Origin of the sequence: Streptomyces cyaneus, from assembly GCF_004028635.1 — a bacterium.
Taxonomy (GTDB): domain Bacteria; phylum Actinomycetota; class Actinomycetes; order Streptomycetales; family Streptomycetaceae; genus Streptomyces; species Streptomyces cyaneus.
In genome coordinates this window covers 1-57671 of sequence record NZ_RQJW01000010.1, presented here as the reverse complement: position 1 = coordinate 57671, position 57671 = coordinate 1, and the positions used below count along the sequence as shown (strand labels likewise).

Here is a 57671-nt window from a genome sequence, read left to right as displayed (position 1 = left end):
CGGCCACGTCGATGAGACGGTCCGCGAGGTCCCGTACGTCGTCCGGGCCGGTGGCGATGAGCGCGGTGAGGGTCTGCATGCCGTCGTCGAGGTCGGCGCCGGGCTGTTCGACCAGGCCGTCGGTGCACAGCAGGAGGGTGTGGTCGGAATCCAGCTCGATGGTGCCGACCGGGTATTCGAGCCGCCCGAACTCCGCGGACAGGCCGAGCGGCAGCCCGCCCTCGACCGGGACGCGTCGGCAGGCGCCGCCGGGTTCCCGCAGCAGCGGGTCGATGTGGCCGGCCCGGACCACCTGCACGACTCCGGTGGACAGGTCGGCCTCCGCGTACAGGCAGGTGGCGAAGCGGTCGGTGTCCAGTTCGTGCAGGAACACGGAGGCGCGGGCCATCACCGTGGCCGGGGTGTGCCCCTCTGCGGCGTAGGCGCGCAGGACGATGCGCAGCTGGCCCATGACGGCGGCGGCGTGCGTGTCATGGCCCTGGACGTCGCCGATGACGGCGCCGACCCGGCCGCCCGGCAGTGGGATCAGGTCGTACCAGTCGCCGCCGATGTCCCGCTCGAGGGAGCCCGAGCGGTAGCGGACGGCGATGTCGGCGCCGGGGACGCTGGGGATGGTGCGCGGCAGCATGGCCTGCTGGAGGCCGGTGGCGAGGTCCTTCTCCTGCTCGTAGAACATGGCCCGCTGCAGGCTCTGCGCGATGCTGCTGCCGAGGGCGACGAGCACGTTGCGGTCCTCGGTGGAGAAGCCGTTTCGGTCGCTGTAGAGCAGGCCGATGGCGCCGATCGGCCGGGCCTGGGCGATCAGCGGCAGATAGGCGGCGGCCGTGATGTTCAGGTCGGTGATGTGCGGCCACAGGATCGGGTAGCGGTCCGCGAACTCCTCCGGCGACTCGATGAAGCGCGGGCTGAGGGTCCGTACGACCTCGCTCATCGGGTACTGCTCGTCGATCCGGGTGACCCGGGTCCCGGGCACGAAGCTGCCTGCGGGGCCTTCGGCGACCAACCGGATGCGGCCGGCCTCGACCAGGCCCATGACCAGGCTGGTGGCGCCGAGGTTGCTCAGTCCGTGGGTGTCCTTGAGGACGTCGATGACGTCCTGGACCGTGCGGGCGTGCGCGAGGGCGGCCGTGGTGAGCTGGACGACGCTGGTCTGCTGCCGGCGGGCCTCGTCCTCGGCCGCCTGCTCGCGCCGGTCCTCGCTCTCGGCGAGTTCGTCGGTGGCGTCGCGGACGATGCCGATGATGCGGCGCGGGCGGCCCGTCTCGTCACGGCGGATGTAGCCCTGGGTGTGGGTCCAGCGCAGGGTGCCGTCGCGGCAGCGGATGCGGAAGTAGGCGCCGTAGTTCTCGCTGCCGTCCTTCATGGCCTGGGAGACCAGGCCGTCCAGCCGGTAAGCCTCCGGTGGCGGTACCCGGATCGCGAGGGTCGTGGGGTGTCCGTCGTATTCGTCGGGGCGCAGGTCGAAGACCTCGTGGGCCTGGGCGTCCATGTGGAACAGACCGGTGTCCAGGTCCCAGTCGAAACTGCCCATGCGGTTGAGCGCCAGGATCGGATCCGGGTGGGCGGGCCAGTCGTCCGGGAGTGCCAGGGCGCTCGCTCCCCGATCAACCATGGGGCCACCTTGCCAGGGTTTGCCGGAATCTTCGACTGGGGCGACGGGATTGGTCCTACCCGACGCCCGGGGTCTGTCCACAGCTGTCGGTCAGCCGTCGAAGACGTTGGTGGGGCTGCCGAAGATGCTGTCCGTGGTGTTCGGCTCGTCGGGGATCAGACCGCCGCCGTCGGGCAGGTCGGGGCTGTCCGGGACGGTTTCGGGGCCGGTCTCCTCCGGGGCGTCCGAGGACCCCGAGGGCGACGGGGTCTTCGGGGAGGTCTCCGGTTCGGTCCCAGATTCGGGGGCGCCGGGCTCCCGCGGGGACGCCGGGGCGGTGGCCGTAGGGCAGTGGGTGGGGCCGGTGCTCGGCGTGTCCGACGCCGCCTCGGTCACCGTGTCGTCGGTGGCGCCCTGGGTGGCGGTGGCCGTCGGGGTCACGCAGTCGCTCGGCGACGCCTCCGGGGAGGTGTGCTCGTCGGACGGGGGCGTGCCCTCGCCCGAGGGGAGCCTGCCGTCCTCGCCGGGCGAGGTGCCGGAGGGGCTGTCGTGCGGGTGCGGTGTCGGGGTCACCGGCTTCGGCCGCGGCAGGGCGTGGTCGCGGTCGTGCCCCCGGTGGCCGGTCGGCCGCTCGATCCAGGTGTGGTCGGCGATGTCGATGATCGTGATGTTGGTGATCACCTGGATCGTCGGGGCCACCACGACGACCTGGGCCGGCCGGTACCCGGACCAGGGCCGGCCGCGGGTGCCCGGGTTGCCCCGCAGGCCGGCGGCCGGGGCGAGCGGGTTGCCGCAGGCGCAGCGGACGCGGGGCACACCGTGGCCGTCGACGAGGACCGCGGTGCCCGCCTGGAGGACGGACTGGTAGCCGGTCCCGTGACCGTCGCGGAACCCGTGGTTGGTGACCCGGGTGTCGGCGCGCAGCACGACCGAGGTGAGACTCCGCAGATAACCGGGGATCGAGGCCCGGGGGATGCCCGCGGCCCGGGCGAAGACGCCGGCCCTGGACCGGTCGGCGGCGAGGTGGTCGATCTGCCGCTGCACGTCACAGCTGCCGGTCCCGCGGGTGCCGGCGTAGAGGCCGGGCGTGCCGCCGGACAGGGGCTGCGGCCCGGTCCGCCCCGACTGCGACGGCTGCGGCGTTCGGGCGACCGGGGCCGGGATGGCCGCCGAGATCACCGTGGAGTCCGTGAAGGGGCCCGGCCCCTTGGCCGCCGCGGGTTCGAGGAAGACCTCCCCGCTCGATTCCGTGCCCACGTCCGCGCCGCAGCCGGCGGCGACGAGCGCCGCCGAGAGCGCGCAGGCCGTGACGACGGCTCCGGTGGATGTCCGCACCACGCCCTCCCGCCTGTTCCGGGCAATTCCGTGCATTTCGCCACTATTGTCTGCTTCACTCGCTTGGGTTACGCAAGCGGAGAGGTGATATACGGAGAGTCACATGACGTGGGGGCGCGACAATGAAGAGAGGAGTACACGCCCGTGGAGTGGTTCATCTCGCCCGACTACTGGACGAGCCGGCTGGTCTTCCAGCGGGCTCTGGCCGGCGTGTATCTCGTCGCGTTCCTGACGGCGGCCCTGCAGTTCCGGGCGCTGATGGGCGAGCGCGGCATGCTGCCCGTGCCGCGCTTCGTCGCGCGGGTGCCGTTCAAGGCCGCGCCGAGCGTCTTCCAACTGCACTACTCGGACCGGTTCTTCGCCACCTGCGCCTGGTCGGGCTGCGCGGTGTCGACGGCGCTGCTGGCCGGGCTGGACAACACGGTGCCCCTGTGGGGCGCCATGCTGCTGTGGCTGGTCCCGTGGGCGCTGTATCTGTCGATCGTGAACGTCGGCCAGACCTGGTACTCGTTCGGCTGGGAGTCCCTGTTGCTGGAGGTCGGCTTCCTGGCCGTGTTCCTGGGCAACGACGAGGTGGGGCCGCCGGTCGTGGTGCTGTTCCTGCTGCGCTGGATCCTGTTCCGCGTCGAGTTCGGCGCGGGTCTGATCAAGATGCGTGGCGACGCCTGCTGGCGGAAGCTGACCTGCCTGGACCACCACCACGAGACCCAGCCGATGCCGGGCCCGCTGAGCTGGTTCTTCCACCATCTGCCCAAGCCCCTGCACCGGGTCGAGGTGGCCGCCAACCACGTCACCCAACTCGTGGTGCCGGTGCTCCTGTTCACCCCGCAGCCGATCGCGACGGCCGCCGCCTCGCTGATGATCGTGACCCAGCTGTGGCTGGTCCTGTCCGGCAACTTCTCCTGGCTGAACTGGATCACCATCGTGCTGGCCCTGTCGGCGGTTCAGTGGCCCAGCGATCCACCGTCCGTGCCGGACGCGCCGCTGTGGTACGAGGTCGTGGTCCTGGCCATCGCCGCGCTGCTCCTGTTCCTGAGCTACCACCCGGTGGCCAACATGATCTCCCGCCGCCAGGTCATGAACCGCTCCTTCGACCCGCTCCACCTGGTCAACACCTACGGTGCGTTCGGCAGCGTCAGCCGGATCCGCTACGAGGTGGTGATCGAGGGCACCGCCGACGACGTACCGCGCGAGGACTCGGACTGGCGGGAGTACGAGTTCAAGGGCAAGCCGGGCGATCCCGGGCGCTGGCCGCGGCAGTTCGCGCCGTACCATCTGCGGCTGGACTGGCTGATGTGGTTCGCCGCGCTGTCGCCCGCGTACGCCGGGTCGTGGTTCGCCGCCCTGGTGGAGCGGCTCCTGGAGAACGACCGCGACACGCTGAAGCTGCTGCGCCGCTCACCGTTCCCGCCGGACGCCCCGCCCCGCTATGTACGCGCCCGCCTCTTCCGCTACCGCTACACGACCTGGCGTGAGCTGCGGGAGACGGGTGCGTGCTGGGAGCGCACATATGTGCGGGAGTATCTGCCGCCCACGCGGTTGGCGGGGGTGGCTCAGAGATCGTAGACACGGGTGGCGGTGATCTCGAACATCTGCGTGCGATCGGCCTTGTCCGTCAACTCCTGTGCCGTGGCGAGCACTTGCTCGTACGACGCGGCGGGCGTGCACACCGGCCAGTCCGAACCGAACATCAGTCGCTGCGGGCCGAAGGCGTCCAGGACCACGTCGGCGTACGGGCGCAGGTCGTCGACGGTCCAGGAGGCCAGGTCGGCTTCGGTGATCAGGCCGGAGAGTTTGCAGACGGTGTTGGGGAGCGCGGCGAGGGCGCGGACGTCGCTCGCCCAGGGTTCAAGGGCGCCGGACACGATGGGCGGCTTGCCCAAGTGGTCCAGGACGAAGGGGAGTTCGGGCAGCGAGGCCGCCGCCTTGACGCAGGCCGGCAGCTGGTGCGGCAGCACGACCAGGTCGTAGACCAGCCCGGCGTCGGCGACGGCGGCCAGTCCGCGCCGTACGTCCGCCCGCAGCAGCCACTGCGGATCCGGCTCGCCCTGCACCTGGTGGCGGATGCCCTTGAGGTACTGTCCGCCGGGCAGCGCCCGCAGGCGGGCCAGCTCGTCGGCGATGTCCGGGCGGGTGAGGTCGGTCCAGCCGACGACACCGGCGATCAGCTCGTGCTCGGCGGCGAGGGCCAGGAACTCCGGGGTCTCCTCGGGCACGGTGATGGTCTGGACGAGAACCGCATGGTCGACCCCGGCCGCGCGGGCCTCGGGTACGAGGTCCTCGATGGTGAAGTTCCGTCGCAGTGGGCTGTGTTCGTCGATCCAGTCCTGGTCCCGTACCGACAGGTCCCAGACGTGGAAGTGGGCGTCGACGATCACGGCAGCTCCCATACGACGGGCAGGCCGGCGTCCGCGCCCTCGCCGGAGTAGTCGTGCACCACGTCGAGCAGCTCGGCCATGCGAGCCTGCCAGGCCACGTTGACCGGCAGTTTCTCCAGCTCGGCGAGGAGGCGGGCGTAGTCCTCGCACTCCAGGACGTGGAAGAGGTCGGTGCCGCTGCGCCAGATCGTCCAGGATGTCGCGCCGGCGGCCCGGATGGCGTCCGTGAGCTCCTTCGGGACCTCGCGGTGGGCGGCCTCGTACTCGGCGACCCGGTCCGCGCGGACCTTGGTGTGCAGGGCGACTCTCATCACGGCTCCTCGGCGAGGGCGGGCACGGGGGCGTCGAGCGGCAGGAGTCCGGTGTCGCGCAGCTCCTGCCAGAGGGCGGCGGGCACGGGCGCCGCGAACTGATGGGCACAATCGACGACTTCGGCCGCCGAGCGGGCGCCGACGAGGACGCTCGCGACCGCCGGGTGGGCGGCGCAGAAGGCGAGGGCGGCGGCACGCAGGGTGGTGCCGTGGCGGTTGGCTACGGACTTCAGCCGCAGGGCCCGGTCCAGCAACTCGGGTGAAGCGGCGGCGTAGTTGTACGTGGCGCCCGGTTTCGGGTTGGCCAGGAGGCCGGAGTTGAAGGCGCCGCCGATCACGACGGACGTGCCGCGTGCCTCGGCGGCGGGCAGGAGCTCGGCGAGCGCCTCTTGGTCGAGCAGCGTGTAGCGGCCCGCGCACAGCACCACGTCGACGTCGGTGTCGTGGACGAAGCGGGCGAGCATCGCCGCCTGGTTCATTCCGGCACCGATCGCGCCGACGACGCCCTCCGAGCGGAGCTTCTCCAGCGCCGGATAGCCCTCGCGGAAGGCCCACTCGGCGTGGTCGTCGGGGTCGTGGAGGTAGACGACGTCGACGCGGTCGAGGCCGAGTCGCTCCAGGCTCGCCTCCAGGGTGCGGCGTACGCCGTCCTCGCTGAAGTCCCAGACGCGACGGTGGGTGGCGGGGACGGCGAAGCCGTTGGCAAGGTCGTCGCCGCCCTGGTCCGACGGCTGAAGGCGGCGGCCGACCTTCGTGGAGATCGTGTACTGCGCGCGGGGGCGTTCGCGCAGGGCGGCGCCCAGGCGGCGTTCCGACAGGCCGAGCCCGTAGTGCGGGGCGGTGTCGAAGTAGCGGATGCCGCGCTGCCAGGCGGCGTCCACCGCCTCGTACGCCTGCTGCTCGCCGACCTCGGTGTAGAGGTTGCCGATGACGGCGGCGCCGAAGGCCAGCTCGCTGACCTCGACGCCGCTGCGGCCCAACCGCCTCACTGGGTCACCGGCCGCAGGCGCAGGCCCTGCATGCCGCCGTCGACGGCGAGGGCGGTGCCGGTCGTGGCCCCGGAGAGCGGGCTCGCCAGGTAGGCGATGGCACCGGCGACCTCGGCGGCCGAGACGAGACGGCCGCTGGGCTGGCGGGCCTCCAGGGCGGCGCGCTCGGCGGCCGGATCGGAGGCGGAGTCGAGCAGGCGGCCTACCCAGGGGGTGTCCACCGTCCCCGGGTTGACGCAGTTGACGCGGATGCCCTCGCGGACGTGGTCGGCGGCCATGGCCAGGGTGAGCGAGTACACCGCGCCCTTGGTCGCGCTGTACAGCGCCCGCTGCGGCAGGCCCGCCGTGGCCGCGATGGAGCAGGTGTTGACGATCGCCGCGTGCGAGGAGGCACGCAGATGCGGGAGGGCGGCGCGGGCCACCCGGACCATGCCGACGACGTTGACGTCGAGGACCCGGTGCCACTCGGCGTCGTCGTTGTCCTCGACGGTGCCCTGGGCGCCGATGCCGGCGTTGTTGATGACCACGTCCAGTCCGCCGAGGTCGGCCACGGCGGCGGCCACGGCCTCGCGCACCGAGGCGTCGTCGGTGACGTCGGCGCGGTGCGCGAGCAGCGGCTTCTCCACCGACGCCGGATCCAGGTCGAGTACGGCGACCTGGGCGCCGCGCGCGGCCAGGAGTTCCGCGGTGGCCCGGCCGATGCCGGAGGCGCCGCCCGTCACCAGGGCCTTGAGGCCCTCGAAGTCGCTCATGCAGCGTGCCCCTTCTGCTTGCGCTCGTCGAGGTCGGCGGCCCAGAAGGTGCCGCCGGGGAACGTGTACCGCGCGATCGACTCGGTTCGCATGGCGGCCGAGAAGCCCGGCGCGGTGGGTGCCGTGTAGTGACCTTCCCTGATCACCACCGGGTCGAGGAAGTGGTCGTGCAGATGGTCGACGTACTCGATGACACGGTCCTCGGTGGTGCCGGTGACGGCCACGTAGTCGTACATCGACAGATGCTGGACGAGTTCGCACAGGCCGACGCCGCCCGCGTGCGGGCAGACCGGGACGCCGAACTTGGCGGCGAGCAGCAGGATGGCGAGGTTCTCGTTGACGCCACCGACGCGGGCCGCGTCGATCTGGACGACGTCGAGGGCGCCTGCCTGGAGGAGCTGCTTGAAGACGACCCTGTTCTGCACGTGCTCGCCGGTGGCCACCTTCACCGGGGCGACGGCCTCGCGGATCGCCGCGTGGCCGAGGACGTCGTCGGGGCTGGTGGGCTCCTCGATCCAGTACGGGTCGAACTCCGCGAGGGCCTTGGTCCAGCGGATCGCCTCGTCGACGTCCCAGCGCTGGTTGGCGTCGATGGCCATACGGATGTCCGGCCCGACGACCGAGCGGGCGACGCGGCAGCGCCGTACGTCGTCCTCCAGGTCGGCGCCGACCTTCAGCTTGATCTGGGTGAAGCCGTCGGCCACGGCCTGGGCGGCGAGCCGGGTGAGCTTCTCGTCGTCGTAGCCGAGCCAGCCCGCGGAGGTGGTGTAGGCGGGGTAGCCGCGCTCCAGGAGCCGGGCCGTGCGCGCCTGAGCCCCTTCCCTGCCCCGGCGCAGGATCGTCAGCGCCTCCTCGGGTGTCAGCGCGTCGGTGAGGTACCGGAAGTCGATCTGCCGGACGATCCACTCGGGGTCGGCGTCGGCGAGGAGCTGCCACAGGGGCTTGTCGGCCCGCTTGGCGGCCAGGTCCCACACGGCGTTCATGACCGCGCCGATCGCCATGTGCATCACGCCCTTCTCGGGGCCGAGCCAGCGCAGCTGGCTGTCGCCGATCAGGTCGCGGTTCAGGGTCCCCGGATCGGCGCACAGTTCGTCGACGGACCGGCCGACGACATGCCCGCGCAGCGCCTCGATCGCGGCGACCTGGACATCGTTGCCCCGCCCGATGGTGAAGGTGAATCCGTGCCCCTCGTGGCCGTCGGCGGCATCGGTGCGCAGCACGACGTAGGCGGCCGAGTAGTCCGGGTCCGGGTTCATCGCGTCGGAGCCGTCGAGCTCGCGCGAGGTGGGGAAGCGGATGTCATGGGTGTCGACCGCGGTGATGCGGGCTGGGGTCGGGGACACAGAGGGCCTTTCGGTAGGTGACGTCGACGATGGGGTCGGCGCGGGGTCAGTCCTGTGCCCGGCCGGTCGTCACGCGGGCGATCATGAGCGCGACCAGGATGATTCCGCCGTAGATGGCCTGGATCCAGAAGGACGGCACCTGGGCGAGGGTGAGCAGGTTCTGGACGACGCCGAGGAGGAGTACGCCGGTCAGGGCGCCGAACATGGTGCCCTTGCCGCCGTCCAGGCTGATGCCGCCGATCACCGCGGCCGCGAACACGGTGAAGATCATGTTGTTGCCCTGGTTGGCGCTGATCGCCCCGACGTAGCCGGTCTGGATGATCCCGCCGACGGCCGCGAGGGCGCCCGCGACGACGAACACGCCGAGCATCACGCGCTCGACCCGGATGCCGGCCGCGCGAGCGGCGTCCGCGTTGCCGCCGATGGCGTACAGGGCGCGTCCGATGCGGTGGTACTTGAGTACGAACCCGGCGATCGCGAAGGCGGCCGCCGCGAGCCACACCGACATCGGGATGTTCAGGAAGGTGGTGGTGGCGAGGGAGTAGAAGCTGTCGGGCATCCCGAACAGCGTCTTGCCTTTGGTGGCGCCGACCAGCAGACCGCGCAGGACGATCAGCATCGCGAGGGTCACGATGAAGGCGTTGAGCTTGAACTTCACGACCAGGATGCCGTTGAAGGCGCCGACGGCCGCGCCGACCACGAGGATCGCCAACAGGGCCAGGGCGGCCGGGAGTTCGGTGCCCCAGCCCGACTGGGCGGCGGGCAGCACGAGAAGCGCTCCGACGGCGGGCGCGATGCCGACGACCGACTCCAGGGACAGGTCGAACTTGCCGGTGATGAGGACGAGCGACTCGGCCAGCACGACCATCGCCAGCGCGGCGGAGGCGCCGAGGATGGAGATCAGGTTGCGCTCGGTGAGGAACGAGTCGTTGACCACCGCGCCGAGCACCATGAGGAGCAACAGGGCCGGTACGAGGGCGAGTTCACGGGCGCGGCGGAGCAGAACCGTCCTGGCGGCACGGGCGTCCGGCACCTTCACGGGCAGGGCCGGTGGGGCCTTGGTGTCAGCCATTGCGGTCCACTCCTTCGATGGAGGCGATCAGCTCGTGGTCGTGCCAGCCCGCCGGGTGTTCGGCGACGACACGGCCGTGGAAGAGGACGAGGACGCGGTCGCAGCGGCGCAGGTCGTCGAGTTCGTCGGAGACGACGAGGACGGAGGTGCCGTCTTCGCGGGCGCTGTCCATGCGGGCGAGCAGGGACTCCTTGGACTTCACGTCGACGCCCGCGGTGGGGTTGATCAGCACGAGCAGGCGGGGGTCGGAGGCGAGGGCGCGGGCCATGACGACCTTCTGCGCGTTTCCGCCGGACAGGTCCGAGACGGGCTGCTCCGGGCCCTCGGTGTGGATGTCGAGGCGTTCGATGAGGGCCTGGGCGAAGCCGCGCTTGCGTTCGGTGCCGACGAAGCCGAAGCGGCCGAGCCGGTCGAGGACGCTCATGGTGGCGTTGTCGCCGATGGTCATGCCGGCGACCAGGCCCTGGTCGTGCCGGTCGCGCGGCACACAGGCGACGCCCGCCTCGAGGGCGGCCTGCACATCGCCGAACGGCAGCCGCTCACCGCCCAGTCGAGCGGTTCCGCTCGTCGGCGTGTGCAGTCCCGCGAACGACTCGGCGAGCTGCACCTTGCCACTGCCGCTGATCCCGGCGAGTCCGACGACCTCGCCACGACGGACGGTGAGGTCAATGTCCTCGTACGACGGTGAGGTGAGCCCGCGGGCTTCGAGCAGGACGGGGGCGTCATGGTCGACGTCCCTCGGGTCCACGGCCTGTTCCGCGATGGCCTCCAGGGACTCCCCCGCCATGGCCTCCACCAGCGCCCGGCGCGGGAGTTCGGCGACCGGGGCCGTGGTGATCCAGCGGGCGTCGCGCAGGACCGTGACGGTCTGGCAGACCTCGTACACCTCCTGGAGGTGGTGCGAGATGAACAGGAAGGTGACGCCGGAGTCCTGCAGCGCCCGCATCCGCGTGAAGAGCCGCTCGATCTCACGGTTGTCGAGCTGTGCGGTGGGCTCGTCGAGGATGATGAAGCGGGCGCCGAAGCTGAGCGCCCGGGCGATCTCCACCATTTGGCGGTCCTCGACCTTGAGGTCGGCGGTGCGGGCCTCGGGGTCGACGTGGACGTCCCAGGTGGCGAGGAGTTCGGCGGCCTCGGTGCGCAGCCTGCGCCAGCTGATGAAACCGCGCTGGACGGGCTGCCGGTTGATGAACAGGTTCTCGGCGACCGTCAGCTCGGGGACGACCGTCGGCTTCTGGTAGACGCAGGCCACCTTGCGGCGCCAGGCGTCACGGTCGGCCAGTGGGGGCGCGGGCTCGCCGTCGAAGCGGACCTCGCCCTCGTCGGTGGCCTGGAGTCCGGTCAGGATGTTGACCAGGGTCGACTTGCCGGCGCCGTTGCGGCCGACGAGTGCGTGGGACTCGCCGGGCAGGACGGTGAGCCGGCCGTCGGCGAGGGCGGTGGTGGGGCCGTAGCGCTTGACGATGTCGCGCGCCTCGACGAGCGGGGTGATCACAGCCGTACTCATTTGACCGTGTTGCCCCAGAGCTTGGGGTCGTCGACGTTGTCCTTGGTGACCAGCGGGGCGGGCAACTGGTCCTCCAGGATTCCGCTGGGCAGCTTCACGATGGTCGAGTCATGGTCCGTCGGGCCGGGCTCGAAGGTCTTCCCCTCCATCGCCGCCTTGATGTAGTACATGCCGTACTTGGCGTACAGGTCGGCGGGCTGGGAGACGGTCGCGTCGATCTCGCCCTTGCGGATGGCGTCGTACTCCTGCGCGATGCCGTCGTTGGAGACGATCGTGATGTGCCCGGCCTGTCCGGCCTTCTTCAGCATCCCCTTGGACTTCAGGGTCTGGAGGGTCGGCGCGAGGTAGACGCCGCCGGCCTGCATGTAGATGCCCTTGATGTCGGGGTTGGCGTTCAGGAGGGTGTCCAGCTTGGAGGCCGCGGTGTCGGACTCCCACTTGGCCGGTATCTCCAGGACCTTCAGCTTGGGGAAGTTCTTCTTCACGCAGGCCCGGAACGCCTCGGAGCGGTCACGGCCGTTGACCGAGGCCAGGTCGCCCATGATCTGCACGACCTTGCCCGAGGGGATCTGCTCGCCGAGGTACTGGCAGGCCTTCTCGCCGTACGCCACGTTGTTCGCCCGCACCACCATCGCGACCTTGCCCTTGTCGGGCGCCACGTCGACCGCGACGACCGGCACGCCCTTGCGCTCCGCCTGGTCGAGGCCGGCCTCGATGGCCGCGCTGTCCAGCGGGGCGACGACCAGGCCCTTCACGCCCTGGTTGAGCTGGTTGTTGATGTCGGTGATCTGCTGGGAGGGGTCGCTGTTGGAGTTGACCGTCTTGAGCGTGTCGACGCCTTCGGAGTCGGCCATCTTCGGCACGTAGTCGTTGTACGACTGCCAGAACGGCGAGGTCAGCAGGGGCAGGATCACCCCGACCTTGCCGGTTCCACCACCTTCGGCGCTCGCGGCGCCGGTGTCCTTGGTGCTGCCGCACGCGGCGAGCACGAGCGAGGCGCCGACGGCCGCGGCCACCGCTTGGACCATCCGTGACCTGTTCTGCTTGCGCACTGCACTGTCGAGCATCTGGCGGCTCCTCGTCGAGCGTGTTCGAGCACATGGTTCGAGCAGATGCCCGCATATTTATCAGACCACTTCCCCGATACAACACCCTTCGATCGCACATTTTCCCGGCTTTCAGCCATAGTGGTCCGACCACCCTGGTGGTTAGACTGCGGCGCACCCGGAAACAGGAGGATGGCGTGGACGAGACAGCCCCGCAGAAGGGCACCGTGACGCAGCGCGCCATCGAGCGGATCAAGGCGATGATCGCCGAGGGGCGGCTGGAGCCCGGCCAGCGGCTGCCGACCGAGCGCGATCTGGCGGTCCAGCTCGGCATCTCCCGCAGCTCGATGCGCGAGGCGATCCGCGCGCTGACGGTATTGGGAGTGCTGGAGGCCCGGCACGGGTCGGGGATCTACGTGACGCAGTTGGAGGCCGGTGACCTGCTGGAGACGTTCGGTGTGGTCGCCGACCTCTCGCGGGGCCCGCGGCTCGTGGAGCTGCTGGAGGTGCGCCGCATCCTGGAGTCGACGGCGACGGCCCTGGCGGCGGCACGTATCACGCCGGACCAGCTGGCGGAGGTCGAGAAGCACCTGACGGCGATGAACGCCACGGACGATCCCGAGGAGATCCTCGCCCACGACCTGGCCTTCCACCGCGAGATCGCGGCCGCCGCCGGTAACGAGACCATGGCCGCGATCCTGGAGGGCCTGTCCTCCCGCACGTTCCGCGCCCGCGTCTGGCGCGGCTACCAGGAGGAGGGCGCCTTCGCCCGTACCCGCCGCGAGCACGCCGCGATCCATCGCGCCCTTCTCGCCCGCGATCCGGAGGCGGCACGGGCCGCGGCGGCCGCGCATGTGGGCGAGGTCGAGGAGTGGCTGCGGGCGCAGCTCGGCGGCTGACCGGCCGTCGACGCGGACGGCGGTTCCCCTCACCTGCCTTGTGCCGTTCCCCTCACCTGTGCTGCGAGGGGAACGGCCCGTGTCATGAGTGCTCTACGGCTGCACGTCGAAGCCGTGCTCTCGTCCGAGCCTCTCCAGTGACGCCTGGCCGGGGATGCCGTTGGCGTCCGCGCCGCTGAAGCCGCAGCGGTGCTGCCAGGCGGAGTACGCCTTGACGGTCGCCCCACCGAAGTGGCCGTCCGCGTACTTCGTTTCGAGGAGGCCTTCCGCGACGAGCGCCTTCTCCACGGTCTTCACCCCGGCGTACGACACCGGGGTGCCCGCCTTGGCCGGGTCGTGCAGGGCGGCGGCGACCACCTTCGACAGATCGATCACCGGCCGCGGGCCCGGAACGGTCGGCGAACCACCGGGGCGCGGGGCGCCCTTCTGCACCCATGCGTACAGGTGCTCTCCGGGGCACGCGGTGGCGAAGCCGTCCTTGTGCCCCTTGATCTCGTTGCCGGCACCATGCCGGCGCAGCAGCTCGATGCCGTCACGGATCGCGCCGAGCATGGCGTCCGTCGGCTTCGTGAGCCCCTTGTTGCCGACCAGGCCGACGATGGCGTAGTGGGCGCGGTTGAGGGGCTGGTTGCCGTTCGCCCCGGTGCGCTTGCCGAGGCCGCGGCCCTCCAGGAGATGACCGTGCGGGCAGGCGCCGTAGTTGTAGGCGATGTCCGAGTAGTTCTCCTCCTTGTTCGCCAGATGGGAGGCCCGGATGGACTTCCACTCGGCGATGCACAGGTCGTGGTCCTCGAGGAGTTCGACGCTGACCGTCGTGCCTTCGTAGTGGACCTTCACGCCCTTGGTCGATGTCTGCGTCGGTGCGGCGGATGCGGGCCAGCCGAGCTGGGCCCGCGTGACGAGCTTCATGATTGCCTCCAAGGCGCTGTCTAACGCCAACCTCCTTGAGTGTGGGACCAGTTGCCACCCGATTTCACGACGGCACGCCGCCGTTGGCCGTCAGTGGACCGGCGCTCGGCGCAGCCGCAGCGTCACCAGTTCGAAGGGCCGCAGGCGCAGAGCGACGCGCGCGCCGTCGCACGACGGCGTCGCCTCGGGCAGCGGGCGTTCCAGCAAGTCCGTCGCCGTGACGTCCGCGACCTCGAAGTGCGCCGCGAGCGTGGCCCGTACCCGGCCGCCGTGGGCCTCGTGCAGGCGCACCACCACATCTCCGCTGCCGTCGTCGGCCAGCTTGACGGCCGTGATCACGACGGCCTCCCGGTCCACCGTCACCAGGGGCGCCACCTTCCGCGCACCGGTCACCGACCGCTCCGGCAGGTTGATCCGCCAGCCTTCGCGCACCGCGTCGCCGATGCCCGCACCCGGTACCAGGGCGTGCCGGAAGCGGTGGACGCCCTGGTCGGTCTCGGGGTCGGGGAAGCGCGGGGCGCGCAGGAGGGACACGCGAACCGTGGTGGTCGTACCGCGGTCGCCCTCGGCGCGGACGGTGCGGGTCACGTCGTGGCCGTACGTCGAGTCGTTGACGACGGCGACGCCCCAGCCCGGCTCCTCCAGGTGGACGAAACGGTGGTTGCAGGCCTCGAACTTGGCCGCCTCCCAGCTGGTGTTGGTGTGCGTGGGGCGGAAGAAGTGCCCGAACTGGGTCTCCGACGCGTACCGTTCCGCGTGCACATCCAGCGGAAAGGCCAGCTTCAGGAACTTCTCCGTCTCGTGCCAGTCGACCTCCGTGTCGAGCAGCAGCCGCCGCTCCCCCGGCGCGAGCGACAGCACCTGGGTGACGCGGGAGGCGCCGAAGGACCGGACGATCCGTACCGATGCCTCGTCGTCGCCGGGGGTGACCTCGTCCGCCTCGGTCAGGTCGGTGACCGTGTTGCGGTAGAACTCGTCGACGTCCCAGGCGTCCCACATGTTGGGGAAGTCCGGGTGGAGCTGGAGGAGTCCGGCGGCTCGGCCGGGGGCGATGGTCTCGCGGTCGGCCTCGATGTCGTACGCCGACACGACCAGGCCCTGCGCGTCGATCTCGATGCGCAGCAGGCCGTTGTCGAGGACGAACCCGCCGCCTTGCCGTGCCGTCCGTGCCGTCCGGCCCTCGGTCACCGAGGTGCGCGCACCGCCCGCCGGTACGCCGTCGCGCGTGTGCGGGGCCGCGTTGAAGACGAGCTCGGTCCCGCCCTCGCCCGCCAGGGCCCGCTGGGCGGAGTCGATGATCGCGGTCAGCTCACCTGCGAGACGGTCGTACGTCGCCCGCGCCTCACGGTGCACCCATGCGATGGACGAGCCGGGCAGGATGTCGTGGAACTGGTGCAGCAGCACCGTCTTCCAGATGCGGTCCAACTCCTCGTACGGGTAGGGGAACCCGGCACGTACGGCGGCCGTCGCGGCCCACAGTTCGGCCTCGCGCAGGAGGTGTTCGCTGCGGCGGTTGCCCTGCTTGGTCCTGGCCTGGCTGGTGAGGGTGGCGCGGTGGAGTTCGAGGTAGAGCTCGCCCACCCAGACGGGCGGATCGGGGTACTCGGCCTCGGCCTTCGCGAAGAACTCCGCCGGGGTCTCCCAGGTGACCGTCGCCGAGCCTTCCAGGCTGCGCAGCCGGGCCGCCTTGGCGACCATCTCCCGGGTCGTGCCGCCGCCTCCGTCGCCCCAGCCGGTGGGGGCGAGGGAGTGCCGGGCGACCCCCTTGTCCTTGAAGTTGCGGGCCGCGTGGGCGATTTCGCTGCCCTTCATCGAGCAGTTGTAGGTGTCGACGGGCGGGAAGTGGGTGAAGATCCGGGTGCCGTCGATGCCCTCCCACTGGAAGGTGTGGTGCGGGAACCTGTTGGTCTGGGACCAGGAGATCTTCTGCGTCAGCAGCCACCTGGAGCCGGCCGCCTTGATGATCTGGGGCAGTCCGGCGGCGAAGCCGAAGGTGTCGGGCAGCCAGGCCTCGTCGTTCTCGATGCCGAACTCGTCGAGGAAGAACCGCTTGCCGTGCACGAACTGCCGGGCCATCGCCTCCGAGCCCGGCATGTTGGTGTCCGACTCCACCCACATCCCGCCGGCCGGCACGAACCGCCCGTCCGCCACCGCCTTCTTCACCCGCGCCCACACCTCGGGCCGGTGCTCCTTCACCCACGCCCACTGCTGGGCCTGCGACATGGCGAAGACGAAGTCGGGCTCGTCCTCGATGAGCGCGGTCATGTTGGAGGTCGTCCGGGCCACCTTGCGCACGGTCTCCCGCAGCGGCCACAGCCACGCCGAGTCGATGTGCGCGTGCCCGACGGCGCTGATGCGGTGGGCGGACGGGACGGCGGGGGTGGCCAGCACGTCGGCCAGCCGTTCCCGTGCCCGCGCCGCGGTGCCGCCCACGTCCTGGAGGTCGATCGCGTCCAGCGCCTTCTCCACCGCCCGCAGGATCTCCCAGCGCCGCGCCGACTCCACCGGCAGTTCGGCCATCAGCTCGCCGAGCACCTCCAGGTCGATGACCAGCTGCCAGACGTCCTCGTCGAGGACGGCGAGGTCCATCCGGGCGAGCGTGTACTGGGGTTCGCTGCCGGCGGTCTCCTTGTCGCCGAGTTGCGTGGGCAGGAAGGGGTGGTAGTCGAGGATGACGGGGTTGGAGGCCGCCTCGATGTGCAGCCGCACCTGCTCGCCGCCCGCCACGGGGGCGCCGACACGCACCCACTGGTTGCGCGGGTTGAGCCCCTTCACCGGGGTGCCGTCGGGCCGGTAGACCAGGCCCTCGCACTGGAAGCCTGGCATGTTCTCGTCGAACCCGAGGTCGAGGAGGGCCTCGACCGTCCTCCCGGCCCACGCCTCGGGCACGGTGCCGGTGACCCGGAACCAGCTGGTGCCCCAGGGAGCACCCCAGCGCGCACCCACCTCGATCGGCTCGGGTTCGGCCGCGAGTCCCTCGGCCACCGGCACCGGCTCGCCGGGCGCATGCCACACCGCCACCTCCAGCGGCACGGACTCGGGGTACACGGCGGGGCGGATGCGCTCGTCGAGGACGCGCTTGAGGCGGGCTTCGACCAGGCTGCGGTCGTCATGCATGCGGGCTGCTCCATAGGTCGTCCGGGCGGTTGCTTACCGGCGGGTGGTTACCAGCGATGGGTGACGGTCGCGGGGGCTGACGTGGTGTAGAGCTCCCCTACGGCACGCAGTTCGAACCGCGCCGCCTCTTCGCCCTGTTCGGGTCGCAGGCCGCCGACGAAGAACGCGCGCTGGCAGGTGCCGCCGAGGAAGCGCCGGGTGCCGTCGGGGAGGACGCGGTGCAGGGTGTGATGGCGTACGTCGCCGGGGGCCGGGGTCCAGGCGAAGCGCAGGTCGCCGCCCGAGGCCGCGGTGATGCGCGGTGCGGTGGGCGCGGCGGGTGTGTGCGGGGTGTCGCGCACCGCGAGACCACCGAGCCGCCACCGCACGGGTCCACCGTCGGCCGCGGTGAGCCGGACGCCGATCGCGTGCACGGTGCCGGTCAGCTCTGTGAGCCGTACGGCCGCGGTCTGCCAGCCGTCGGCCGAGGTCACCGGGAGGTAGGTGTACGGCGGGGTGGCCCCCGGCGCGGTGGGCTCGGCGGTGGCCACGGCCAACTCCACGCGCACGCTCCCCACGTCGGTCCGGTGGGTCAGCTCGACGACCGTGTCCGCGGTGATCGGCAGCCGGGTCGCATACACCTCCACCACCGCGGGCTCGTCCAGCTCACCGTCGACGAGCACACTGCTGCCACCACGCCACGCGTCCGCGAAGTCGAAGCGCACAGCGGGCCGCTGCCCCGCGGTGTGCACGACCCAGCGCCGGGACGGCAGCCGGTCCTGCAGGCCGAGGTGGTTCCAGGGCGCGTCGGACGTCACCTCCCCGTCCTCGTACCACCGCAGCCCGTGCCCGGTGTTGAACACGCTCGCGAACGGCACCGAGGTGACCGTCGACCGGTCGGCGACCGACACGGCCGGCGCCCGCCAGCTGTCGGTACCGTCCGGCCGCGACGGATCCAGCGACCGCCCGCTCCAGAACCGGTCGTCCGCGGCGTGGAAGGCCTCCGGCTCGCGCCCGTCCGCCGGCAGGTGATTGCGCGTCCACTCGGGCCGGTAGAAGCCCACCGACACGACGTGCGCCTTGTCGCGCGGCACCATCGCGTCCCAGTTCACCGTCGAGTTCCAGCCGTTCGCCTCGACGTCCACGCCTGCCCACAACTCGTAGCGGCTGCGCCCCAGTCGATCGGCCCGCTGCCCTGACGACGCCAGCTTCGCCGCGGTCCACCGGAAGTCGACGAACATGTCGTCGGCGGCCTGGAAGAACGCCTCGTTCTGGGAGTTGAGCGCCCCCTGCCAGCTCACAGCACCGCTCACGGTCATCGAGTCGTACCAGGTCACCCGCTGTGCCTTGGCCTTGGCGAGCTCCTTCAACTCCCGCATGAAACCCAGCATGTCGGCACCCAGCGCCGCGTTCCCGCCGCTCGTCTCGGCGTTGACGAACCACCCGTCGAACCCGTACGCGTCCGCGACCGCGACCAGCCGTTCGGCCAGCGGATACCGTCCGGCCGCGTCCTTCTGCACCAGGTCACGGGTCCACCGCAACTGACCGCCGTAGGCGACGGGCGGCAGGAAGACGTTGCCGAGGACGGGCACTCCGTGCCGGTGAGCGGCGTCGACGATCGGCGCGTTCGGCGCGAGGATCAGCCCCTCCCCCGACGAGCCTCCCCAGAACACCAGCTCGTCGATGTACGCCCAGTGCGTGAGGGCGTAGTAGTCGGCGGTGGCCGAGCCCTGGGAGGGGTTTGCGGCGGTGGGCCCGAAGGACACCAGGGACTGGATCCGGGCCTGCCCCGCGCAAGCGGTCGAGTTCGCGGGGGTCGGGGTGAAGCGCGCGGCCAGCGGTACGGTCGCCGCGTTGAAGGCGAGGTCCGGGTCGTCGGCCGGGCGCCAGGACTTCAGGCTGCGCCAGGTGATGCCGGTGCCCGGGGTGCCGGAGGGCAGCGAGTCGGGGTACCAGTAGGAGGCGTACGGCTGGAGCGCGGCTGCCTTGTTTCTGGGGGCGGCTGCCGCGGTCGATGAGGTGAGTGGCAGCGAGGTGGCCGCGGCGGCGGCGCCGGCGAGCAGGACGGTGCGTCTGGTGGGGTTCACGTGCGGGTTCCTCCTTGTGGGGTGGGGAGTACCTGGTCGGACGTGACGACTTCGGTGATGCCGCGCGCGCGGAGGTGGCCGGCGTCGGCGGCATGCGTGTCGAGGACGGTGGTGGGGCGGGCGCCGTCGGCGACCAGCCGGAAGAAGGCGTCGTAGACGGAGCCGCCGGGCGCGCACAGCGAGCGTGTGGCCGGGTCGGCGGGCACCACGAGGGCGGTCGTGCGGGGTGCCGGGGCGTACGTGTGCTCGCTCGCCGCCTTCGCCAGCACCCGGGCGATGTCCTTGGGCTCGCGGCCGTTGGTGAGCAGGCCGAGCCCGTACTCGAGCGCCGGGAAGTCGGCGAGGTCCCGCGACACGTCATGGGAGCACCACCAGGTGATGCCCCACAGGTCGGGGCAGTCGAGGGCGTTGGTGACGGTGGCTTCGGTGAAGGCGGCGGCATGCTCGGCGGGGACGAGGGGCGCGGGCGCGCCGACCTCCTGGAGCCAGACGGGCCGGTGTGGGGCGTCGGCCCAGGCCTTGCTCAGCTCGATGAGGTACGCGGCGTGGTGTTCCGTGGGGACGGACGTACGGCCGTGCCGCTGAGCGGTGCCGTTGAAGACCCAGGAGTGCACGGCCGTGACGGCACCCAGCCGGGCTGCCTGGGCCGGGGTGAACGGCTGGTCGTCCTGGTACCAGGTGGCGTCGTACTCGGCGTGCAGGTGCAGCCTGCCGGGGGCGCCCTCCTCGCAGGCGGCGAGCAGGCGCGTGAGCCAGGCGTCGATCTGGTCGGACGTCGCCCGGTCGGGGTCCGGGTGGGGTCCCGCCGTGAACTGGTTGACCTCGTTGCCGAGGGTCATGCCGATGAAGTTGGGCCGGTCGGCGAGGGCGGCGGCGAGCGTACGCAGGTAGGAGGCCTGGCCGTCGACGACGTCCGGGTCGGTGAACAGGTTGCGCCGGTGCCAGGTCCGCGTCCACGCCGGCAGGAAGTCGAAGCTGCTCAAGTGCCCTTGCAGGCCGTCCACGTTGACGTCGAGCCCGCGTTCGGCGGCCGCGTCGGCGAGCTGGACGAGCTGCTCGACGGCCCGCTCGCGGATCAGGGTGCGGTTCGGCTGGAAGTACGGCCACAGCGGGAAGACGCGGATGTGGTCGAGGCCCAGCGCGGCGATCGAGTCGAGGTCGGCACGTACGGAGTCGAGGTCGAAGTCGAGCCAGTGGTGGAACCACCCAACGCTTGGGGTGTAGTTGACGCCGAAGCGCACGGCAGGAGGCATGCGGTGTCCTTGGACTCAGTGGGAGGTTCAGCCCTTCACCGCGCCCTCGCCGACTCCGCGGAAGAAGTACCGCTGCAGACAGGCGAAGAGGGCGATCAGCGGCGCGACGGCGATGATCGTGCCGGCCGCGACGAGGCGTTCGTCGTTGGCGAAGGTGCCGTGCAGGTAGTTGAGGCCGATGGTCAGGGTGAACTTGGACGGGTCGCTCAGCACGATGAGCGGCCACAGGAAGTCGTCCCAGGCACCCATGAAGGCGAAGATGGCGACGACGGCGATCGTGCCCTTGACCGACGGCAGGGCGATGCGCAGGAACCGCTGCCAGACGTTGGCCCCGTCGACGTAGGCGGCCTCCTCGATCTCGAACGGCAGATTGAGGAAGGCGTTGCGCATCAGCAGGACGTTCATGGCGCCGATGCAGCCGGGCAGGACGACGCCGATGAGGGTGTTGTTGAGGCCGAGCTCCCGCATGGTGGTGAACTGGGCGATGATGATGCCCTCCACGGGCACGAGCATCGCGAGGATGAAGGCCAGGGTGGCCACGCGGCGGCCCCGGTAGCGCAGCCGGGCCAGGGCGTAGCCGGCGAGTGCCGAACCGACGCAGTTGGTGACGACGTTGGCGGTGGCGACCTTCAGCGAGTTGAGGGCGTAGTCCCAGACGGGGATGGTGTCGGCGACCCGCTCGTAGTTGTGCAGGGTGGGGTCGCCGGGCAGGAACTTCGGCGGGGAGCTGAAGATGTCCTCGGTGGGGCCCTTGAGGGAGGTCGACAGCTGCCAGAGGAACGGGCCGACCGTGAGGGCGAGTACGGCGAGCAGGAGCAGGTAGCGCAGGGCGAGTTCCCCCACCCGGACGCGGCGGCCGTGTTCGTCGGTGACGCGGGGTTCACGCGCGACGGCCGGCTGCCTCGAAGCGGCGGGCCGTACCTTTTCCAGCACGCTCATGACTCGTCCCTCCGGTCGGCGCGCAGCACGAGCAGCATCAGCGCGACGGTGACGACGAAGACGACCACCGAGATGGCGGAGGCGTAGCCGACCCGGCCGGTCAGGCCGGTGCCGGTGCGCTGGACGAGCATGACGAGGGTGGTGTCCTCGCCCGCCGGGCCGCCGCTCGGGCCGGCCATCAGGTACACCTCGGAGAACACCTTGAACGCGGCGACCGACGACAGGGCCCCGACCAGGACCATGGTGGAGCGGACAGCGGGCACGGTGACCGTGAGGAAGCGGCGGATCGCGCCGGCTCCGTCCACGGCCGCCGCCTCGTGCAGTTCGCGCGGAACATTGGCGAGCGCCGCCAGATAAATGATCATGTAGTAGCCGAGGCCCTTCCAGACCGTCACGGTCATGGCGCTCAACAGCAGCAGCCACTGGTCGCTGAGGAAGCCGACGCGGCCGACCCCGATCGTCTCCAGGAGCGAGTTCACCAGCCCCCGCTCGTCGAGCAGCCACACCCAGATCAGTCCGACGACGACGATCGAGGCGACGACCGGGGTGTAGAAGGCGGACCGGAAGAAGGTGATGCCGGGGATGTTCTTCTGCACGAGCAGCGCGAGCAGCAGCGGCAGGACGACGAGGGCGGGGACGACGCCTACGACATACAGCGTGCTGTTGCGCAGGCCGATCCAGAACATGTCGTCGTTCAGCAGCTCGTGGAAGTTGGCGAGGCCCACGAACCGGCCCGGGATCAGGGTGCGGCGGTCGGTGAAGGCGTTGGCCAAGGTGGAGACGAACGGGTAGAGGATGAAGGCGCCGGTGATCAGCAGGCCCGGGGCGGCGAACAGCCAGGGGCTGGTGGGCAGTTGGCGCCGCACTCGAAGGGCGCGTGCGACGGCAGAGCTCGCCATGACGGCTCAGCCCTGCTGCTGAAGGAGCCGGTCGCAGGCCTCGACAGCGTTGTCAAGAGCTTGCTTCGGACTCTCCTTGCCCTGCAACGCCTTGGCGACCTCGTTGCGCAGCTCGGTCTTCATCTGCTCGCTGAACAGCACGGGCGTGTAGTTGACCGCGTTCTTCAGCGACTTGGCGGCGGCGATACGCACCCGCGTCTCATCCGTCCCGTCCTCCTTGGTGAAGTAGGGGTCGTCGAGCGAGCCGGCGGTGCTGGGGAAGATGGCGACCTGCTTGGCGAACGACATCTGGTGCTCGGCGTCGGTGACGTAGTGGGCGAACGCGACCGCGGCGGGCGCACGCTTCGTCTGCGCGTTGACCATCACGCCCATCACATACATGTTGACGTGACCGGTGCTGGTGATCTGATCGGTGATCCCGATGTTCTTGTACAGGTTGGGCGCCTGCTTCTTGAAGTTGCCGAGGTCCAGTGCGCTGCCGGGGTTCATGGCGACGGCCCCGGTGAGGAACTTCTTGCCGGACGACTCGGGGGTGGCGGTCAGCGCCTGCGGGTCGAGGGCCTTGGCGTCGTACAGCTCCTTGTACTTGGTGAGGAGTTCGACCCCCTTGGCATCGTTGAAGGAGAAGGCGGTGCCCTCCTTGTTCATGAGCTCGACGCCGTAGCGGCCGAAGTCCTCGATGGTGGGCACGTTGGCGAGGGTGGCGACCTTGCCGTCGGTCTCCTTCGCCATCTTCAGCGCGGCGGCGAAGACTTCGTCGTACGTCTTCGGCGGCTGGTCGGGGTCGAGTCCCGCCTTGCTGAAGAGGGACTTGTTGTAGAAGAGCGGGCCGGTGTTGAGGTACCAGGGGAAGGCGTACGTGCCGGCCGTGCCCGGTATCCGGTGGCTGGCCCAAGCCCCCTCCAGATACTCCTTCTTGTACTGGGACGCCGCCTTGTCGAGGTCGAGCGCGAGGCCGGCCTTGGCGAGCGGGGCGACCAGGTCGGGCGAGACGTTGACGACGTCCGGGAGCGTGCCGCCTGCGGCATCGGCGCTGATCTTGTCGGCGTAGCCCTCGGCGGGCTGGTCGATCCACTTCACGTCGGTGCCGGGGTACTTCTTCTCGAAATCGGCGATCAGGCCCTCGAAGTAGGGCTTGAAGTTGGCGCGGAGATTCCAGGTCTGGAAGGTGATGTCGCCCTCGATCTTGCCGGAGGCGTCGGTCGATCCGCCGCCGTCCCCGCCCGAGCCGCAGGCGCTCAGCGGCAGGACGACACAGATGGCAGCGGCGGCAAGGGCTCTGCGGGAAATGGGCACGGTGAACCGGCCTCCTTCGCGGCGGGGTTGGGGAACGAGGCAGACCTTGCCCGCCCCTCCTCGAGCACGTCAACGGGTCCTGCGGCGCTAATTTCATTAGTGGCTAATACGCATTAGGTTGACTGAGCTGAACCGCATTAGTGATAGTGGGCGCGGTCATGCCTCGGCGAAAGGGGAAACACCGTGTCGGGCAAGCGCTCACCGGCTCGCCGGCCCACCATGAAGGACATCGCCCGGCACGCCGGTGTATCCCAGAGCGCCGTCTCCTTCGCGCTGAACGGCCGGCCCGGCGTCTCCGACGTCACCCGCGACCGGGTCCGCCGGGTCGCCGAGCAGTTGGGCTGGCGGCCCAGTACGGCGGCCCGGGCGCTGTCCGGGGAGGGCGCGGCGACGGTCGGCCTCGTGCTGGCGCGGCCCGCGGACACCCTCGGGGTGGACTCCTTCTTCCTCCAACTCGTCTCGGGCATCCAGGAGGTGCTGGCCGAGCGCCACCTCGGGCTGCTCTTCCAGATGGCCGAGGACATCGCCGACGAGTGCGCGGTGTACCGGCGCTGGTGGGCCGAACACCGGGTGGACGGGGTCCTCGTGGTCGACCCCCGCACCGACGACCCGCGCCCCGACCTCCTCGACGAACTCGGCCTGCCCGCCGTGGTGATCGGTGGCCCACCCGACGAACGCCACCTGGGCCTCTCGACCGTCTGGGCCGACGACGCGGGCGCGATGGCCTCCGTGGTGGACGGCCTGCACGCCCTCGGCCATCGGCGGATCGTCCACATCGCCGGCCTGCCCGGGCTCGCCCACACCGAACGCCGGATCCGCACCCTGCGTGCCGAGGCCGGCCGCCGCGGTCTGACCGAGGTGGAGTCCGTGACCACCGACTACTCGGACGCCGAGGGCGCGGCGGTCACCCGCCGGGTCCTGGAGGGCCCCACACCCCCGACCGCCCTGATCTACGACAACGACGTGATGGCCGTCGCCGGGGCGGCCGCCGCGGCCGAACTCGGCTTCTCCGTACCGGCGGACGTCTCGGTGGTGTCCTGGGAGGACTCCGCGCTGTGCCGCATGGTCAAGCCGTGGCTGTCCGCGTTGTCCCGGGACAGCGTGGAGTTCGGCCGTACGGCAGCGCGTGAGCTGACCGCCCTCGTGGACGGGGGGTCGGCACGGGCGGTGCGGGTGCCGGTGCCGCGGTTGATCGAGCGGGGCAGTACCGGGGTTGTGCGGGGCGCGTGACCACCAGTTCTTCCGGGTACGTCATGACGACGCTCTCTCCACGCGCAGGCCCTGAAGCCCCTCGTAGGCGGCCGTCACGATCTCCATCCCCCGTGTGTCCTCCGCGGGTTCGCGCATCTGCTGCGTCACATACGCCACCACCATCCGGCTGTCGGGCTCGATCATCACCAGGGATCCGCCCCAGCCGCCCCAGCCGTAGGCGCTGCCGAACAGGCCGTACCCCAGGCCCCACCGCATGGGCATGCCCAGGACGCGGTCGTCGCCGTCGAACTGTTCCTCGCACGCGCGGTCGCAGCCGGCCCGGGACAGCAGCCGCACCCCGTGCACCTCTCCCCCGCAGGCCAGAAGGGACTGCACGAGGGCCACCGAGCGGGCGTTGCCGAAGCCGCTCGCCGCGGGGATCTGCGCGCGGCGCCAGGCCACGCTGTTTCCGTCCCGGACGCGCACGCCGTTCCCCGCCTCTGAGCCCGCCGGGTTGCCGGGCGCACTCGCCGCATAGTCCTCGCCCTGCCCCGTCGGCGGGATCGTCCGGGCGACCCGGTGGTCGTGCTCGGCCGACAGCCCGATGTGGAAGTCCGCGCCCAGCGGCCCGGTCACCTCTTCGGCGAGGAATTCGCCCACGCTGCGGCCGGTGACACGGCGTACGACCTCGCCGACGAGGAATCCCTGGGTGAGCGAGTGGTATCCGGCCGCCGTGCCCGGCTCCCATCGAGGGGCTCGTGCGGCGAGGCGGGCGGTGGCGGAGGGCCAGTCGTAGAGGTCCTCGGCCTGCGCGTCCCAGTCGGGCAGGCCGGCGGTGTGCGCGAGCAGATGCCGTACGAGCACCTTCTCCTTGCCCGCCGCGCCGAACTCCGGCCAGTAGCGGGAGACCGGCGCGGTGAGATCGAGTTCGCCACGGTCGGCGAGGACGAGGGCGCACAGCGCCGTCATCGTCTTGGTGACGGACCAGACGTTGACGATCGTGTCGCGCTCCCACGGGATCGTGCGGCCCGCGTCCGCGAAGCCGCCCCACACGTCCACCACCGGCTCGCCGTCGACGAAGACCGCGACGGAGCCGCCGGCGTCCCCGGCGTCCAGCGTGGCGGCCAGCGCGTTCGGCACGGCGGTGAACAAGTCGTCGTAGGAGCCCTGAATGTCGGCCATTGCCCTATCCAGCCCGCGCCGGCCCGCGCCGGTCAACCGAATTTCAGAGCCCCGACCGGTACCCCCCGAACTCCACGGTTGATCGAGCCGGGCAGCACGCGGCAGGCGAGCGAAGTACGGCCGCTACGATGAGCAGTCCGTCCCATCACGCAGAAGGGCAAGGGGACTTGGGCGAGGAAACGGACGTGACGGTCCCGGTCGAGGTGGACGGGCAGAAGATCCTCGTCTCCGTCGGCCCGGCCGGCCCGCAGACGGGCGTCGGCCTGGCCGAGGAGCAGGAGATCGGCTGGCGGGCCCCGCGTCTGGAGCCCGTACTCGACAGCCTGACCGCCGTGGCGCGGGCGATGGGCACGCGGCTTCAGCAGACCGGCGCGTCCAAGGCGACGGTCGAGTTCGGCTGCGACGTCTCCCTCGACACCGGCCAGTTGCTGGCCGTGGTCGGCAAGGCTTCCTCGAAGTCGGCGTGGAAGGTGACGCTGGAGTGGACCACTCCGCAGACCGGGGAGTCTCCGCAGGCGTAGGCGTGGACCACTGGCGAGGACTGCTGGAGGCCGCCACCGTCGCCCTGGACCTCCCGGGAGGCAGCGGCGGTGGTACGGGCTTCGTCCTCGCCCCCGGAACCGTGGTCACCTGCGCGCACGTCGTCGCCGGGGCGGGCGAGGTACGGGGGCGGATCGTGGCGACGCGGGTCGAACTCACCCTGACGGTGTCCGAGGAGTCACTGCATCGCGCGGCGAACGGCCTGGACATCGCGTTCCTGCGCTTCGACGCTCCGACGCCCTCGCCGCCGCACGTGCTGACGGCCCCTCACGCCTCGCTCGGCGACCGCATGTGGGTCTACGGGCATCCGCGCGGCGACTACCGCGCGGGCCAGTGGGCCGCCCTGGAGTACCAGGGCGACTCCCGGCTGGCCCACGACGACCCCATGCCGATGCCGCGTGGCTACGGCACGCCGGTCGGCGAAGGCTTCAGCGGCAGTCCGGTGGTCAACCAGCGCACCGGCGGGGTGTGCGGGATGCTCGCGCGCTCCAACAAGTCGGGCAGCACGCACATGGTCCCGCTCTCCGAGATCCTGGCCCGCTGCCCGGCCCCGGCACCGCCCTTGTCCTGGCTGGACGCGCTCACCGACGAGCAGTTGCGGGCCGGGGAGTTCCAGCACCCCGGTGCCCGCCTGCGCGACTACCTCGCAGCCGCACGCGACACCGCCGACGAGCATCCGTACGCCGCCCTGCTGGCCGACACGCAGGACGTTCCGCTGTCCACGGTGTACGTCCGCCAGGAGTTGTCGCCCATGGACGAAGCGGCCGACGACACGGCTTTCCCGGGACGTGACTCCCGTCGCCCGGGCCGGGGGCGGCCCGCCGCCGGGGACGTCCTCTCCGACAGCCGCCACGTGCTGTTCACCGGCGGCGCCGGCACGGGCAAGTCGAGCCTGCTGCGCCGGCTGACCTGCACCGCGGCCTCGGCCTGGCTGACGGACCCGGCACGGGCACCCTCGTACGTACCCGTGCGTGTCGCCGCCGAGCAGCTGCTGGGCCGTCCCTTCCCGGAGGCGCTGGCCCGGGCGGTCGAACGTGATCTGCCCGGGCTGCGGCGCTCGCTGCCGCCGGCGTTCTTCGAAGCAGGCCCCCTCCCCTCGGTGGACTGGCTGGTCTGCGTCGACGGGCTCGACGAGATCCTGGACCCGGAGGAGCGCGGCAAGGTCATCCGGCTGATCCAGAACTGGGCACCCGAACCGTATCTGCGCTTCGTCGTCGCCAGCCGCTCGCTGGTCACCGCCGAGATGAACCGGCTGAGTGCGCTGGACCGCTATGCGCTGATGGAATTCGGCGACCCGGAGATCAAGGGCGTCGCCCGCGCATGGTTCACGGCACTGGACGTGCCGGATGCCGGGCGGCGGGCGACGGAACTGACGGAGGTCCTGCGCCGCGGCCGCCTCGCCGAAGTCGCCCGCAACCCGCTCTACTTGACGATGATCTGCGTGGTCGCCGCCCTGCACGAGCTGCCCCGCAACCCCGCCGAGCTGTACGCACGGTTCATCGGCATCCTGCGCGAGAAGGGCTCGGCACGCCTGCGGCGCGGCGGCCCGGGCGGCCACGGCATCACCCCGGCCCTGCTGGAGCGGGTGCACGACGTGCTGTACCCGGCGGCCGAAGCGCGGCAGATCGGTGACCAGCGTCCCCTGCTCGACCAGGTGCGGGACCTGCTCGCCGAGCGGTTCCCGGACTCGTACCCCGACCGGGAGACCGTCCTCGGCGCCCTCACCTTCACCGGGCTGGTGCGGCATCACGGCGAGGACCTGCACTTCCTCCACCACACCGTTCAGGAGTACCTGGCCGGACAATCCCTCGCGGACCGTCTCAACCCGAGGGACCCGGAGGCACTGAGGACCGTACGCGAGGCGATCGCGGCCGAACGCCCCAATCTGGTGCTGTTCATGGCCGCCCGCTGGCACGAGCAGGGCATGCCCCTGGAGGAGTTCCTGCGCACCGTGGTGGACGGCGGCGGCTGGCGCGACCTGCTGCTGTGCGCGACGATCCTGAGCGACGAACTGGTGACGGACGAGGAGCTGACGGGGCGGTTCACGCGCGCGGTGATCAAACTGTCCGGTCGGCCCGTCACCGTGGGCGACCTCGATGTGGGCACGGTGCTGGACCGACTGTTCGCCGTGCTCGACGCGCCCGGCCTGGCCGGTGTCGTCACCGATCCCACCGTCCCGCACCAGCTGCGCGTCGAGGCGCTGAAGCACCATGTACGCCGTGACGCCGAACTGGCGGCGGACCTCGCCGCGGGACTGGCCGACGACCGGGACCTGCTGGGCAACCTGCGGGTCGCGGCGGCATCGCTGCTGGCGCGGGCTGGCGATGCCACGGGTGCACGCCGCCGTCTGCTCGCCCTGGCCAAGGATCCCGGTCAGGTCCCCGAGACACGTCAGGCAGCGGCCGTGGCGCTCCTGCCACTGGATCCCCGTGGCGGAACGGCCGCCTTCTGCACACTGCTGCGGACCTCGGAATTTCCCGACCTGGACGTGGACAACGCGCTGCGCGTCCTCCCCGCCGACCTGCCGAAGGCGGCCCGCATCGCGCTGGCCGAGGCCGTGCACGAAAACCCGGTTCTGGCCGATGACCCGTACACGACCCGCTACCTGAAGGGCCTTGTGCTGGCCCCGGTGGAGCCGGAGTTCCTCACCGCACTGTGCGAGGACCCCTCAGCACCCCTGTATCTGCGTCACAGGGCGACAGCGCGCCTTCCCGCTGACCACAGAAGCCGGAACGCGGAGACGGTACGACTCGTGTGCACGCAGGTCGTCAACAGCCCCCGGTCGCCGGAGGACGCCGTGGACATCGCGCTGAGCTGGATCGACGATGTCGACCTGGCCGAGCGGCTGGCGCTGGACGAGGAGCTGAGCGGCCACATCCGGATCGAGGCCGTGACGCGCATCGCCCAGCTCGGTCAGCCGTCCGTGGCCGTGGACCACTTGGAGCGTCTCCTGGCTGATCCCTGGGACCGGTGGAGCCGTGCACGCCTGCCTCGGCTCCTGCGCCACGTCGGGCAGTCGACCAGGTACCGGCAGGTTCTGGTCGAGGCCTGCAACGATCCGGCACTCCCCGTCGACGAACGGCTCAACGACGTGGCCTCACTGCTGGTCCTCGGCGCCACAGACGTACTGCACACGCCTTTGTGGAGCATGGCAACGGATGCGGGCATCGGGGCGGCAGACCGGCTCGAGGCGGTGGAGGCCCTGGACGACGTGGACCCGAAGGGCACCGTGGATCTGCTCACGGAGATCGCGGCGGCGGATGCCCTGCCCTCGGACGTTCGCCAGAGCGCGGCGACGCAACTGCTCGACACCGGCGAACGCGACACCGCGTCGGGACTCCTGCGACGCATCGCCGGCGATCCGCACGCGGGTATGCGCGACCGCATCAAGGCCCTTGGCTCCCTGGCCGAAGTCGACCTGCGCGCCGCTTCCGAGATCCTGCACCGCATCCTCGACGAGGCCGGGCTGCCCGACGAACACCTGTGGAGACTCCTCGACCTCGCCGATGCCCTGACTCCGGAGGCAACGCTCCGCAGACGTCTGGAGGCGCTGATCGACGACGAGTACGTGCCCACGGACTCGCTGCTGAGGTTCGGCGCGGGCTCCTCGCTGTACCGGACGACCGTCGTCCCCGGCATCCGGCGGGCGCTGATCCTTGTCGCGGAGGATCCCGCGGCCGAGCCGCCGGACAGGGCCCGTGCCGCCGCCGACCTGCTGGGCCTGATCCCATACCCGCAGTGGAAAGCCCTGATGGCCCAGGTGAGTCCGGCCCCGATGCACTGTCTGAGTCTCCATCTGACCCTGGGAGGCTATGGCACCTACTCTCACAACCCGACGCTGTGGCAAAGCCTGGCCTTCAGCCAGGACGACGAGGGCGTGATCGTCCCGGCGGGCGCCCTCGCCGGAGTCGATCCCCACGAAGCCGTCACCCGGTGGATCGAGCTCGTCGCGCGTCGACAACCGGAAGCCGTCACCCAACTCGGGCACCTGTGGCTCGTGTTGCACGACGAACGCGCCTCCGCCCGCGTGCGGGAACTGCTCCTGTCCTGGACCCAGGACGCCGGGGCTCCCCTCCAGGAGCGGATCGCTGCGGCCGCGACCGTCGGCGGGAACCTCGACGAGCCCTGGTTCGCCCTGGCCGCCGACCACGCCACGCCGCCGGAACTGCGCGTCGAAGTCTGTGAGTACCTCCCCACGAGCGGAGCCCTCAACCGCATTCCCCTCGCTCGCGCTCTGGCGGCGGACCCGGCCTGCCCCGTCCAGGTCCGCGCACGGGCCGCCGCTCTGCTCGCCGAGGATCTGGGCGCCGAGGGCCGAGGTGTCCTCCAGGAACTCTCCGGCCCCCACACGACCGATCCCGAAGCGCACCTCGCCGCGGCCGGCGCCTGGACAAGGCTCGACGTCGGGAGCGAGGCGGAGGCCGCCTGCCGCCGGGTCCTTGCCGGCGGACGGGCACACGCCCGCCACCGCGTCCTGGCGGCGGGCGAGCTCATGAGGTGGCGCTCCGCACGAGGCTGCGCGAAAGAGGTGCTCCGATCGGTACTCACCGACCGGAGCGTGTCCGTCGCCGTGCGGATCGCAGCGGCCCACACGCTGATCGCGGCCCGCGAGCCCGCCGAGGCGCAACTGGGCCTCCTCCGCCTCGCCCTCGAACTCGAACCCGGCCACGAGGAACGGGCCCACGTCCTCGACCTCCTGCCCGCCGACCTGCCGGCATGCGCCGGGCTCGCACCGCCCCGCACTCCCTGACCGCCGCACCCGATCCCGGGGACGGATTCAGGAGGCCGGTTCGAGCACCACACAGCACCGGCCCGGCGCCGGCGCCAGGAGGGCCTGGAAGGCGGTGTCGCCCGAGGTGGCGAGCGCGCCGCGCAACAGATGCAGGTTCATCCCGCACACCGTTTCAGGATGCTTTCGCGCCAGCGCATGGAAGAGGCAGTTGCCGAGGACAACGGTCTCCCCCTCGCAGCGTGGCTCGAAGCCGTACCGCTCCAGCAGGTCCACGACTCCGGCTGTCGCCTCGTCGCCCAGTCGCTCGCCGAGCGCGGCCGCCTTGCGGTGCAACACCGCGCGTACCGGCTCGCCGGTGGTGTCGGACTCCTCCACGGCCTCGGCCAGCAGTTGCCCGGCCAGTTCGTAGCGCCGCGCGGGCACGCTGACGCCGACTTCCCGATCCGAGCGCCGATACAGCTTGGCCGGCCGCCCGGCACCCGGTCCCGTTCGCCCGCTGCGCCGCTCGTACACGACGTCCAGCAGCCCCTCGTCGGCCAGTCGGTCGAGATGGAACGCCGCCGTCTGCCGCGCCAGCCCCAGGGCCTGGGCGGCCTCGTCCCGGCCCACGGGGTCGGAACTGCGCGCCACGTGCTCGTACAGCCGACGGCGTGTCGGCTCGTCCAGCGCTGCTACGGCGGAGAGGTCGTCGCGAGGTGCTTCCTTCGAGTGATCCACGAACACCAGTGTAAAACCAATCTCCATTGACTAAAGAGACGTGACGCGCTTCTATGGACAAGAGATGTTGTTTATAGAAGGAGGCGCGTCATGTCGTCCGCACCCTCAGCCCCTGCACCCGTCACCGCCCGGCAGACCATCACCACCGACCCCGGCTACCAGGCCTTCTGGATCCTGCGGGTGGGGTTCACCGTCGCACCGGTGCTGTTCGGGCTGGACAAGTTCGCCAATCTGCTCGTCGACTGGCCGGTCTACCTCGCCCCGTGGATCAACGACATCGTCCCCGGCAGCGCACAGGGCGCCATGTATGCCGTCGGCGCCATCGAGATCGTCGCCGGACTGGTCGTCGCGGTGGCGCCGCGCTTCGGGGGCTGGCTGGTGGCCGGCTGGCTCGCGGGGATCATCGTCAATCTGCTGACGATCCCCGACTACTACGACATCGCGCTGCGCGACTTCGGCCTGCTGCTCGGCGCGGTCGCCCTGGCACGGCTCGCCCAGCGCTATCACGGCGCCGGAGCGCGCTGACGCAAGGGGGCAGTCACCGGACCGCCGAGGCCCTGGTGACCGCCCCCTTCAGAGCCGCTTCAGAACCCCTTCAGACTTGCGACCGGTACAGCCCGAACTCCACCAGCCGCACGGCGCCCCGCGATCCGGTGACCCGCACCCGCCAGCGCCGCGCCCGCACGGGAGCGGCGAGCAGCAGGATCCGGCTCGCGCCGATCGCCCCGGCCCGGGTCACCTCCGTCCAGGCGCCGTCGCGCTGCGCCTCGACGACGAAGCTCTCCACCTGCTGCCCGTACCGGATGTCCTCCGCCAGCCGTATCCGGTCCACCTCCTGCTCCTCGCCGAGGTCGACGGTGACTCGGCCAGGTGATGCGGCGGTCCGGGCGCCGCGTGCCAGGTCCTCCGGGAGCTCGCGCTCCACGCGTTCGCGGAACTCCCTCAGCCGCACCACGTCCGCCGCGGGCAGCAGACCGTCCGTGTCCGGCGGGATGTTGAGCAGCAGCACCGAGTTGCGGCCCACGGACCGGAAGTAGATGTCCGTCAACTGCTCGACGCTCTTGGGCTGTTGGTCGGCGTGGTAGAACCAGCCGTCCCGGATGGACACATCGCACTCGGCCGGCCACCACTGGAGGTGGTCGGCGACCGGCTGGGCCCGGACCAGTGCGTCACGGCTGCCCATGTCGGGGGCGTCGTAGGCGAGGGCGTAGTCCGTACGGCCGTAGTCCTTCTCCTGCACCGGCACGACGCTCCACTCGTCCTGCCTCGCCAGCCCGCCCTCGTTGCCGACCCAACGCACGTCCGGCCCGGACACGGCGATCGCGGCGTCCGGCGCCAGTGACCGGACGAGGGTGTACCAGCTGTCCCAGTCGTACTTCTCCACCTTGTCCGGCGGGATGCGCCCCTGCGCACCGTCGAACCACACCTCGTCGATCGGACCGTACTCGGTGAGGACCTCGTAGAGCTGGTTGAGCATATGGGCGCCGTAGTCGGTGGCCGGGAGGGTGTACGTCCGTGAAGGTGTGCGGTCGTCGCCGTCGACGAGGGTCGGGATCGTGCGGTCGGTGCGGGCGCTGCCGTTGGCGTAGACGCCGTGCAGGTACTGGTTCTCGTCGGCCGGTGAGACGTAGACGCCGACCTTGATGCCGTGGCGCCGCATGGAGTCGGCGAAGGAGCGCAGGACGTCGCCCCGGCCGTCGCGCCAGCTGCTGGATGCCACCGAGTGGCCGGTGTAGCGGGACTGGTGGAGCACGAAGCCGTCGTGGTGCTTGACGGTGAGGATGGCGAGCCGGAAACCGCCGTCGCGCAGGGCGCGGGCCCACTGGTCGGTGTCGAGGCCGGTCGGCTGGAACACGTCCGGGTCCTCGTCGCCGGTGCCCCATTCGAGGCCGGTGAACGTGTTCACGCCGAAGTGCAGGAACGCGGTGCGTTCCAGGCGCTGCCAGGCGATCTGCCGTGCGGTGGGGCGGACTTGGGACGCCTTGTGGACGAGGTCGGCCTCGGTGTCGTCGGGGCTGACGGGGATGCGGTAGCGGGGGTCCTCCGATGCGGTGGCGGGTGCCGCCGAGGCGGGTCTCGCCGCGCCGGTCACGGCGAGGGCGGCGGCTGTCGCGACGAAGACGCGTCGGGAAACGGCCATGGAACGACTCCTCGGGTCAAAGTCCTCAGATCAAGATCCTCAGGTCAGTTGCCATACGGCGGGCGTGCGCTGGTCCGGCGGGTACTGCGCGAGTCGGCCGTCGTCGGTCGTGCTCACCGTCATCCGGGTAATGGCGTTGACGAGCCGGTATCCACCGGCCGTGGGCTCCAACTGCCAGCGCTGGAGGGTGCTGTGCGGATCGCACGCTTGTGGCGTCGCCTCCACTCCGGGCTGCAGCGGCACGTTGAGCGTGAGCTTCCCGCCGCGCACCTCGAGGCAGCCGTCCGCCGTCCGTACGGTCACGTAGCCGTCGGCGGTGCGCGTCACCTCGGCCTCGAAGGACCGACCGCGCGTGGCGAAGGTGTACGCCCCGTCCGCCACCGGCACCCGCGTCAGATCCCGCCACCCGGGCGCGTGCCCGACGGCCCTGCCACGTGCGGTGAAGTCGGCGTAGGTGGCATCGGGGTGGGGTTCGCCCCAGGTCGCCTGGGCGATGTGCCGGAGCGCGGGCCACAGGGCCACGGCGACCTCGTTCTCGGTCTCGCCGCGGCCGTTGTCGGGCCAGAGGCTGATCTTCGCGCCGGTGATGCCGTCGCTGGAGGCGAGCTTCTCGCCCTCGAAGCTGCGCGGGTCCCAACTCTGGTCGTACAGCCCCTCGGTGTCACTGTGGAAGCCGCCGCGGACCAGGTACAGGGCGTACGCCGCGTTCATCAACGGATAGCCCTGGGCGCGGAGTCGGCTCGGTTTCGTCGCCACGTTCAGCCAGTGCTCGACCGTCGTTCCCGCGGCCACCGGGACGGTGTTGGCGCCGGTGAGCCCGTCGTTCCAGATGCGCAGTTGCTTGCCCTTGCCCGCCACGTAGGCGTGGACGCGGTTGACAAAGTCGATGAAGGCGTCCTGGGGTGTGGCGTCGGGGCCGTACCTGTCCTGCGCGTACTTCAGGATCTGCGGATACTTGGCGAAGTCGGAGCCGAGCATGTACTCGTCGGCTCCCATGTGCCAGGAGCGGGACGTGAAGACCTGTGCGTACTCGTCCATCAGGCTCGTGTAGTAGGCGAAGGCCTCGGGCCGGGTGATGTCGAGCCGGGCCGGCTGCTTGTTGCCGTCGGAGTCGGTCAGCTGGAGGTCGGGGCGGTTTTCGATCCACGGGTCCATGTGGCCCGGCGAGTTGATCTCGGGGATGATCTCGACGTGGTACCTCTCACCGAGGGCGACCAGGTGACGTATCTCGTCCTTGGTGTAGTAGCCCCAGGTGTTGGCCTCGGGGTGGGCGTCGCTCCTCACCTTCAGTTCGAGGAGCAGCTGGTTGAGCTTGTGGTACGCCATCTCGCGGACCAGGTTCTCCAGCCAGGGCATCGAGACGTGGATGTAGCAGGCGCAGACACCGACACCCCGCTCCTTGTAGCGCGGTACGTCCACCGTGCGGCCGGCGGGGATGCGGTCGCTCTGGGCCAGGAGCTGGAGGAGGGTGCGGGTGCCGTAGAAGGCGCCGCTCTCGGTCGCCGCGGTCACCGACAGCCGCTTGCCGGCGCTGAGTTCGTAGCCCTCCGCACCGAGGGAGGTCCGGGAGGGCTGGACGTCGATAACGATGTCACCAGCTCGGGCACCGCCGCGCACCACGGCAGCCGTGCCGTGTCCCGCGTCGCGGAGGTCGTCGGCGAGGGTGTCGGCCACCCGCCGTTCGCTCGCGCTGTCGGCCACGAGGCGGGCGGAGCGCTCGTAGGTGTAGCTGCCGGATGCCGATGTCCAGTCGGTCAGGGCGGGCACCGTGACCGGCGCCCTCTGCTCCTCCTCCGCGACCGCCGACGCCGACGGCGGCAGCGACGCACCGAAAAACAGCGTCAGCGCCGCCACGACACCGGCCGTTCTCAAGCGGCTCCTCATGAGACTCATAAGACACCCCATTCATCGGATGTCTGATGATTGGGCGGGCCCCAGTGACTGTCAATGACCCATGAAGGGCGCTGTCTTGACTTATTGATCGGATGATGCGCAGGTCAGCAGGGCCGCGCCGAGGAGCGGTGCCGCGAAAAGTCCAAGAAGACCCTCCCGAATATCCAAGCGCCGCACCCCCTCGACGCCGGGCGTGCCGCCGGGCAGAGTGCTCCCTAGATACTCGTGAGTAAGCCCTGGGGAGGGCCCGTGACCAGCTGGGTCGGCCGGACCGCCGCGGAGATCGCCGCCGCCGTACGCGAGAAGCAGGCCACGCCCCGTGAGGTGGTGGCCGAGCACCTGGCCCGTATCGAGCGGCTGGACGGCCGCGTCGGTGCCTTCCGGGTGGTCCGGGCCGAGGCGGCGCTGGCCGAGGCCGACGAGGTCGGCTCGCGTGCCGACCTCGCCGAACTGCCCCTGGCCGGCGTGCCGGTGGCCGTCAAGGACAACCTCGCGGTGCTCGGCGAGTCCAACCGCGTCGGCTCCGCGGCGACACCGGACACCCCGGCCGACCACGACCACGTCACCGTGGCCCGGCTGCGGGCGGCCGGCGCGGTGGTCGTGGGGCTGACGAACGTGCCGGAGCTGTGTGTCTTCGGCACCACGGAGGGCGTCCACGGCACCGCCCGCAACCCGTGGGACACCTCACGCACGGCGGGCGGTTCGTCCGGCGGCAGCGCGGCCGCCGTCGCCGCGGGCATGGCGCCGATCGCCCTCGGCAACGACGGCATGGGCTCCCTGCGCATACCGGCGGCCAACTGCGGCCTCGTCACCATCAAGCCCGGCACCGGCGTGGTCCCGGCCGGCATCAGCGACGGCGACTGGTTCGGCATGTCGGAGAACGGCCCACTGGCCACGACGGTCGAGGACGCCCGTCTGATGCTGTCGGTCATCGCCGGCACCGAACCCGATGCCGTACGCCCGGACGCGCCCCGCACGCACAAGATCGCCGTGTCCCTGCGCAGCCCGCTCACCGGGGTCGCCATCAGCAAGCCCTACACGACCGCCGCCCGGGAGGCCGCGGCGCTGCTGATCAAGGCCGGTCACCTGGTACGGCGCGCCGACCCGCCCTACCCGATGTCGCTGAGCCTGACGTCGCTCGCCCACTGGACGGCGGGCACGGCCGTCGACGCCGAAGGCCTCGACCCGCGCCGGCTCGCCCGCCGGACCCGGGTCCACGCGGCCGTCGGCCGGCGCTTCCTGCGCCAGGTGCGGGGCGGTGAGAGCCGGGAGCAGCTGCGCCGGCGTCTGGAGCCGTTCTTCGACGAGTACGACGTACTCCTGACCCCCGCCCTCGCCCGCCGCTCCCCCAAGTCCGAGCCCTGGCACGAGCGGGGCTGGCTGCGCAACATCATGGCCAACACCAACTACTCGCCGCTGACCCCGCCGTGGAACCTCACCGGCTGGCCCGCCATGTCCATCCCGTTCGGCACCCTGCCCTCCGGAGCGCCCTGCGCCATACAGCTGGTGGGGCGCCCCGGGACGGAGGCGGATCTGCTGGCGCTGGCGGAGCGGATCGAGACGCTGCGTCCGTGGCAGCGGACGGCACCGCTGGACTAGGTGTGCCGTCCGGGGACGTCGGTGGCGCCGGTCCCCGCGTGTGCGTGGACTTCAGTCGGTGATGTACCACTCGTCCTTGATGTACTCCAGGGTGTAGCTGCCGAGGTCGCTCTCGGAGAAGGTGGCGGAGGACCTGACGGCCTCGACCGGCATCTCGATCTTCTCGGGCGTTCGCACCACGACGCGCTGTGGGTCGACCGTCGCGGTCTGCAGAGCCTTCTTCTGCGCCGGCGAGATCATCCGGAACACGACGGCGTACGTCGTCGTGCACGGACCGAACCCTTGGTCCTGGGCCTTCTTCGCCGCGGGCCCGGCCACCTCGCAGACCGTGTCGATGTCCTCCCGGCCCAAGGCGTGGAGGTACTGCTCGTACCGCTGGATCGCGCCCTCCTTCGTCTTGGGCGCGGGCTGATCCCCGGAAGGTTCCGCCGGCGGCTCGTCAGCACCCCCGCAGGGTTCGTCGGTGAATACGCCTGGTAGTTGACGCGTCGGGTAGGGGCCCATCGGCCCGTTGAACCCCTTCACATGTTGCTGCGAACCCCACCACCCGGCGTACCCCCACCAGGGTTCGCGGTCGACGGGCCGGACGTTGTTCCACGTCTGCCACTCGACGCCGTCCTTCGAGGTCCGGTCGAACGCGACATCCACCCGGTGGTAGCCGGCAGTCGGGTAGGAGGCGTGTGAACCACGCGCCGAGTACACCGTCGGATGCCCGCCGCGCGGGTCGAGGTCCGACCACTTCACGCTGCACTGACTCTTGCCGTGCTTCGCGAACGTCACCGCCTCCGGCTTGCCGTCACGCAGCTGCACGGCGACGCGCTCCCAGTCACCCTCGTGCCTGTTGACCGCGGTCAGGTTGTTGTAGGCGTAGAAGAACCAGTACACGTACGCCGTGCGCGCGGGGTCGGTCTTGTGCTTGTGGTGCTCCCAGTAGACCGGCGCGCCGGGGCCTTCGCCCTTGCGCAACTCCGTCGGCGGGTCGAGATAGAAACCGGCGGCGACTTCGGTCGTGGGGTGTTCCTTTTCCCCGTGGCCCGGGCAGCCCATCGGCTTGGACGACGGCTTCCCCAGCTCCACCCGCTGGTGGCGGTAGCGGTCGGGCTCCGCGGTACGCAGGCCCAATCGCAGTGGGTCGACCGGGTCGGCCACCGGCGCCTCGTCACGGCAGAATCCTTCGTGGTCGAAGCGCAGCACGGACCGCTCGATGAATCGCGTTGCGTCCATCGGCATCAGCGACTCCTTCTTGGCGAGCCGCACGAGCGGCGCGAACCTGGCGGCCTCGGCCGCGGAGGCCTGCGAAGGCTCCGCGCCCGTGTACTCCTTCGGTTTCTCCGGGCCGCACGCCACCAGCACCCCGCAGGCCGCTACCGCCACGCTCACCATCGCCCGCACCCGTACCCGCACCCGGTCCCCCTTCGCTCGCCCCGCACCAGCCGACAGCACGTCAGGACATCACGCAGAATCCGGCAGAGCGGTTCCCCAGCGGTATCAGGCATGGCCCTCTCTGCTGTCGGGTAACGAACACCCGCTCGGATCGCCGCTGTCGGGGCGCTGCGAAGGGATGCCGCTGTGTGGCAGGACGACCCACCGGACGGATGGAGCCCGCAAGAGCGCAGGGTGTGGGAGGCCTACAGGGTCGGCGAGTGGTGCGAGAACGTGGCCGAGGTACGGGGCGGTACGCTCCGCCACCTGCTGATCGCCGCCCCCTCACCCCACCCCGGCTGCCAGGCCCGCCTGCGGCTGCGTGGCGCCCACGTCACCGGCGAGTTGGACCTCGCCGAGGTCACGGTCGCCGGGTCTGTCCGCCTGGATCGGTGCCGCTTCGATGACGCTGTCCGCCTCGACAACGCGCACCTCGAGGCCGCCCTCGCACTCAACGCCTGCACGATGCCGGGGCTGAGCCTGGTCGGCGCCCGCATCACACTGGAATGCGAGATCACCGCCTGCACCGTCACGGGCACAGTCGACCTGCGTTCCCTCACGGTCGGAAACCGGCTGTCGCTGAACGACACCGCCGTACACCCGTCCCATGGCGAGGCCGCCCTCGACGCACAGTCCATTGAGGTGGGCGAGGACTTCTGGGCCTCAGGCCTGGACTGCGCGGGAACGGTATTCCTGAACAACGCCCGCATACAAGACGTCCTGGCGTTCCGAGGTAGCCGCATCACAGGCGACTCGGGCCTTCAGGCACCCGAGTTGACGGTGGGCGGCGGTCTCTTCCTCGACTCCGGCTTCTCGGGCACCGGGCAGATCAACCTCTACGGTGCCTCCATCGGCGGATCTGTGAGGTTGGACGACTGCCGACTGGACGGACCCGGCGCGGGCCCGGGTGCGTACGCGTTGAACCTCTCCTGTGCGGAGATAGGCGGTGACATCTGGGCGGGGCGCGGTCTGGTCGTACAGGGCCCCGCCATTGTCCGGGACACCTCGGTGCGTGGCAGCGTCGTCCTCAGGGGGGCCCGGTTCGACATCTCCTCCGGCGTGCCGACCGCGGAGGCCGCTCTGGACGCCTCCCGGCTCCGCGTGGGCGGCGACATCGACTGCCGTGACGGCTTCACCGCGCACGGCATGATCGACCTGCGTGACTCCCGCATCGGCGGCTCCGTCCTCTTCGAAGGCGCCGAACTGACCGCCCTCGACAACCGACACCCCGCTCTGCGCGGCAACGGAGTGGAGACAGGTGGCGTGTTCAACCTGTGTGACGGCTTTACGGCGCACGGCAGGATCTCCCTCATCAGCGTCACGGTCCGCAGCCGTGCATGCTTTGATGACGCAGTCCTCGCCGCACCCGCCGACGAGTGGGCAGTGAGTTTTATCGGATCGTCCGCAACCATCCTCTCGCTTCACCTGCGCGAGGCACCGGCGGGAGTAATCGATCTACGCCAGAGCAGAATCGGGTTGCTGGAGGACGCTCCTGCCGCCTGGCCTACCGGACTCGTCCTTGACGGAGCCGTCTACGACAACCTGCACCCCGCGCTCCCCGCTCGGGCGCGCTTGCCCTGGCTGTCCCGTGATCCCGCCGGATTAGTACCCCAGCCGTACGAACAGCTCGCCGCCACCTACCAGCGCCAGGGCCAGGACGCCGACGCCCGTGCAGTCCTGGTCGCCAAGCACCGCAGCATGCGACGCACATTGTCGCCACCGGCCAGGCTGTGGAGCCTGCTCCAAGACGCGACGGTGGGCTACGGCTACCGCCCGCTGCGCGCCGTCTGGCTGCTGCTGTGTCTCCTGACGACCGGAACGGCCCTCTTCAGCGCCTGGCCCCCGATGGCCGTGGGCGACGGCAAGGTGCCGCCCTTCCAACCCGCGATCTACACGCTCGACCTGCTGCTGCCTCTCGTCGATCTGGGTCAGGAACGCTCCTACGCCCCGACCGACTTCGCTCAGTGGGCCGCCGTCGTACTGGTCGGGATGGGCTGGCTCCTGGCCACGACGGTCGCGGCCGGAGCGAGCAGGGTGCTGCGCCGGGCGTAGGGCCCCTGGCGCCTAGGCCGTCGCCGCGAACGGCCCGTCGGCGGTGAACGCCAGCCGGGCGAAGCGTTCGCCGATACGGCGGTGGGTGGCGGCGTCGGGGTGGAGGTCGTCGGGGAGGGGGAGTTCGGCGGCGTCGGTCTCGCCGTAGAGGTCACGGCCGTCGAGGTAGTGCAGGTTGGGGTCGTCGGCCGCCCGCTGCTTGACGATCCGGGACAGCTCGTCCCGGATGACGCCCAACGTCAGCTTGCCGCTCGCGCGTTCCGCCGGGTCGCCCATGGCGACGAACCGCAGTCGTCCGCTGCTCAGGGCGCTGAAGTCGGGGGCGCAGGGTCCGGGCGTCTCCTCGTGGATCGGGCACAGGATGGGCGACACGACCAGCAGCGGTGTAGTCGGGTGCCCTTCCCGGACGGTGTCGAGGAAGCCGTGGACCGCGGGGCCGAAGGCGCGCAGCCGCATCAGGTCCAGGTTGACCAGGTTGATACCGATCTTGACGCTGATGAGGTCGGCAGGGGTGTCGCGCAGCGTGCGTGCGGTGAACGGATCGAGCAGGGCGCTCCCGGCCAGGCCCAGGTTGACCAGCTCCACGCCGCCGAGGGAGGCGGCGAGGGCGGGCCAGATGCCGGTGGGGCTCGCCGCGTCCGAGCCGTGGCTGATCGAACTGCCGTGGTGCAGCCACACCCTGCGGCCAGGATCGCGCGCGGGCTCGACGGGGGCGTCGGTGCGCAGGCCGATCAGTTCGGTGGTCTCGTTGTGCGGCAGCCAGATCTCGACGTCCTTGTCGCCGTCGGGCAGCCCGGTGAAGCGCACGGTGCCCGGCCGGCCGGGCCGGTGCTCGGCGGTCCCGGCGGCCATGTCGACGATCACGACGTTGCCGTCGGTCACGCTGCCCTGCCCCGCGGGACGGCCGTCGACGACCAGATCGTATACACCGTGCGGGCGGGGTGGGGCACCCACATAGGTGCGTTTGGTGGGCAGTGTGTCCAGCTCGACGGCGGTCGCTGCGGTGCGGAAGGCCAGCCGTACACCGGAGGGCTGGGACTCGGCCATCGCCAGCTGCCCGTCGGTGTTCTGGGCTCGTGCCCGTGCGGGCAGCCGGTGCGGCAGTACGCCGTGCTCGGTGTGCTCGACGTCGAGGGCGCCGCGCAGGAGGTCGGCGGTGACGGGCGTGGTGATCCAGTCGTGCTCGGTGTCCATGTCCTCAGCCTGTCGGTCAGGGGGTGGGCTCGGTGGGCCAGTTGCGCAGCAGGGCGTCGAGGGCGTCCAGGATCCGGGTCCAGGTCTCCTCGGAGTCGGGGGCGCTGTGACTGAAGCCGCCCGCCGCCTCCAGGCTGGAGTAGCCGTGGAAGACGCTGCCCAGAAGCCGTACGGCATGCGTCGCGTCCGGCTCCGTCAGGTCGTAGCCGCGCAGGATCGCCCGCGTCATCTGCGCGTGCCGGACGCCGGCGCTGGCGGCCGCCGTCTCCGGGTCGAGCCGCATGCGCGCGGCGGCCGCGCGTCCGGGGCGGTCGCGCTCGTAGTCGCGGTAGACGTTGGCAAAGGCGACGAGCGCGTCCTTGCCGGCCCGTCCGGCCACGGCGTCGGCGGCCCGGTCGGCCAGCTCCTCCAGCGCGAACAGGGCGATGCGCGTCTTGAGGTCCTGGGAGTTCTTCACATGCGAGTACAGGCTCGCGACCTTGACGTCGAAGCGCCGGGCGAGCTCCGACACGGTCACCTGCTCGAAGCCGACCTCGTCGGCGAGCTCCGCACCCGCTCGGACCAGGCGCTCCGTGGTCAGTCCTACGCGTGCCACAACCGTCCTCCCATTCGCCAGAGGCGATTATGCATTTGCCTAAAGCTTTTAGGCAAACAGGGAAGACATGGAGGCGGTCACCTAAAGGGCCGCCTAAAGGGCTCGGTACATGATGTGCAGGCCCACCCGCCCGTGCCGGGGATGTTCGAAGGCGTCCGGGACCGTGCCGAGAATCGTGAAGCCGAGGGAGGTCCACAGGGCCACGGCCGGGTTGGTCTCGACTACGGCGTTGAAGACCATGCCCCGGTAGCCGTCGGCCTTGGCCGCGGCCAGGATGTACTCGGCGAGGGCGCGGCCGATGCCGCGGCCCCCGCGGTCGGGGTCGACCATGAAGCCGGCGTTGGCGATCCGGGCGGCGGGGCCGCCGTAGTTGGGGGTGACGTAGGCGGAGGCGACGACCGCGCCCGCATCGTCCTCGACGACATGGACGCGCTTGGCCGGGTTCATCCACAAGGCCCGGGCCGCATCCTCGGAGGTGTCCGGGTCCCATGCATAGGTCTCGCCGGCGGCGACGATCCGACGCCAAAAAGGCCAAATCCGCGGCCAGTCGTCGGCCGCGGCTTCTCTGATCAGCATGGGCGTGAGTCTCGCACGCCCATGCGGTCGGCGATCGCGAAGGGTTCTGCCCCGTCGGTCGACCCGATCAGTCGACGCTGGGCAGGATGTGGGGCTCGGCGAGGTCGTCCTCGTAGCCCGCCAGGCGAATGGGGGCGGACCTGGCCCACACATCGAGACTGCCGATCTCGTTCGACCGGCCGCCCGCGCGCTCCGCGGGTTCCTTGGGGCGCTGTTCGCGATTCGTCTTCTCAGGTGTCACCGCGCACTCCTTCTGTGTCGGATCACCCTCGGGGCGGGCCGGCCGGTCTGCGGTCCGGCACCTGACGCCCGCTCGGGTCTTAACTCAAAGTCGGCTCGGACGCGGTGGCGCCGGTAACTGGTGTGCGAGCAGGCCGTTGTGCACCGGCTTGTCCCGGGACGGACGGTGGGTGTGGGTTGGGACCCTGTAGAGCTGTCCGTCCGCTACAGACTAACCAAATGAGCGGGTACCCGCTCGATGGGGCTGCAAACAAGGTGTAACTATCCGGAGTCAATCGGTATTTACCAGCCCGCCTATTCACCTGTTTGTTACAGAATGCACCGTTTGAAAGTCACTCGTTCGGCTCAACATGATCTTCTTGCCCGGCGCGCGACGCGAGCACGCCGCGCAGTTCAAGTCCCGTTGGCCGATTCGCAAGGCGGCCATGATCTGCTGCCGTACGGCAACGGCTTGTCCGGCGGGAGGACTGACGCATGGAGCTGCGCAGTGTCGAAGAGCTGATGGATCTGCTGAACGCCTGCCGGGGCACCCGGGACACCCCGGGCCTCGACAGGACCCGAGTCGATCTCCACCAACACGCGCTGCAGACCGCCGCTCTGCTGCGCCGCAGCCGCCCCGCCGACAAGGAGCTCCAGGTCGCGGGGCTCGTTCATGCCATCGGCCCGCTGCTGGGCCCGGCCGACGTGGCCCGATACTCCGACTGCGCGGCGGACGCGGTGCGGCCGCTCCTCGGCGAACGGGTCTCCCGCCTCGTCCGTGACCAGTGCCGGGCCCTGGACTCCGCCGACGACGACCTGGTCCGCCTGCGTCAGGCCGACGAGGAGGGCCGCAGCGCCGAGTTCGACGCCGGGGTGCTGGAGGACTGGCGCGCGGTACTGGAGCTGGTGGCGGCCAGGAACTCGCCGCTGGGGGCTGCCAACTGACGCCCCGTCATGAGACCGTACGGCGATGACGTCGTCGTACGGACTTGATGGCAGGGCCGCCATTGTCACCGGCGCCACGCGCGGCATCGGACACGCCGTCGCCCGGCAACTGGCGGCCGCCGGAGCGCTGGTGTGCGTGACCGCGCGGGACCCCGACGAGGTACGGCGCACGGCTGCCGAGCTGGGCGGCGTCGGAGTGGCCGGCAGTGTGGCCGACCCGGGCCATCTGCGGGCGGTCGTGGACCTGGCCCTGCGCGAGTTCGGCCGGATCGACGTCCTGGTGAACAACGCGGCGACGAACCTGCCGTACGGCCCTCTCATGGACGTCGATCCGTGCGCTTGGCATGAGGCCTTCGCCGTGAACGTCGAGGCGCCCCTGCGGCTCGTGCAGTGCGCCTGGCGGGCCTGGATGGGCGAACACGGCGGTGCGGTGGTCAACGTCTGCACGGAGGGCGCCGCCCATGTCGGCCCCGATATCGGCGCATACGGCACCAGCAAGGCGGCCCTCGCCCACCTGACCCAGCAGCTCGCGGGCGAACTGGGCCCGAAGGTGCGGGTCAACTCGGTGTCCCCCGGGCTGGTCCGCACCGAGATGGCACGCTTCGTATGGGAGCCGGGCGAGGAGGCGGTGGCCGCCGGGCTGCCGCTGGGTCGGATCGGGGAGCCGGAGGACGTGGCGCGGGCGGTGGTGTGGCTGGCGTCGGACGCGGCGGAGTGGGTGACGGGGGCGGATCTGCTGGTCGACGGAGGCACGCGGGTACGCGCGGCCGACCCAGGGGCGCGGGGAACTGCGCGACCGGCCCCCTACGACCCGCAGCCTCCCACCGGCGTCGTCACCCCACCCCCGTACCCGTAGGGGCCTACCACTTGCCCGGCGTGTAGTCCTTCAGGAAGACCCCGTACACGTCCTCGCCCGCCTCACCGCGCACCACCGGGTCGTAGACCCGCGCCGCACCGTCGACCAGGTCGAGCGGAGCGTGGAACCCCTCCTCGGCGAGGCGCAGCTTGTCGAAGTGGGGCCGCTCGTCGGTGATCCAGCCGGTGTCGACGGACGTCATCAGGATGCCGTCGCTCTGGAACATCTCCTGCGCGCTGGTCCGCGTGACCATGTTCATCGCGGCCTTGGCGGCGTTGGTGTTCGGGTGGCCCGCGCCCTTGTAGCCGCGGCCGAAGACGCCCTCCATCGCCGAGACGTTCACGACGTACGCGCGTCCGCTCGTCGCCTTCTTCGCGGCGTCGGCCATGGCCGGGCGGAGCTTGCTGATCAGGATGAACGGCGCCGTGTAGTTGCACAGCTGGGTCTCGAGGAGCTCCACCGGGGAGATCTGCTCGATGGTCTGCACCCAGGTGTTGGTGTCGACGACGTCGGGGACGAGGCCGCCCGCATCGATGGCGGTGCCGTCGAGGTGCCGGGCGACGCTGGCGTTGCCCGCGACCAGGGCGAGGTCGGCGACCTGCTGGGCGTCGAGGCCGGAGATCCCGACGGGCAGCGCGGCCAGGCCGTCGACGGCGCCGGAGCCGAAGGCGCCGATCACGTGATGGGCGGGCAGCTCACCGGCGGGCAGCGGGGCGCTCTCGCCGTCGACCAGGGCGGCGTAGGCGGAGGGCAGCCGGCGTACGGTCTGGGTCGCGTTGTTGATCAGGATGTCGAGCGGGCCCGCCTCCGCGACCTGGTCGGCGAGGGCGACGGCCTGGGCCGGGTCGCGCAGGTCGATGCCGACGACCTCCAGGCGGTGCATCCAGTCCGCCGAGTCGTCCATGGCCTTGAAGCGGCGGATGGCGTCCTTCGGGAAGCGCGTGGTGATCGTGGTGTGCGCGCCGTCACGCAGCAGCCTGAGCGCGATGTACATGCCGATCTTGGCGCGGCCGCCGGTGAGCAGGGCGCGCTTGCCGGTGAGGTCGGCGCGGGCGTCGCGCTTGCCGCGGTTCAGGCGGGCGCAGTCCGGACAGAGCTGGTGGTAGAAGTAGTCGACTTCCACGTACCGGGTCTTGCAGGTGTAGCAGGAGCGCGGGCGCTGGAGTATCCCCGCGATCTTTCCTTCGTCGGTCGCCGACGACGGGAGGATGCCCTCCGTCTCGTCGTCGATGCGCTGGGCGGAGCCGGTCGCCGTGGCCTCCGTGACCGCCTTGTCGTGCGCGGTCTTGGCGGCCCGGCGCTCCTGGCGGCGGCGCTGCTTGACGGTGCGGTAGATGCCGGCGGTGGCCCGGCGCACGGCGATGGCGTCGGGGTGGTCGACCTCCAGCTTGTCGAGCTCGTCGAGCACGCTGAGGCAGACGGCCAGCCGCTCGGGGTCGATGCCGGGGCCGTATCCGACCTCGTCACCGGGCTCGTGCACGACCTCGTGCGTCGTAGCCGAGCCTTCCTCTGTCACCGTCATCGCGCTGCCGTTTCCGTGATCACCCGCGCGGCGCTCCGACCGCGTCCGCTTTCGAACGGGGAATTGTACGGAGCGCCGGGCCGGTCCTCCAAAAACCGGCGAACGGGCCGAAGAACGATCCCGACGGACGAGGGCTCAAGGACCGCAGGCGATGATCAGCTCCGCCACCTCCTCGGACACGGCCCTGGCGAGGACGTCGAGGTCCGGTACGGCCTCGGCGTCGGCGACGAGTCCGTAGTGGACGCGTCCGCGGTACGTCGAGATCGCGATCGCCAGGGACTGGCCGCGGGCCAGCGGGGCGAACGGGAAGACCTCGGTGACCTGGTGGCCGCCGAGCTTCAGGGCGATGCCGGGCAGCGGCACGCTGGTGACCAGGATGTCGAACCAGAGCCGGGCGGCCTGGCCGACGAGCGGTCCGCCGAGCCGGTGACCGAGCGCCGGCACGTGGTCGGCGAGCAGGGCGACGGCGCCCGCACCCCGGTTGGGGCCGGCGTCCTTGTTGCGGTCCATGGCGGTGCGGACCGTGGCGAGGCGGCGCAGCGGGTCGGGGTCGTCGACCGGAAGCCGTATCAAGTAGCCGGACAGCCGGTTGCCCTGCGGGTGCGCGGTGCGCGGCCGGCGCTTGGAGACGGGGATCAGGGCGCGGGGCGCGACGCCCTCGCTGCCGTCGCCGCGCTCGTCGAGCCAGCGGCGCAGGGCGCCCGCGACGACCGCGATGAGGACGTCGTTGACGGTGCCGCCGACGGCTTTGCGGACCACGTGCACGTCGTCGATGTCGACCACGACACCGGCCGTACGTCGGGTGCCGCTCGGCTCCGCGGTCAGCGCGGACGACGAGCGCACACCCAAGGTGGACACGGCGACCGAGGCCCCGATGTCGAGGGCCCGACCCACGTCGGACACGGCGCCGCGCAGCAGCCCCGGCAACTTGCGCACATCCGGAAGTCGACTGCCCCGCGGCTCCTCGGGACGGGGTTTGCGCGCGGGCATGTCCATCGGGTCCAGGACGGCAGCGGCGAGCGTCAGCGCGCGCAGGCCGTCGGCGAGGGCGTGGTGGAACTTGAACAGCACGGCGAAGGACACGCCGTCCTCCCCGGGCAGCACATGCGCCTCCCAGGGCGGCCGGCCGCGCTCCAGCGGGCGCTCCATGAGCCGGCCCGCCTCCGCCTGGAAGTCGGCGGTCGGGGCGTGCAGCCGGACATGGTCCAGGGGGTCGAAGTCGGGGGCGGGCTCACGGGTCGCGCCCCCGAAGGAGAACGGCTGGAGGAGGCCCAGCGGCTGCCAGGCGTCACGGATGCGCATCCGCAGTCCCGGCACGGCGGCGGCGCGGGCGGCGAGCAGGTCGGCCGCGTGGGCACCGGCGGTGGGCGAGTGCGCCGTGAACACTCCGAGCGCGCCCAGGTGCATGGGGTGTTCGGCGGACTCGATGTTCCAGAACGCCAGGTCGAGAGGTGCGAGCAGGTCAGAAGTCAATGGCTTGCCTCGCGTCGACGAAGGGTGGATCAGCAGTCAATCGCCCTTGGCCGATTACGGTCAAGTACGATCAAGCTACGCACAGTTAACAGCAGATTAAGTCCCACCCCTCGTGATAGGGGCGGGACTCATGGTGCATATGAGGTCACTTCAACACAGGTTGCGGCGCCGGGCATCCCGTGGGTGTCACCCGGGAGGCGTCACGGATGAGCGCCTCGTGACCGGCCTCGAGCCGCGCCGCGTCCGGTTTCAGTACGGCGCGGTCGTAGGCCAGGAGCCCGTTCAGCTCACCCTCGACGTCAGAGATCAGGGTCGGCCAGCTTGGTGAGGTAGTCGTCGGTACAGGTCGCCGGGGCGACGTCGACGTACGACTGCCGCTGTACTCCCCGGTGACCAGTACCCGTTCGCCGTCGGGGCGCGGTGGCAGGGCCGGGCTCGGGTAGCCGTGCTCGTCCATGATGTCGCCGGCGCCGCCGTCGGCACCGAGATTCAGCCCCGACTGGTTGTTGCCCACCGGGTCGGATCCCAGGCGCACCGAGTCGAAGCCGAGCTTCTTGTGCGCCTTCAGGTCGTACGCGAGGGCGTCGTCGGTCGGCGCGGCGTGCAGGCCGTCGGGCCAGAAGCCCTGGTTCGATAGCCGCTCCCGTGCGCGCGTCGCGCCCGCGGTGCCGATGACCGTCCACTGCGCCACCAGTGCGGTCGTCTTCACCGCGCCGGCCATGAGCGCCGGAGCCTCGAAGCCGCCTGCCGAGCTCGCGTCCTGGTCGGCGATCAACTGGTCAATACGCTGACCACCTCGTCGACCAGGCTGTGCGCGCGGGACATCAAGACAGGCGGAGCCTCGATGCCCGCGGCCAGGCACAGCGCCTGACGCCGCGCCTCGCCGCGGGAGGTCCCGTGACGTTCTGCGTTCGGCGGTCAGCCGAAGACGAGCTCGACGTCCTTGTCCAGGCAGAGCCTCATGACTGCAACGAGTCGGCGGGCGTCGTCGATGCGCCGTCGGAGAACGGGATCGCTGCCATCGTGTTGCCGCTGGTCGATGATTGCTTCCTGCTCCACGGACGGTCTCCGCCGAAGCCGTACATCTCGGTGTGGTCGAACCCCTCACTCCGGGCCAGCCACTCCCTGAACATGTGGAAACCGCTGTAGGACCAGGAGACGTCCGGACTGGTCACGTCGTCATCTCCGAGGAAGAGCACGAGCCCCATCCTGCCCTCCTCGCTCGCAGGGCCCAGGATCGGTCGAGGGGAGGAGTGTCGGCAACCGAAATGATCTGCCGTGTGGCTCGGTGCCGCACAGTGGGCGTGTGCCTACGACGCCCTGTTGTCTCCAGGGGGCGGCTAGGACACCCCCTGCCCCTTCCCCAGGGCGATCACGCCGCCCTTGGACACGGTGTACAGCTCCGCGTCCCGCTCCGGGTTGACGCCGATCGTCGCGCCCGGGGGCACCTCGACGTTCTTGTCGAGTACGGCTCCGCGCACCACCGCGCCCCGCCCGATGCGTACGTTGTCGTGCAGCACCGCCCCCTGCACCACGGCGCCCGGGTCGACCACCACCCCCGGCGACAGCACGGACCGCGTGACCTGCCCGCGTATCAGGCAACCGGCACTGATGATGGACTCGCTGGCCATGCCGCCCGCGTTGAAGCGGGCCGGGGAGAGCTGGTTGGAGTGGGTGTAGATGGGCCAGCTGCGGTTGAAGAGATTGAAGGCGGGGCGCTCGGCGATCAGGTCCATGTGGGCGTCGTAGTACGCGTCCAGGGTGCCGACGTCCCGCCAGTAGCCCCGGTCGCGGTTGGTCTCGCCGGGGACATGGTTGGCGCTGAAGTCGTACAGCTGGGCCTCGCCCCGGTCGGTCAACTGGGGCAGGATCGAACCGCCCATGTCGTGCACGGAGTTCTCGTCCTCGGCATCCCGCTGGAGCGCCTCGACGAGGGTCTTGGTGGTGAAGATGTAGTTGCCCATCGAGGCGAAGACGGTCTCCGGGTCGTCGGGGAGGCCGGGCGGGTCGGCGGGCTTCTCCAGGAAGCGCTCCACGGTCAGGCCGTCCGAACCGGGGCTGATCACGCCGAAGGACGACGATTCGCTCCGCGGCACGCGGATGCCCGCCACCGTGACGCCCGCGCCGCCCTCGATGTGCTGGGCGAGCATCTGGCGCGGGTCCATCCGGTACACGTGGTCGGCGCCGAACACCACGACGTACTCGGGGCGTTCGTCGTAGATCAGGTTGAGGGACTGAAGGATGGCGTCCGCGCTGCCGAGGTACCAGCGCGGGCCGAGCCGCTGTTGGGCGGGGACGGGGGTGACGTAGTTGCCCAGCAGGCTGGACATGCGCCAGGTCGTGGTGATGTGCCGGTCCAGCGAGTGCGACTTGTACTGCGTGAGGACGCAGATGCGCAGGATGTCGCCGTTGACGAGGTTGGAGAGGACGAAGTCGACGAGGCGATACGTTCCTCCGAAGGTGACCGCGGGTTTCGCGCGGTCCGCGGTCAGCGGCATCAGGCGCTTGCCTTCTCCGCCCGCCAGTACGATTCCGAGCACCGAAGGTCCGCCACGACGCATGGCCGCTCCCCTCACCGTGGTTGATGCCAGCCTGCCCCTGTGTAGCGCGCGCTAAGCCTGTTTGAGGATCTCCCCGTAGAGCCGGACCGTCCGCCGCGCCACCGCGTCCCAGCCGAACTCCCCCACGGCGCGCTCCCGTCCGGCCTCGCCCATCCGGCGGGCGGTCTCCGGGTCGCCGATCACCGAGTCCAGCGCCCTCGCGAGGCCCGCCTCGAAGTCGTCGTCCAGCGGGACGAGCAGACCTGTCTTGCCGTCGTCGACGACCTCGGGAATGCCGCCGACCTGCGAGGCCACCACGGGAGTTCCGCAGGCCATCGCCTCCAGGTTGACGATGCCGAGGGGTTCGTACACCGACGGGCATACGAACACTGCGGCGTGTGTGAGGAGTTGGATCACTTCCGGGCGCGGCAGCATCTGCGGGATCCAGAGCACGCCCTCGCGGACCCGGCTCAACTCCTGGTAGAGATCGCGGAATTCCTGGTCGATCTCGGGGGTGTCGGGCGCTCCGGCGCACAGGACTACCTGCGCGGCCGGGTCGATGTCCCGTACCGCGCGCAGCAGATGCGGTACGCCCTTCTGGCGGGTGATGCGGCCGACGAACAGCACGTACGGACGGTCGGCGTCGAGGCCGAAGCGCGCGAGGACGTCGGTGCGGCGGTCGGGCCGGTAGAGGGTGGTGTCGATGCCGTTGTGCACGATGTGGACCCTGGCCGGGTCCAGCGCCGGATAGCAGCTGAGGATGTCCTCACGCATGGCCCCGGAGACGGCGATCACCGCGTCGGCGGCCTCGATCGCGGTGCGCTCGGCCCAGCTGGAGAGGGCGTATCCGCCGCCGAGTTGCTCGGCCTTCCAGGGCCGCAGCGGCTCCAGTGAGTGGGCGGTCATCACATGCGGGATGCCGTACAGGAGCTTGCCGAGGTGACCGGCGAGATTGGCGTACCAGGTGTGGGAGTGGACGAGTTGGCAGCCTTCGAGGCCGGCGGCCATCGCCAGGTCCACGGAGAAGGTGCGCAGCGCGTCGTTGGAGGTGTCGAGCGCCGACCAGGGGCGGTGGCGCTGCACGCCGACCGCGCGTCCCTCGCCCCAGCAGTGCACCTCCAGGTCGACGAGATCCCTCAACTCCCGGGCGAGGAACTCGACATGGACGCCCGCGCCGCCGTACACATCCGGCGGGTATTCCCGGGTCAGCAGTCCCACTCGCACCCGGAACCCCCTGTTCTCAGCGGCTGGTTGCCCTTTCATGGTCACCCAGATGAGGCGCGTGGGGAAGAGCGCGGGGGTCGTGTGAAGCAACAGTCACCGCACACGCCACCGCCGGGCACGCGGTAGTAGAGGCAGCAGCTGCGGCGCCGGAACGCGGTTTCGGTGAGGGTGCCGGTGCCGGCGAGCAGGGGGTGGCCGAAAATTTCCGTGGTCAGGGCGCGGGCCCGGGCGGCGGTGTCCGTACGGCCGTTGGCACGCGCCCACTGGTCCAGTTGCCGGGCCGCTCCCGCGAGGGCGGATCCGGCGTTGCCCCACAGCAGGCCCGCCGCGACGCGGTACTCGGTACTCAGGGCGGCGGTCAGCGGCTGAAGGTGGCCGTGCAGGAGGACGTCCGCGATGGTCGCCGGGTCCGCGGGGAGTGGGCGCACCTCGGTGAGCCACAGGTCGTCGGGGGCGCTGCCGTCGGGGTCCCAGTGCAGCAGGCGAGGGTCGAGGTCGGGGATCCGGCCGTACAGGGCGGCGCAGCCGAGCGTCACCGACCACAGGCGGGCCGCGAGTCCCTGCTGGGCCACCGAGGAGGCGATCCGCAACTCGGGGGCGCGTAGGGCGTTCGCGACTTTCCGGACGCGGAAAGCCAGGGGATTTCCCTGGGGGGCCGATGCGGGTTCGGCGTACGCCTGCGCCAGGGTCGGGAGTGGCTGAAGTGCTGCCCCTGTGGTGCGTAGTACGAAGAAGCCGCCGAGCGGCCGGAGCGCGGCGAGATCGGGGTCGAGGTCCACGAAGAGCAGTAGTACCAAGGCCCGTCGGGGATATCACCTGGGGGTCTCCACCCGGGGTCACCCGCCTTGGGGATGAGACCACCGCCGTAATACTCCATCGGCAGTACGACACAGTGCGTGCTCTGGTACGACGACGGGAAGAGCTTTTCGAGGCATCGTGTTGATTATGGAAGCCGACCGATCGCCGCGCCGGGGTCACCGCCCCCGCTTCACGCAGAGGAGCAGCGCATGAGCGCCCTCGCGTTGTCCGTGCTCCTGTCGCTCATCTCCGCGGTCGCGTACGCGGGCGGGGCGATCGTACAGGAGCGTGTCGCGGTGTCCTCTCCGGGCCAGCAGTTCGCGCCGATGCGCCGGCCGGGCTGGTGGGCGGCGGTCGCGCTGAACGGCCTCGGCGGTCTGCTGCACGTGGTGGCGCTGGCTTTCGGCCCGCTGAGCCTGGTGCAGCCGCTCGGTGCCCTGACGATCGTGTTCGCGCTGCCGATGGCGGCGCTGTTCGTGGGCCGCAAGGCCGGGTCGACGGCCTGGCGGGGCGCGATCATGGCGACCGTGGGTCTCGCCGGGCTGCTGTCCCTGGTCGGCTCCTCCGAGTCGCACTCGCTGGCCACGGCCGAGCGGGTGGGCGTGGCCCTGGTGACCGGCGGCCTCGTCGTGACGCTGATGATCGCGGGCCGGGCGGCCCACCGCCACCCGGCGGTGCGCAGCATGCTGCTCGCGACCGGGTCCGGCATAGCCTTCGGCATGTCCTCGGTGTTCACGAAGATCGTCGCGGTGGACTGGAACGGCGGTGTGTCCGCGGCCGACGTGCCGACCCTGGCCACGATAGGCGTCTTCGCCACGGCCGGGCTGCTGCTGTCCCAGGCCGCCTACCGGGGCGCGGGCCTCGCAGCACCGCTGGCCACGCTGACGGTCGTGAACCCGGTGGTGGCGGCCGCGGTCGGCATCACGATGTTCGGCGAAACCTTCCGCTACGGCACCACGGGCACCCTGCTCGCCCTGGGCTGCGGCGTGGTGGCGGCGGGTGGCCTGATCCTGCTGACCACGGAGCGGATCGCACGTACGGAGGCCGAGGCGGCCTTGCCCGAGGCGGCCTTGCCGGAGCCGATGCTGTCCGGGCCTGCCGTGGAGCCGGTGCGCGCCGAGGAACTGCTGGCGGGCGTTCCGGAGCAGCCCGGGACGATGCCGCGTGCGGAGATCCTCGTACCGGACAGGATCGAGGGCATCCTCATACCGGCCCAGGTCGCGGAGGGCGCGTACGAGGACGGCGAGCCGCCGCACCCGGAGGGCAGCCCCCCGAACCTCTACGGCCCGTTCTACGGCGGCCCGTACGTCCCGATGCCGGTCGTCGACCGGCACCGCATCCGCGTCAAATCCTGACGCCACCGGCCCGGAGATAGGCCACCGGGTCGATGTCCGCGCCGAAACCGGGCCCCGTCCGCACCTCGAAGTGCAGATGCGGGCCCGTGCTGTTGCCCGTGGACCCGGAGCGGCCGATGCGCTGACCGGCTCCCACCGACTGCCCGGACTTCACGGAGATGGCGGAGAGGTGGGCGTACTGGGTGTAGCGGCCGTCGTTGTGCCGGATCACCACCTGGTAGCCGAAGGAACCACCCCACCCCGCGTCGACCACCTGACCGGCCCCGACCGACTTCACGGAGGTACCGGTCGGGACGGGGAAGTCGACGCCGGTGTGGTAGCCCTTCGACCACGACGAGCCGGCCTTGCGGTACGGGGTGCTCGCGGGGGAACTCACCGGGGCGACCAGCGAGCGACTGGCCGTCGCGGACTGCTTCTCCCGGTCGGCGGCTTTGCGGTCCGCGGCTTTACGGTCGGCGGCTTTGCGGTCCGAAGAGGTCTTCTCGGGCGAGGACGAGGATGTCGAGGGGGAGGTCGGCCGGGTCGTCGTCGGGGCGGCCTTGCCGTGCAGCGCGAGCCGTTGACCGGGCAGGATCAGGTCCGGATCCGCCCCGATCGCCTGCCGGTTCGCGGCGTACAGCCCCTGCCAACCGCCCTTGACCTGCTGCGACTCTGCGATCCCCGAGAGGGTGTCGCCGCGGACGACCGTGTACATCTCGGCCGTGCCGGCCCGGGACTGGGGTGTGGTCTGCGGCTGGACGTCCTGGACCGAGGTCTTCCTGACCGAGGTCTTGCCGGTGGTGCCGGCGGGGTGGATGTCGGGGGTGCCCCCGTCCCGGGTCAGCCCGGCCCGTACCGAGCACGCCGGCCAGGCGCCCGGCCCCTGCCCGTCCAGTACCTTCTCCGCGACGGCGATCTGCTGGTCCTTGGTGGCCAGATCGGCCCGCGCCGCGTACCGGGTACCGCCGTACGCCTCCCACGTCGACTGGGCGAACTGCAGCCCGCCGTAGTAGCCGTTGCCGGTGTTGACGTGCCAGCGGTTGGTCGACTCGCACGCGGCGACCTTGTTCCAGGTGTCCACGTCGGCCGCCTGCGCGGCACCTGCGCCGATGAGCGGGAGCGCCATCCCGGCGCCGCCCGCGGTGACGGTGAGTGAGGCGCGGTTGATTCTGTTCGGCTGGTACCGGCGGTGCCGACCGCGTACGGCCATGACGGAGCCCCCCATTGACATGCGTCAGGAGGGGCAAAAGTAAGCGCTGCGAACAGGCCATGACAAGACGGCAATTCAGCCGCCTCTTCACGCCAAGTGGCGCGGAACCGGCGCACGTTGCCCGACATCCGAACGACATCCGAACGGCGCCCGAACGGCGCCCGGGACGGCTGAGTGCGCCGGGGCCTTCCGTGCGTATCTGCCTGCGCGACATCGCGCCACCCCGGATGTGCGGTCGGGATACCGGCACGTCAGGATGGACGATGGGGCAATACTGGCGGGCATGACCGGCACCGCTGATATATCGAGGTCACTAGGAGCCAACGCATGAGCACTTCGGCGCAGATCGGCGTCACGGGTCTCGCGGTCATGGGCCGCAATCTCGCCCGCAACTTCGCCCGCAACGGCTACACGGTCGCGGTGCACAACCGGACGCCGGCGCGTACGCGGGCGCTGGTGGAGGAGTTCGGGAGCGAGGGCGAGTTCATCCCGGCCGAGTCCGCCAAGGACTTCGTGGCGGCGCTGGAGCGGCCGCGGCGGCTGGTCATCATGGTGAAGGCCGGTGAGCCGACCGACGCGGTGATCCAGGAGTTCGCCCCGCTCCTGGAGCCCGGCGACATGATCATCGACGGTGGCAACGCACACTTCGCCGACACCCGGCGCCGCGAGCGGGACCTGCGCGAGCAGGGCATCCACTTCGTCGGCATGGGCGTCTCCGGCGGCGAGGAGGGCGCGCTGCACGGGCCGAGCATCATGCCGGGCGGCCCGAAGGAGTCGTACGACTCTCTCGGTCCCATGCTGGAGAAGATCTCCGCGAAGGCGAAGGACGGCGCGCCCTGCGTGACGCACGTCGGCCCCGACGGCGCCGGGCACTTCGTGAAGATGGTGCACAACGGCATCGAGTACGCCGACATGCAGCTCATCGGCGAGGCGTACCAGCTGCTGCGGGACGTCGGCGGGTACGAGCCCGCCCAGATCGCGGAGATCTTCCGCACCTGGAACCAGGGCCGGCTGGACTCCTACCTGATCGAGATCACCGCCGAGGTGCTGTCCCACGTGGACGCGGCGACGGGCAAGCCGTTCGTGGACGTGGTGGTCGACCAGGCCGAGCAGAAGGGCACGGGCCGCTGGACCGTGCAGATCGCCCTGGACCTGGGCGTGCCGGTCTCGGGCATCGCGGAGGCCGTCTTCGCCCGCTCCCTGTCCGGGCACGCGGCGCTGCGGGACGCCTCCCGCGGGCTGGCCGGCCCGACGGCCACGCCGCTGGGCGAGGCGGAGGCCGCGGCCTTCGCCGACCGGGTCGAGCAGGCGCTGTACGCGTCGAAGATCGTGTCGTACACGCAGGGCTTCCACGAGATCGACGCGGCGCGCGCGGAGTACGACTGGGACATCGACCTGGGCGCCGTCTCGGCGATCTGGCGTGGTGGCTGCATCATCCGCGCGGCGTTCCTGGACCGGATCCGCGCGGCGTACGACGCCCGGGCCGATCTGCCGAGCCTGCTGTCCGACGACACGTTCGCGCAGGAGATCGCCGCGGCGCAGGACGACTGGCGTGAGGTGATCATCGCGGCGACCCGGCAGGGTGTGCCGACGCCGGGCTTCGCGGCGGCCCTCGCGTACTACGACGCCCTGCGCGCCGAGCGGTTGCCTGCGGCGCTCACGCAGGGGCAGCGGGACTTCTTCGGGGCGCACACGTACCGGCGGACCGACCGGGACGGGTCGTTCCACACGCTGTGGGGCGGGGACCGGTCCGAGGTGGCGGGCTAAGAACTCGGGAGGTCGGTCCGTACTGCGACTGCGGGGGCGTGGGGGGGGGGGGGGGGGGGGGGGGGGGGGGGGGGGGGGGGGGGGGCCGGGGGGGGGGGGGGGGGGGCGGGCGGGCGGGGGGGGCGGGGGGGGGGGGGGGGCGGGGGTCCGGGGGCGGGGGGGGGGGGCCCGGGGGGGGGCGGCGCCCCGGGCGTGGGGGGTGGACCCGGGGTCGGAGGCGGTCCCGGGGTCGGGGACGGCCCGGGCGT

General features: G+C 71.0%; 45 protein-coding genes and 1 pseudogene (1 of these 46 running past the window's edge). 12 read left to right on the top strand and 34 right to left on the bottom strand.

Translation table 11 applies throughout. The features are described from left to right. Both EHO50_RS32490 and EHO50_RS32485 read right to left on the bottom strand, forming a co-directional pair. Positions 1-1612, bottom strand: partial view of a SpoIIE family protein phosphatase gene (locus EHO50_RS32490; protein WP_128434824.1) — the 5' portion only. Its footprint begins 464 nt before the window's first position; 1612 of the gene's 2076 nt are visible here — the first part of the coding sequence; it begins with the start codon at positions 1610-1612; the stop codon falls past the left edge of the window. Between the two features lie 90 nt (positions 1613-1702). Beyond that, the gene (locus tag EHO50_RS32485) at positions 1703-2926 is read right to left on the bottom strand and encodes a DUF6777 domain-containing protein (protein WP_128434823.1); all 1224 of its coding nucleotides are present in this window, start codon (positions 2924-2926) and stop codon (positions 1703-1705) included. A gap of 144 nt (positions 2927-3070) precedes the next feature. Between EHO50_RS32485 and EHO50_RS32480 the strand changes: the two genes are divergently transcribed. After that, positions 3071-4492 (top strand): lipase maturation factor family protein, encoded by a 1422-nt coding sequence (locus tag EHO50_RS32480; protein ID WP_128434822.1) that lies wholly within the window; start codon positions 3071-3073, stop codon positions 4490-4492. On the opposite strand, the gene EHO50_RS32475 is transcribed toward EHO50_RS32480, so the two are convergent. From EHO50_RS32475 to EHO50_RS32440, 8 genes are read right to left on the bottom strand one after another with little or no spacing between them, the layout of a single operon-like run. Further along, positions 4480-5316: an amidohydrolase family protein gene (locus EHO50_RS32475; protein WP_181449734.1), complete on the bottom strand. Its 837-nt coding sequence runs from the start codon at positions 5314-5316 to the stop codon at positions 4480-4482. The genes EHO50_RS32480 and EHO50_RS32475 overlap by 13 nt on opposite strands. After that, entirely contained in the window at positions 5301-5615 is a 315-nt protein-coding gene (locus EHO50_RS32470; RefSeq protein ID WP_128434820.1) for an L-rhamnose mutarotase, read from the bottom strand. The genes EHO50_RS32475 and EHO50_RS32470 overlap by 16 nt, the downstream gene beginning before the upstream one ends. After that, positions 5615-6604, bottom strand: a complete 990-nt coding sequence (locus EHO50_RS32465) for an aldo/keto reductase (RefSeq protein ID WP_128434819.1) — start codon at positions 6602-6604, stop codon at positions 5615-5617. Before EHO50_RS32465 ends, EHO50_RS32470 begins: the two co-directional genes overlap by 1 nt. Further along, on the bottom strand, positions 6601-7356 hold the full coding sequence (locus EHO50_RS32460) for an SDR family NAD(P)-dependent oxidoreductase (RefSeq protein WP_128434818.1): 756 nt from the start codon (positions 7354-7356) through the stop codon (positions 6601-6603). The genes EHO50_RS32465 and EHO50_RS32460 overlap by 4 nt, the downstream gene beginning before the upstream one ends. Continuing rightward, the gene (locus EHO50_RS32455; RefSeq protein ID WP_128434817.1) at positions 7353-8699 is read right to left on the bottom strand and encodes an L-fuconate dehydratase; all 1347 of its coding nucleotides are present in this window, start codon (positions 8697-8699) and stop codon (positions 7353-7355) included. Before EHO50_RS32455 ends, EHO50_RS32460 begins: the two co-directional genes overlap by 4 nt. A gap of 46 nt (positions 8700-8745) precedes the next feature. Then, positions 8746-9771: an ABC transporter permease gene (locus EHO50_RS32450; protein WP_128434816.1), complete on the bottom strand. Its 1026-nt coding sequence runs from the start codon at positions 9769-9771 to the stop codon at positions 8746-8748. After that, complete coding sequence (locus EHO50_RS32445) at positions 9764-11278, bottom strand: sugar ABC transporter ATP-binding protein (RefSeq protein ID WP_128434815.1); 1515 nt, start codon at positions 11276-11278, stop codon at positions 9764-9766. The genes EHO50_RS32450 and EHO50_RS32445 overlap by 8 nt, the downstream gene beginning before the upstream one ends. Continuing rightward, on the bottom strand, positions 11275-12345 hold the full coding sequence (locus EHO50_RS32440; protein WP_128434814.1) for a sugar ABC transporter substrate-binding protein: 1071 nt from the start codon (positions 12343-12345) through the stop codon (positions 11275-11277). Before EHO50_RS32440 ends, EHO50_RS32445 begins: the two co-directional genes overlap by 4 nt. A 176-nt stretch (positions 12346-12521) precedes the next feature. Here EHO50_RS32440 and EHO50_RS32435 point away from each other — a divergent pair, with 176 nt between their 5' ends. Continuing rightward, positions 12522-13223 carry a FadR/GntR family transcriptional regulator gene (locus EHO50_RS32435; RefSeq protein ID WP_128434813.1) on the top strand — a complete coding sequence of 234 codons (702 nt, stop codon included), beginning with the start codon at positions 12522-12524 and terminating at the stop codon, positions 13221-13223. 93 nt (positions 13224-13316) lie between these two features. Here the strand turns inward: EHO50_RS32435 and EHO50_RS32430 are convergent, their stop codons facing one another. The 7 genes from EHO50_RS32430 to EHO50_RS32400 form a co-directional block, all read right to left on the bottom strand. After that, entirely contained in the window at positions 13317-14132 is an 816-nt protein-coding gene (locus EHO50_RS32430; RefSeq protein WP_128434812.1) for an N-acetylmuramoyl-L-alanine amidase, read from the bottom strand. A 90-nt stretch (positions 14133-14222) separates the two neighbouring features. Further along, positions 14223-17249, bottom strand: a complete 3027-nt coding sequence (locus tag EHO50_RS32425) for an alpha-mannosidase (protein ID WP_128434811.1) — start codon at positions 17247-17249, stop codon at positions 14223-14225. A 47-nt stretch (positions 17250-17296) separates the two neighbouring features. Next, positions 17297-19315: an endo-beta-N-acetylglucosaminidase gene (locus tag EHO50_RS32420; protein WP_128434810.1), complete on the bottom strand. Its 2019-nt coding sequence runs from the start codon at positions 19313-19315 to the stop codon at positions 17297-17299. Beyond that, positions 19312-20568, bottom strand: coding sequence for a glycoside hydrolase 5 family protein (locus tag EHO50_RS32415; RefSeq protein ID WP_128434809.1), 1257 nt, complete (start codon positions 20566-20568; stop codon positions 19312-19314). Before EHO50_RS32415 ends, EHO50_RS32420 begins: the two co-directional genes overlap by 4 nt. A gap of 27 nt (positions 20569-20595) precedes the next feature. Continuing rightward, positions 20596-21507 (bottom strand): carbohydrate ABC transporter permease, encoded by a 912-nt coding sequence (locus EHO50_RS32410; protein ID WP_128434808.1) that lies wholly within the window; start codon positions 21505-21507, stop codon positions 20596-20598. Continuing rightward, a complete protein-coding gene (locus EHO50_RS32405; protein WP_128434807.1) occupies positions 21504-22406 on the bottom strand; it encodes a carbohydrate ABC transporter permease in 903 nt (300 codons plus the stop codon). The genes EHO50_RS32410 and EHO50_RS32405 overlap by 4 nt, the downstream gene beginning before the upstream one ends. A 6-nt stretch (positions 22407-22412) precedes the next feature. Beyond that, positions 22413-23702 carry an ABC transporter substrate-binding protein gene (locus tag EHO50_RS32400; RefSeq protein ID WP_128434806.1) on the bottom strand — a complete coding sequence of 430 codons (1290 nt, stop codon included), beginning with the start codon at positions 23700-23702 and terminating at the stop codon, positions 22413-22415. Between the two features lie 219 nt (positions 23703-23921). On the opposite strand from EHO50_RS32400, the gene EHO50_RS32395 reads away from it, so the two are divergent. Then, positions 23922-24932 carry a LacI family DNA-binding transcriptional regulator gene (locus EHO50_RS32395; RefSeq protein ID WP_128435057.1) on the top strand — a complete coding sequence of 337 codons (1011 nt, stop codon included), beginning with the start codon at positions 23922-23924 and terminating at the stop codon, positions 24930-24932. 21 nt (positions 24933-24953) lie between these two features. Here EHO50_RS32395 and EHO50_RS32390 read toward each other — a convergent pair whose 3' ends face one another. Further along, the gene (locus EHO50_RS32390) at positions 24954-26075 is read right to left on the bottom strand and encodes a serine hydrolase domain-containing protein (RefSeq protein ID WP_128434805.1); all 1122 of its coding nucleotides are present in this window, start codon (positions 26073-26075) and stop codon (positions 24954-24956) included. A 185-nt stretch (positions 26076-26260) separates the two neighbouring features. On the opposite strand from EHO50_RS32390, the gene EHO50_RS32385 reads away from it, so the two are divergent. Beyond that, the gene (locus tag EHO50_RS32385) at positions 26261-26596 is read left to right on the top strand and encodes a CU044_2847 family protein (RefSeq protein ID WP_128434804.1); all 336 of its coding nucleotides are present in this window, start codon (positions 26261-26263) and stop codon (positions 26594-26596) included. Then, positions 26557-31365 carry a serine protease gene (locus EHO50_RS32380; protein ID WP_128434803.1) on the top strand — a complete coding sequence of 1603 codons (4809 nt, stop codon included), beginning with the start codon at positions 26557-26559 and terminating at the stop codon, positions 31363-31365. Before EHO50_RS32385 ends, EHO50_RS32380 begins: the two co-directional genes overlap by 40 nt. Positions 31366-31392: 27 nt before the next feature. Here the strand turns inward: EHO50_RS32380 and EHO50_RS32375 are convergent, their stop codons facing one another. Beyond that, the gene (locus EHO50_RS32375) at positions 31393-32070 is read right to left on the bottom strand and encodes a helix-turn-helix transcriptional regulator (protein ID WP_246101663.1); all 678 of its coding nucleotides are present in this window, start codon (positions 32068-32070) and stop codon (positions 31393-31395) included. 84 nt (positions 32071-32154) lie between these two features. Between EHO50_RS32375 and EHO50_RS32370 the strand changes: the two genes are divergently transcribed. Beyond that, the gene (locus EHO50_RS32370; protein ID WP_128434801.1) at positions 32155-32589 is read left to right on the top strand and encodes a hypothetical protein; all 435 of its coding nucleotides are present in this window, start codon (positions 32155-32157) and stop codon (positions 32587-32589) included. Positions 32590-32659: 70 nt separating this feature from the next. On the opposite strand, the gene EHO50_RS32365 is transcribed toward EHO50_RS32370, so the two are convergent. Next, on the bottom strand, positions 32660-34204 hold the full coding sequence (locus tag EHO50_RS32365; protein WP_128434800.1) for an alpha-L-fucosidase: 1545 nt from the start codon (positions 34202-34204) through the stop codon (positions 32660-32662). A 39-nt stretch (positions 34205-34243) separates the two neighbouring features. After that, positions 34244-36088 carry a family 20 glycosylhydrolase gene (locus EHO50_RS32360; RefSeq protein WP_425472293.1) on the bottom strand — a complete coding sequence of 615 codons (1845 nt, stop codon included), beginning with the start codon at positions 36086-36088 and terminating at the stop codon, positions 34244-34246. A 258-nt stretch (positions 36089-36346) separates the two neighbouring features. On the opposite strand from EHO50_RS32360, the gene EHO50_RS32355 reads away from it, so the two are divergent. Then, positions 36347-37696, top strand: a complete 1350-nt coding sequence (locus EHO50_RS32355) for an amidase (protein WP_128434798.1) — start codon at positions 36347-36349, stop codon at positions 37694-37696. Between the two features lie 51 nt (positions 37697-37747). Here the strand turns inward: EHO50_RS32355 and EHO50_RS32350 are convergent, their stop codons facing one another. Then, the gene (locus EHO50_RS32350) at positions 37748-39100 is read right to left on the bottom strand and encodes a hypothetical protein (RefSeq protein ID WP_246101624.1); all 1353 of its coding nucleotides are present in this window, start codon (positions 39098-39100) and stop codon (positions 37748-37750) included. 213 nt (positions 39101-39313) lie between these two features. Here EHO50_RS32350 and EHO50_RS32345 point away from each other — a divergent pair, with 213 nt between their 5' ends. Then, a complete protein-coding gene (locus tag EHO50_RS32345) occupies positions 39314-41170 on the top strand; it encodes a pentapeptide repeat-containing protein (RefSeq protein WP_128434797.1) in 1857 nt (618 codons plus the stop codon). Positions 41171-41182: 12 nt separating this feature from the next. Here EHO50_RS32345 and EHO50_RS32340 read toward each other — a convergent pair whose 3' ends face one another. The 4 genes from EHO50_RS32340 to EHO50_RS44215 all read right to left on the bottom strand — a co-directional run bounded on the left by EHO50_RS32340 (position 41183) and on the right by EHO50_RS44215 (position 43776). Beyond that, a complete protein-coding gene (locus tag EHO50_RS32340; RefSeq protein WP_128434796.1) occupies positions 41183-42364 on the bottom strand; it encodes a GDSL-type esterase/lipase family protein in 1182 nt (393 codons plus the stop codon). 16 nt (positions 42365-42380) lie between these two features. Further along, positions 42381-42959 (bottom strand): TetR/AcrR family transcriptional regulator, encoded by a 579-nt coding sequence (locus tag EHO50_RS32335; RefSeq protein WP_128434795.1) that lies wholly within the window; start codon positions 42957-42959, stop codon positions 42381-42383. Between the two features lie 93 nt (positions 42960-43052). Further along, positions 43053-43535: a GNAT family N-acetyltransferase gene (locus EHO50_RS32330; protein ID WP_128434794.1), complete on the bottom strand. Its 483-nt coding sequence runs from the start codon at positions 43533-43535 to the stop codon at positions 43053-43055. Between the two features lie 67 nt (positions 43536-43602). Beyond that, positions 43603-43776 (bottom strand): hypothetical protein, encoded by a 174-nt coding sequence (locus EHO50_RS44215; protein ID WP_164905007.1) that lies wholly within the window; start codon positions 43774-43776, stop codon positions 43603-43605. Between the two features lie 473 nt (positions 43777-44249). Here EHO50_RS44215 and EHO50_RS32325 point away from each other — a divergent pair, with 473 nt between their 5' ends. After that, the gene (locus EHO50_RS32325) at positions 44250-44699 is read left to right on the top strand and encodes an HD domain-containing protein (RefSeq protein WP_128434793.1); all 450 of its coding nucleotides are present in this window, start codon (positions 44250-44252) and stop codon (positions 44697-44699) included. Positions 44700-44724: 25 nt separating this feature from the next. Continuing rightward, positions 44725-45555, top strand: a complete 831-nt coding sequence (locus EHO50_RS32320; protein ID WP_128434792.1) for an SDR family oxidoreductase — start codon at positions 44725-44727, stop codon at positions 45553-45555. Positions 45556-45559: 4 nt separating this feature from the next. Here EHO50_RS32320 and EHO50_RS32315 read toward each other — a convergent pair whose 3' ends face one another. The 7 genes and pseudogenes from EHO50_RS32315 to EHO50_RS32285 all read right to left on the bottom strand — a co-directional run bounded on the left by EHO50_RS32315 (position 45560) and on the right by EHO50_RS32285 (position 53093). Then, entirely contained in the window at positions 45560-47077 is a 1518-nt protein-coding gene (locus EHO50_RS32315; RefSeq protein ID WP_128434791.1) for an SDR family NAD(P)-dependent oxidoreductase, read from the bottom strand. Between the two features lie 135 nt (positions 47078-47212). Continuing rightward, complete coding sequence (locus tag EHO50_RS32310; protein WP_128434790.1) at positions 47213-48550, bottom strand: wax ester/triacylglycerol synthase family O-acyltransferase; 1338 nt, start codon at positions 48548-48550, stop codon at positions 47213-47215. Between the two features lie 145 nt (positions 48551-48695). Next, positions 48696-49181, bottom strand: a pseudogene (locus EHO50_RS32305) (hypothetical protein); the annotation flags it as partial. 328 nt (positions 49182-49509) lie between these two features. Next, entirely contained in the window at positions 49510-49758 is a 249-nt protein-coding gene (locus EHO50_RS32300; RefSeq protein ID WP_342787014.1) for a hypothetical protein, read from the bottom strand. Between the two features lie 132 nt (positions 49759-49890). After that, positions 49891-51111 carry a glucose-1-phosphate adenylyltransferase gene (gene glgC, locus EHO50_RS32295; RefSeq protein ID WP_128434789.1) on the bottom strand — a complete coding sequence of 407 codons (1221 nt, stop codon included), beginning with the start codon at positions 51109-51111 and terminating at the stop codon, positions 49891-49893. Positions 51112-51162: 51 nt separating this feature from the next. Further along, positions 51163-52314 carry a glycogen synthase gene (gene glgA, locus EHO50_RS32290; protein ID WP_128434788.1) on the bottom strand — a complete coding sequence of 384 codons (1152 nt, stop codon included), beginning with the start codon at positions 52312-52314 and terminating at the stop codon, positions 51163-51165. A gap of 41 nt (positions 52315-52355) precedes the next feature. Beyond that, positions 52356-53093, bottom strand: a complete 738-nt coding sequence (locus EHO50_RS32285; protein WP_246101622.1) for a (2Fe-2S)-binding protein — start codon at positions 53091-53093, stop codon at positions 52356-52358. A gap of 228 nt (positions 53094-53321) precedes the next feature. Between EHO50_RS32285 and EHO50_RS32280 the strand changes: the two genes are divergently transcribed. Beyond that, positions 53322-54467 (top strand): DMT family transporter, encoded by a 1146-nt coding sequence (locus EHO50_RS32280; RefSeq protein ID WP_181449733.1) that lies wholly within the window; start codon positions 53322-53324, stop codon positions 54465-54467. Here EHO50_RS32280 and EHO50_RS32275 read toward each other — a convergent pair. Beyond that, the gene (locus EHO50_RS32275; RefSeq protein ID WP_128434785.1) at positions 54457-55656 is read right to left on the bottom strand and encodes a transglycosylase family protein; all 1200 of its coding nucleotides are present in this window, start codon (positions 55654-55656) and stop codon (positions 54457-54459) included. The two genes, EHO50_RS32280 and EHO50_RS32275, sit on opposite strands and share 11 nt — an antisense overlap. 327 nt (positions 55657-55983) lie before the next feature. Between EHO50_RS32275 and gndA the strand changes: the two genes are divergently transcribed. Beyond that, positions 55984-57423 carry an NADP-dependent phosphogluconate dehydrogenase gene (gene gndA, locus EHO50_RS32270; RefSeq protein ID WP_128434784.1) on the top strand — a complete coding sequence of 480 codons (1440 nt, stop codon included), beginning with the start codon at positions 55984-55986 and terminating at the stop codon, positions 57421-57423. The last annotated feature ends 248 nt before the right edge of the window (positions 57424-57671 follow it).

Coding starts and splice junctions, on each gene's coding strand:
- EHO50_RS32445 (WP_128434815.1), bottom strand. CDS start 11,278: ATGAGTACGGCTGTGATCACCCCGCTCGTCGAGGCGCGCGACATCGTC.
- EHO50_RS32440 (WP_128434814.1), bottom strand. CDS start 12,345: ATGCTCGACAGTGCAGTGCGCAAGCAGAACAGGTCACGGATGGTCCAA.
- glgC (WP_128434789.1), bottom strand. CDS start 51,111: ATGCGTCGTGGCGGACCTTCGGTGCTCGGAATCGTACTGGCGGGCGGA.
- EHO50_RS32390 (WP_128434805.1), bottom strand. CDS start 26,075: ATGGCCGACATTCAGGGCTCCTACGACGACTTGTTCACCGCCGTGCCG.
- EHO50_RS32340 (WP_128434796.1), bottom strand. CDS start 42,364: ATGGACACCGAGCACGACTGGATCACCACGCCCGTCACCGCCGACCTC.
- EHO50_RS32475 (WP_181449734.1), bottom strand. CDS start 5,316: ATGGGAGCTGCCGTGATCGTCGACGCCCACTTCCACGTCTGGGACCTG.
- EHO50_RS32325 (WP_128434793.1), top strand. CDS start 44,250: ATGGAGCTGCGCAGTGTCGAAGAGCTGATGGATCTGCTGAACGCCTGC.
- EHO50_RS32395 (WP_128435057.1), top strand. CDS start 23,922: ATGAAGGACATCGCCCGGCACGCCGGTGTATCCCAGAGCGCCGTCTCC.
- EHO50_RS32360 (WP_425472293.1), bottom strand. CDS start 36,088: ATGAGGAGCCGCTTGAGAACGGCCGGTGTCGTGGCGGCGCTGACGCTG.
- EHO50_RS32280 (WP_181449733.1), top strand. CDS start 53,322: ATGAGCGCCCTCGCGTTGTCCGTGCTCCTGTCGCTCATCTCCGCGGTC.
- EHO50_RS32330 (WP_128434794.1), bottom strand. CDS start 43,535: ATGCTGATCAGAGAAGCCGCGGCCGACGACTGGCCGCGGATTTGGCCT.
- EHO50_RS32300 (WP_342787014.1), bottom strand. CDS start 49,758: ATGGGGCTCGTGCTCTTCCTCGGAGATGACGACGTGACCAGTCCGGAC.
- gndA (WP_128434784.1), top strand. CDS start 55,984: ATGAGCACTTCGGCGCAGATCGGCGTCACGGGTCTCGCGGTCATGGGC.
- EHO50_RS32415 (WP_128434809.1), bottom strand. CDS start 20,568: ATGCCTCCTGCCGTGCGCTTCGGCGTCAACTACACCCCAAGCGTTGGG.
- EHO50_RS32470 (WP_128434820.1), bottom strand. CDS start 5,615: ATGAGAGTCGCCCTGCACACCAAGGTCCGCGCGGACCGGGTCGCCGAG.
- EHO50_RS32430 (WP_128434812.1), bottom strand. CDS start 14,132: ATGAAGCTCGTCACGCGGGCCCAGCTCGGCTGGCCCGCATCCGCCGCA.
- EHO50_RS32275 (WP_128434785.1), bottom strand. CDS start 55,656: ATGGCCGTACGCGGTCGGCACCGCCGGTACCAGCCGAACAGAATCAAC.
- EHO50_RS32450 (WP_128434816.1), bottom strand. CDS start 9,771: ATGGCTGACACCAAGGCCCCACCGGCCCTGCCCGTGAAGGTGCCGGAC.
- EHO50_RS32315 (WP_128434791.1), bottom strand. CDS start 47,077: ATGACGGTGACAGAGGAAGGCTCGGCTACGACGCACGAGGTCGTGCAC.
- EHO50_RS32370 (WP_128434801.1), top strand. CDS start 32,155: ATGTCGTCCGCACCCTCAGCCCCTGCACCCGTCACCGCCCGGCAGACC.
- EHO50_RS32425 (WP_128434811.1), bottom strand. CDS start 17,249: ATGCATGACGACCGCAGCCTGGTCGAAGCCCGCCTCAAGCGCGTCCTC.
- EHO50_RS32320 (WP_128434792.1), top strand. CDS start 44,725: ATGACGTCGTCGTACGGACTTGATGGCAGGGCCGCCATTGTCACCGGC.
- EHO50_RS32365 (WP_128434800.1), bottom strand. CDS start 34,204: ATGGCCGTTTCCCGACGCGTCTTCGTCGCGACAGCCGCCGCCCTCGCC.
- EHO50_RS32460 (WP_128434818.1), bottom strand. CDS start 7,356: ATGAGCGACTTCGAGGGCCTCAAGGCCCTGGTGACGGGCGGCGCCTCC.
- EHO50_RS32410 (WP_128434808.1), bottom strand. CDS start 21,507: ATGAGCGTGCTGGAAAAGGTACGGCCCGCCGCTTCGAGGCAGCCGGCC.
- EHO50_RS32405 (WP_128434807.1), bottom strand. CDS start 22,406: ATGGCGAGCTCTGCCGTCGCACGCGCCCTTCGAGTGCGGCGCCAACTG.